This window comes from Nitrospinota bacterium (assembly GCA_027619975.1).
In the GTDB taxonomy this organism is placed as follows: domain Bacteria; phylum Nitrospinota; class Nitrospinia; order Nitrospinales; family VA-1; genus JADFGI01.
In genome coordinates this window covers 1-43,625 of record JAQCGX010000029.1, presented here as the reverse complement: position 1 = coordinate 43,625, position 43,625 = coordinate 1, and the positions used below count along the sequence as shown (strand labels likewise).

Genomic DNA, 43,625 nt, shown 5'->3' with positions numbered 1-43,625 from the left:
ATATCCACTTATGCAAAGCTCTTCTTTGCAAGGAGGGGTTAGGGGAGGTTATAAAAAAACTACCTTTAAATACCCCGCCCCTTGGGGCGGGGATCATTTATTTGAGTACGGAGAACTTGACCTTCCCTAAGAATGAGCGGATAGGTAGTTATGGGGAATTGGAGAATACAGATGATGCACTAATAATCCGAATGAATTCTATTGCTGTTTTTACGGTCGGAGCTTTGTTTATTGTAATCGCTAGTAATTTCAAGGGATAAGCAGGAGGGTTCCTGGAAAGTGGAAATCGAAAGCCTGGTACTTCGTGGCTCGTTTTTTTGTTGCAGATATTGACAGCTTCAGATTGAGGGCACAGACTGATTGTAGGAAATAGTTTTTGGGGTGTACTTGTAGTGGTTCTCCGGTGGTGCCAGAGCGCCCTTGTTTTAAAAGCTGAGGTGGGGATTCCTGCCTTAACCGGCGATGCGGCTGGTTGCATTTGGACGCTCTGGTTTTTTATTGGTTTTCGGATTGGTGGGGCTGGTGTGGGACAAACAGAGGCTTTAACGAAACAAGGGGTTAACCTTTTCAGGCTAACCCCTTGTTTTATTTGGTAGCGGGGGCCAGATTTGAACTGACGACCTTTGGGTTATGAGCCCAACGAGCTACCGGACTGCTCCACCCCGCAACATTTTTTAATTACTGGCAAAAAATAAACGCCTGAACGACCTATTATAACAATAGTATGGTCGTTGTCAAGCAACCTTGCCTTCCAAGTGATCTAAAAAGAAAACACTAAAAGCTTGGATGAGATTCCCAAACCATTCCTGGGAATATGGCTATCGAGAGCACAACTCAGGGGGGAAAAGCGGACTCGCCACTTTCAGGCAATAAAAACTAAAATAAAAAGCGGCTTATATGGTTTATTGTGCCACACAAGCCGCTATAAAGTCAAAGTTAAAGATTAGCGTTTTTGCGATCAGGATTTCTGAACAATGAGGTTTCATTGGTCAGATCTTCCAAACCTGGAAATGAATCGTCTGGATGAATTTTCTTGGCTTTCTCCAGCAGTTCTTCTTCTGATTCCCGGTTATCTTCATCAGGGATACAGCAGTCTACGGGACAAACTTCCTGACAAGCCTCTTCCCCATGAAAGCCAACGCATTCTGTGCAAAGGTCTGCTTCGATTTCGTAGAAATCCTCACCCTCGCTGATGGCTCCATTGGGACACTCAGGTTCACAAACGCCACAGTTGATACATTCTTCAGTGATTAATGTTGCCATGTTCCTTTTCCTTCTCTCTAAAATGGTTATTCCAGAAAATGGTACAAAACCTTACTAAAACCGTATTGGGTTGTAAATGTTTTTTTTTAACAGAATGGGAAATAGGCGTAAGTCCTTGCTAGTTCCCATAGATCCCGCCCACTTTTGCAAGCGAGACCATAAGCTATATAGGCAAATAATTTACAAGTCAAGAAATTTTTAAAATATCCGGCCTCGTTTTCCCCGCTCATTTTCCATACTAAGGAAGGCGTTATTTTAGGGTCTATTTTCAATGGGATAAGAGAAAAGAATTGGGTGGATATTCGCTGTTAATTATCAGGTTTAATTTGCTATTATTGTTCCTGAATGAATATTAAACGAATTCTCATATATTTGCCACTGGGATTGATCCTGTTTCTGGTGCAATCGTTTTTCTGGGTCCCTACCTATGATAAACAGGCTGTGGGCAATCCGGATCGCCTGGTCAAATATATCCACGGTTCCGCCGCGGATGCGGAAATCCTGAACCCCATTTTGAGTGCCGATACTACCAGCAGTTCTATCACGGATCTGGTGTTCGACGGGCTGATAGATCTGGACGATAAGCTCGAATACCGGCCGCGCCTTGCCTCCTCATGGACGCAATATGAGGAAGCGTATCTGGTGATCGACCCTTCACATGCAAAAAAAAATGACCTGAAAGCCCCCTCAGGCATGGACGAGTGGGGGCGGTGGATTCAGGAATCTTTAAAGTCCAATGATGTATGGACGCAAAACCTGCGTTCTGTGGAGATGGTTCCGGGGAAAACTGTGAAGGGGCAAATCAGCCTTTCGCTTCTGGATGACGCAGGGAGCCCACTCATAAAGGACGGCCAGCCCACCACTCAAAAAGTGGAATATGATTTGCAACAACCGGATCGCATCAAATTCACCCTGTACCGCATCGATCAGGATTTTTTTACCCCAGTAAAGAAATTGTTGGGAGAGGAATACTTTCAAAGCTTTCCTTACGAACACTATATACATGCTGTTTCTCCCTCGGGGCGGAAGCCTCTAGCGTCTAATTATGCTGAAATTCTTCCCCTGACTGAGCACAATCCGATCATTGTATTCAACCTCAGGAAGGGTGCCCAGTTTCATGATGGGCATACATTTGATTCTGGGGATGTTTTGTTCACCTATCAGGCGATCATGAATCCGAAAAACGTCTCTCCCCGGACGTCCGACTACGAGCCCATCAAATCGGTCGAGCCTGTAGGACCGCATCAGGTCAAGATCGTTTACAAACGCCTGTTTTCTCCGGCCATCAACTCCTGGTTCATGGGAATCCTGCCGGAGCATCTGCTGAATGATGCGGCACTAAATAAAGAAGCGGAAGAAAGAGGGCTGGAATCCCTCACCATCCGCGACAGCCAATTCAACCGCTATCCGATCGGAACCGGGCCATTCATATTTAAAGAATGGCAATCCGACGAATTGATCCGCGTGGTGCGGAATGAAACGTATTGGGATTCTCCTCCCGAATATCACGAATATGTGATGCGCGTCGTTCCCGATGCCTTGACGCAAGAGATGGAATTTTATGCCGGAGCGGTGGATAACTATTCTGTTCAGCCACATCAGGTCGCCCGGTTTAAAACGGATGAAAAATACCAGAGTTTTTCCAGTGTCGGCTATTTTTATTCCTATATTGGCTATAACGAGAGAAACCCGCTTTTTAAATCGGCGGAAGTGCGCCGCGCCCTGGGGATGGCGATCGATGTGGAGCAGATCATTAAATATGTCCTTTATGGAGAGGGCGAACGCGTTACAGGACCGTACCCAAAAATAACCGACTGGTACGACCCTTCGATACAACCCCTGCCTTATGATCCGGAAGGCGCCTTGAAGATTCTAAACGGCCTTGGCTGGCGCAAAAACGACGATGGATTTTTAGAGAAGGATGGCAAGATTTTCGAGTTCAACCTGATCACCAACTCGGGAAATCCCATCCGCAAGAATATTTTGACCATCGCGCAGAACAGTTGGCGCAAACTGGGAATCAAATGCAACACCCAGCTTTTTGAATGGGCGGTGTTCTTGAAGGATTTCGTCAACACATTTAAATACGATGCCCTGGTTCTGGGGTGGAGCATGGGGATCGATCCCGACTTGTTTCAGATCTGGCACTCGAGTCAGGCAGGGCCCAAACAGCTCAATTTTGTCGGCTATGAAAACCCCGACGTGGACCGGTTGATCGTTCGCATTCGCAAGGAATACGACAAGGCGAAGCAAAAACGCATGGCCCACGAACTGCATCGGCAAATCGCTAAGGACCAGCCGTACACGTTTCTATACGTGGCGAAATCCACCCAGTTGCTGGACAAAAAAATCGTCATTGTGGAGCGCCAGCCCGACGGGTCGGAAAAATACACCAAAATTTACCCGACCAAGGATGGAAGGGTCAATTATTACTTTAACAAGTGGAAGAAACTAGGAAAAGTGCCTCAGTTCGCGGAGGCGGGGTGACCAGGCTCCGGCCTGGACCGCGTGGTGCGGCAGACGTTCACTTTGCTCCCGAGCCGTAAAGAAAGATTCTTCCCTTCCCCCTTGGGGGTGAGACCTTATCGTAACTCGTCTTTGCGAGAAGCCAACGGCGACGAAGCCGTGATAATATTCCTAAGTTTTCGTGCCCCGCAGGGGTAAATCCAGAGACTCTGGATCGCCGCGCCGCTTTGCGACTCGCGATGACGTATCGGACAGGCTAAGGGTAATCTCCATGAGGATTTTTTGACTTATGGGCACCTCTAAAAATTGACTAAATGCTCCTAATCGTCAATTTAAGGAGATGGTTTTGTTTTAGTGGGACAGGCGACCTACCCTTAAAGGTTATACGGAAGTGCGGAATTTAATTCCGCCTTTCCAGCCTGTCCGCACGGGCTGGAAAGCCCATGCCACTGATACAAGAAATCCTTGTACAATGTTCGATTTCCTGTAATAAACTAATTTTTAGAGATGCCTTTATGCAAAGCTCTCCTTGAGGGAGGGACTTTCGGAGAAAGCCATTAGCCCTCTCCCTCAGGGAGAGGGTTGGGTGAGGGTGGGTGTTGAGTTTTTTCCGTGTTTTTCGGAGCTATCATTTGAAAATAATCAGGACTTTGTCTGATAGCCACTGTCAGATTTCGAATGCGGTCACTCGGGACTTGAGAACATCACAACCGAATTTTTCTAGTTTGAATTTTCTTCAATAGAATTTTCGATTTTTCCTTGTTGGCTAATTCGATTAATTATTGCTTCTTGTAATTGATCGTCAAAAACATTGATTCCTTGTTCAGAGCATCCTGATATTTTCCATTCATAGCCTGCAAACAAATTTTTTCCTGCACACAATATTTTAACTTCGTTGATTGCTTCTTCTAAGGTTGAGGATTTTAATTGGACTTCTAAATCTGTTTCTACAGAGATGTGAGCGATGTTCAATTCGTAATGGGCTTTGAATCCATCCCAGAAAATACTTTCCTGAGTTTCTTCCTGCTCGATTCGTTCTATGATGTCATCACGTAGTTTCTCACTGAAATCATGGATGCCACCTTCGGCGCATCCTTCGATTTTCCACTCGTAGCTTTCAAACAATTTTTTACTATCCAACATTTTTTCGACTTCTTTATTTGCTTCCTCCTTTGTTGTTCTCGATTTCAACTTGACCTCGAGATTTGTATATACAGCCACGTGGCTTACTTTTAATTTATAGTCTGGTTTAAGTCCCATTGTTCTGTTTTCTCCTATATTCAACACCGATCAATTGATTCTGTCGAATATTCAATCCGACCGAAAAAATCTGATAGTGGGTTTATTATCAGAGATAAGCTCCGATCAACTTTGTTCCGTTTTCGTTTGAATATATGTAACGTTTGAAAGGTACACAAACGGAACACAAGGCTAAGAAGGCAAGCTTAAAATTATCGCGTCGTTTTCTATCTTTACCGGATAAGTGTCTACATAACACCCATCATCACACCTGTCGACAGAAATACATTCTCCACTGGTGACATCAAATTGCCAATCGTGAGCGGGGCAGGTCACTAGTTTTCCATTCAATTTGCCGCTTCCCAAAGAAGCTCCAACGTGCGGGCATGCATCGTCAAAAGCAAAAAGTTCACCATCAATACTAAACATCGCTATTTTCTGCCCATTGATGGTAAATATTTTGCCGTGCCCATCGTAAACATGGTGCCATTTCCCTAAATTATGCTCGGTCATAAATCCCTCATTCTAAAAAGATACGGGCATCTCACGGATCAAACGAGGAGAGAAGCGATCTTAAAATTCGACCGAGGGTACGCAAACGGTACACAAGCAGAATGTCGAGTTTATTAACTCGTTGATTTTAAATAGACCCAATGGGAATCAAACCCCTGTTGTTACCCCTACGGGGCATGAAGACAAATGCAAAAATATAACGCCGACGTGAGAGGCCAGCAAAACTCACGTCAACAACCGTCCAAGATCGGGCGGATAACCTGCTAACCTACCTGAGATTAATATCTTACAGAGATGAGAATAAATTGCGAATAGGGCAGGGTGCGTTTAAAAAGTCCTGCAATAGTCCCGCAGTGTTCCTTTATGTTTTTGGAGAGTAATTTCTTATAAAGGATTTATATTTCGACGGATTAGGGGGCGATATAAGTGCTATTTCGTAATACCGCACTTTAGTACCCGTTTGAGGCATACTTGTTGTTCAAATTAACTACGGAAGTAGGAATGATCGCCTTTGGCGGCGGTAGCGGTCTTTCGGGATGCGAGAACGTCTGAAACTGTCTGTCAGAGCGGATGCCGGCTAATATATGTCCTTCCCTAAAAAATCCGTCTCCGTAAATAAATCTCAACCGTGTTCTGGGCGTTGCTGGCGACGGCGACGTCCATCATGCCATCGTCATTGTAGTCGCCGCTGGTGATAGCCAGGGGAGTTCCTCCGGCGACGACATAATCCCTGGTCGGGAATTTGAAATGTCCATTGGCGTTGCGGATGATCAGGGAGAAGGTGCTGCTCCGCGAATTAGCGACTGCCACATCTACATAGTCGTCATCGTTAAAATGCTCCGCCACTAAAGAGAAGGGCCCCCCTCCACCTGAGAAAGTGATTTCTTTTTGAAATGTCCCATCGCCGTTGGAGTAAAATAGAAACATATTATCTCCCCTGCTGGAAGCGCAAACAATGTCCGCCAGGCCATCGTTGTTCATATCTTTTTTGATGAGGACCACAGGCATTAAGCCTTCACCGAGAAGGAACGGTTTGCTGAAGGTGCCGTCCCCTTTGCCCCAGAAGATTCGGATGGCGCTGGATTGTGAACTGCTGGCCGCAAGTGCAATGTCGGGAATGCCGTCGCCGTTAAAATCGTGGGTCAGTCCGGAAAACGACCGCGATCCCGTAGGATAGGTTTCTTTTTTATGGAAGTAACCATTGCCCTTTCCCAGATGGACTTCCATTTTGTCAAAAGTCAGGGTGACAATAATGTCAACATGCCCATCTTTATTGAAATCACCAGGAATCAAAGCCAGTGGAACGCGGCCCGTAGAATGCTTGCGTGGAAACTGGAAAGAACTGTTCCCTTTCCCTAAAATGGTGACAAAGTGATCGGACCGTCTGGAATTGACCACAATGTCGGGCAGCCCATCGTTATTTAAATCTGCCGATGCGAGATAAGTTGGTTCCATCGGAACAGCGATATTTAGAGGGGCTCGGAAAGTTCCGTCCCCCTTTCCAAAAAGGACGGAGAGTGTGCTGTTTTTTGCATTGGCGGAGACGATATCTGCTTCTCCGTCCTGGTTGAGGTCCAGAGTCAGCAGGTGGGAGGGCCCTTGCCCCACCGGAATCGTATTGAATTTATAAAAAAAGTCGGGAGGCGGGGAGGGCAGTTTGACATCGCAACCTGCAAGTGCAATGGAAATCAGCAAGTAGTACCCGGTAAGGCACAAGTAGCAGTTCTTTTCTTTTAAAGCAGGGAGCATCAATTTATCTCGCTATTTTAACGCATTTTGGGGTGAGTGTTCACCTTTCATGAATTCCCTTGATTTTACAGGGTTCCTATGTAAAAATTACAAAAATTTCTTATTTATTAACCCCCTCGCTCTAACTTTGCGAAGTTAGGGCTGAATTTACCCGTGAGGAGGTAAGCTTGCGTCCCTACCAAAGTGTTCTAATACTCAAACCTGATTTTGATGAACCTCAGATTGACGAATCCCTCGTAAAAATTACCGGATTAATTGAAAGTCATGGCGGCGCTGTCCTGAAAGTCGATAAATGGGGCAAAAAGCGTTTGGCATATAAGGTCAAGAAAAACAGGTTTGGCTATTACCTCAATATTTACCATACCTGTGAGAATGAGCAACTGTCCTCTCTTGAAGCAAAATACAAGCTCTACGATGCCATTATAAAATTTATGGTGCTCCGCCTGGACGATAAGGAATTGGAGCGGGCCATCAAACAAGATGTGCCAACAGAAGATGGCGGTGATGCAGATATTGCTGTGGATGAAAGCGATGATGTATCAGTGGAGCAGGAAGAAGCCGAAAATTCTTAAGTTGATTACAGTCCACGATTCCAATATCTAACGGGGTTTTAAATGGCGTCATTCAATAAAGTGCTACTCATGGGCAATTTGACCCGTGACCCGGAGCTTCGTTATACCGCGAGTGGGGCGGCGGTTGCCAGTTTTGGTCTGGCGGTAAACCGGAAATACAAAGCCGGGGACGAATGGAAAGAGGAAGTCTGCTTTGTGGACATTACGGTGTGGGCCAAGCAGGCGGAAAACTGTGCAGAGTACCTGCATAAAGGCAGTCCGGTATTTGTGGAAGGGCGGCTCAACTATCAATCCTGGGAATCCGATACAGGGCAAAAACGCAACAAGCTGGAAGTGGTTGCAAGTACCATCCAATTCCTGGGCCGTCCAGGTGATAAGGGTGTCGGGTCGGATGCATCGGGAGGGGAGCAATTCTCTTCAGGTGGCGGGGATGATATTCCGTTTTAAATCCCACAAGTGGGTTTAATACCCCATAGCCTGCTACGGCTTTTAAAAAGAAAATTCTTGTCGGAGTTTCCGTCCGCTTGCGCCGGGGTCGTTTATATAATTTTAATATAATTCTTAATCGAGTGAATAATAATGTCAACTGTAAGTTCGAATACAAGAAAACGTTCTTTTTTTTCTAACAAGATCTGCCGGTTTTGCGCGGACAAGGCAGAATACGTTGCTTTTGACGATATAAAGGCTTTGAAGCCGTTGATATCCGAAAGAGGGAAAATCGTCCCTTCAAGGATTTCCGGGAACTGTGCCGGTCATCAGAGGCAATTGACCAAAGCTATCAAGCGGGCAAGAAATATTGCCTTATTGCCCTTTGCTGTAGAATATTAAACCTTGTTGGATAATTCCCAGCTCAAAGAGCTTCTTTTACCTGCAGCTCTGGTTTTTGGGGTTACTTTAGCGGTACTCATTTTCCCACCCATGGCAGCTTTGGTGGGAATGGTGGCTCCCGCTCCGCTTCTGTTTGTCTATTTGCAACGGGGGCAGGTTGTAGGGTTGGTTTTAATGGGCTTGGTGTTTGCGGTCCTTTTTGCCACGCTGGGTGCCGGGCAAGCTTTACTGTTTGTGGCTGAGTACGTGGTCATGGCGACCATCATGGCGGAAACCATTAAAGCCCAGTTGACGATGGATAAGTGCATCTTTCTAAGTGCCCTGGGTTCCATGACGCTGGCTACTTTTTTGATGTTTGTGCTATTTGCCGATCGGGAAAATTCGCTGACAGATTTTTTCCAGGTCCAGATCATGCAACATTTTGATCAATCCATGGAAACGTTCAAGTCCATGGGTGAAAAGCAGGTCGATCTGGATGCCATGAAAGAATTTTTTGAGCAATCATCACGGACCTTTGCCTCAGCCTATCCAGCCTTTATTATGGTGGGTTCCCTGATCACTGCGACCGTTAATTATTTTCTGGTTCGCATGGTGTGGATGAAATTTTACGGGGACACCTTGTTTCGCAAGGAAAAGTTGTCCGAGCTGGTTTTGCCGGATTTTCTGATATGGGGATTGATCCTGTCAGCCGGGTCTCTTTTCTTTATAGAGACTCCCGTAGGTATGGTGGGGATGAACCTGTTTGCCATGGCAATGCTGGTTTACCTGTTTCAAGGCCTGGCGATTCTGGTTCATATTCTGGAAAGTAAAGGGGTTCCTAAATTTCTATGGGGCCTGGTATTTTTTATTATAATAATTCAACCCATCTTGATGGGACTATTGATTGGGTTGGGTATTTTTGATATTTGGGTGGATTTTCGAAAAATAAAACAAAAACAAACCGAACATTTAGAACAATAATTCGTTTCTCATAAAGGGAGTGAAAAGAAGAGCATGAAGTTACTATTAAAAGATGATGTTGAAGGGCTTGGGTTTTGCGGCGATGAAGTGACTGTCCGCGATGGATATGGGCGAAACTATCTGGTTCCTCAGGGAAAGGCCATTTTAGCCAACCCTAAAAATTTAAAACAGTTCAACCATCAGAAGATGATTGTGCAGGGGAAAGTTAAGAAGATCGTCAACGCCGCTACTGCTCTTGCCGAGCAAATTTCCAAAGTGACTTGCATCATTAAAAAGAAGGTTGGAGAGCAAGGGAAACTTTTCGGTTCCGTGACCAATCAGGAGATTGCAGAGTTCCTGCGTAAAAATGGCATTGAAGTGGACAAACGAAAAATTCACCCTGCAGAGCCCATCCGAACTCTTGGCGATTTTGTGGTGCCTCTCAAACTGCATACAGAAGTAACCGCCGAAATTAAGGTTTCCGTCATTCCGGACAAGGAACCGGCGAAAGAAGCAGCCGCAGTGCCTGAAGAAGCGAAGCAGGAAGAGCAGACGGAAGAAGCGTAAAGGGCACCTCTAAAAATTAGTTTTTAAAAGAGAATCGAACATTGTAAAGAGTTTCTTAAATCAGTGCCACTATAACAAAGACACCTCTTTGAATTGACGACATAAGAACATTTAGTCAATTTTTAGAGATGCCCTAAAGTATGAAAAAAACAAAAACCAATGGATATCGGAAATCCTTCTAAATGAGTCTGGTCTCATTCTAACCGCTCCAAAGTGTTTTGATGAAACTCCATTGAGTCACTTCCAAACCCGGAAACTCCGTTTATGACTCAAGCGGTCACAGATATATCATTGAGCAAACTGCCTCCTTATAATTTGGATGCAGAGCATAGCATCCTGGGGGCTTGTCTCAAGTCAGTCGAAGCGGTTGCCAAATCGCTGGAGGTTGTGACTGCGGAAGACTTTTATAAATCCAGTAACCAGAAAATATATCTGGCAATACAGGATTTGTTTGAGGCCAACGAGCCTATTGATGTTCTGACCGTTGCAGAGAAACTCCGGAAAAAAAATGAACTGGAGGCTGTCGGGGGCATTGATACCCTGGATTTTATCGAAGGTTTCGTTCCCACCGCTCAGGCGGCCATACATCACGCCGGTATCGTCCGCGAGAAAAAAATTCTCCGCGATCTGATTGAAACCGCCACCGAAATTGTCACCAGCAGTTACGGGGGGGGGGGTGATGTTGATCTCATTCTGGACCGGGCCGAAAGTGCAATTTTCCAAATTTCTGAAAGAAAAGTAAAAAGGAATTTTCACAGTCTCAGGGACGTTGTAAAAGAAAACTTTGTTTCCATAGAGAAGTTGTTTGAGTCCCCGGGGATGGTAACGGGGGTTGAGACTGGATTCACGGACCTGGATAACATGACGGCCGGGTTACAGCCCTCCGATTTGATCATTCTTGCGGCGCGTCCCAGTATGGGAAAGACCAGTCTGGCTTTGGACATCGCCCGTTTTGCCGCGTTGCATGGGAAAGTGCCGACCGCTTTTTTCAGTCTGGAAATGTCGAAAGAACAGTTGGGTATGCGCATGCTCTGTGCCGAGGCCAGGGTCAACTCCTCCAAGCTCCGCACCGGATACATCGCAAAAAGTGACTGGCCAAAACTGACAGCGGCGGCTGGGCGGCTGTCTGAAGCTAAATTGTTTATTGATGACAGTCCCGCCCTGAGCTCCCTGGATGTCCGTACCCGCACGCGTCGTCTGGCGGCGGAACACGATATAGGGTTGATCATTATCGACTACCTGCAATTGATGCAGGGTCGCGGGAAAACCGAGAGTCGACAATTGGAAGTTTCGGAAATCTCGCGCGGGCTCAAAGGTCTGGCTAAGGAAATCAATGTCCCTATTATAGCGTTATCGCAGTTGAGCCGGGCGGTTGAAAGCCGGACGGATAAGCGGCCCTTGCTATCTGACCTGCGTGAATCCGGGGCCATCGAGCAGGATGCGGATGTGGTGGCCTTCATTTACAGGGATGAGGTCTATAACCCTGATGGCGCCGATGCGGGAGTCGCAGAAATACTGATTCGCAAACAACGAAACGGACCCATAGGCGAAGTCAAACTGCATTTTGAGCATGAATATACCCGTTTTTATAATTTTTCCGATCAGAAATCTTCTTCTGGGTCTGACGAAGAATCCCCGTTTTGAATGGGTAAACAGGTAAAGAAGTGAATAGAGTCATTGAGAAAAAAAGCGCTGCAATTTTTATCGCTGTTTATTTTCTTTTTTCCTCCCAGATGGGGGCGGCACAGAATTCTTCACATCCTTCTACGCTTTCTCTTTCTCCGAAACAGAAAGCCGAGTTTTTACTCAATCGTCAACAATTTGACGAGGCGTTAAGCGCCTATCAATTGCTTCTGCGGGAGAGTGGTGATGATAGTTACCTATTTCGGGGGCTGGTCAGGGCCTATGAAGGATCTCAGCGAATAAAGGAGGCGGAGGCCTTTATTATGGATTATTTGTCCAGCCATCCCCGCTCCTCGGCGGGACAGTATGGGTTGGGGTATTACTACTATATTCAGGAGGATGACCCCAAAGCTCAGGAGAACTTCGAAAAGGCAATCCTGTTAAATCAAAAAAACGCCCTGGCCTGGAATAACTTGGGAGCGTCGCTATCGCGCACAAAATCATACACTTTCGCAGTGGAGAAGGTGAAGCGGGCGATCCAGCTTGATCCATCTAACTCTATGTTTTACAATAACTTGAGTCTAATTTATAGGGATATGGGTGAAACTGGCCTGTTTTTTGCGGATTACAGAGAATATGTCAGGGACGGACCGAAACTCGTAGCGCAGGGTTATGGCCGAGTCATCGCTAAAACCCTGCGTCAGGCGGCATTCAAGTATTTTTCCGAGGGAAACTTCGATGGGACCATTAAAAAGTTTTCAGAAGCCTCAGAGATATACAAGGAAATAGATCATCAACCGGGTTTGGTTGCGACTTATTTCGGTCTTGGTATACTTTATGAAGAGAACGGGGATATGGCAATGGCTCAAAAGTATTTCCAAAAGGTCTTGTTAATCAACCCGAATCATATTCAGGCTCGACAGAAAGTGAGATAATTCAAAAGTTTAACAGGGTATTTTTCGAGATTTTATGGGTTTAATGCCCTGAATTTTATAAAAAATATAACGAAATTTTAAATAATTTATATTAAATTATAATTTTTTCAAAAGAAGTTGGAAAATAATTAACTGTTGACAACAAAAGGGTTCAAAGTTAGGATTCAGATAGTTGTGGGCTTTTTTGTGAGACACTAGAGGAGGCTGGGGTGAAAAAAGAAGATATTACCCTGATGATATTTCCAGGCACATCAGGATCTCCGAAAAAAATCAGCGTGTCGAAACGATTTGTTCGATTAGGGATAATTTTATCTCTGGTCGTGATTTTAGGGGTCACCGGGTCCTCAATATACTTTACAAAACAATATATCCAGTTGGTTGATGAAAGAGCGGAAGTCTCAGAGCTGAGGCGTGAGTCTAAAATTCATAAAATTCAGGTGGATAAACTGGGTCAGCAGGTTAAGGAGTTTTCCACTGAGATGTCGCGCCTGGAACGGTTTGCGAATAAATTAAGGGTGATTACAGACATTGGTGAATCTCCTGCACCCGTCGAGAAAGACTGGGGAGTTGGGGGGCCATACGGGCTGAGTACTCAAAGTTTTTCTACTTCCCTGGAACGGGAGGCGATTGCCATGGTAGAGCGGTTGGCTGGCAATTTGGAACAGTTGGATCAGCAGGCCAGGGTGCAGGTCGTCAGTTTTCAACAATTGGATGAATTTTTTAAGAACCAGAAATCCCTGTTATCTTCCACCCCGTCTATCTGGCCTACCAGAGGCTGGGTGACATCGGGGTTTGGCATGAGAAAATCTCCCTTCACCGGATTAAATGAAACTCATGAGGGATGGGACATCGGCGCCCGGATGGGATCGCAGATTAGAACGACCGCTGATGGTGTCGTGGTTGTCGCTGGCAGAAAATCAGGATACGGGAAAATGGTAGAAATTGATCATGGATATGGAATTTCCACGCGTTACGGTCATAACTCGAAGAACCTTGTAGAGGTTGGAGACCGGGTGAAGCGTGGAGCGTTGATTGGTATGGTTGGAAGTACTGGACGAAGCACAGGCCCTCACCTCCATTACGAGGTCCTTCTGAACGGCGTTCCCGTAAATCCAAAAAACTACATTTTTGAAGAATGATTGAATTCGCCGGGCCTGTCCTCCCTTGATATTTTTCCCGGCGACCCCAAAAAACCTGTTTCCTTAAGCTTGGATGGAATCGGGTTTTCGTGGTATTCTACCCGAAGGTACGGGTCCTCACCTTGCCTGAGTCCGTTTTACTTCTCATTGAGACATCCAAAAAAAACATTATAAGATACCCAGTTTAGTGATACGTAGCGCTGGCGAGCGACAGGATGAATTCCAGCTTGAGCCTTGGGTCTTTTAGGAGAGTTAATCTAGTATATGGTTTTTAATCTAATTCAAAAACTTGTTGGCACCAGAAATAACCGCGAACTGAAACGGATCCAGAAATATGTGGATCAGGTCAACGGTTTGGAAGATCAGGTCAAAGCTTTGGCTGACGACGCTCTAAAGGCTAAAACTGCTGAGTTCATGGAGAAATTCCAGCAAGGGGTATCTCTTGATGAAATTCTTCCAGAAGCCTTTGCCGTGGTTCGGGAGGCCAGTCAAAGAACCCTGGGAATGCGCCATTTTGATGTCCAGTTGATAGGCGGAGTGGTCCTTCATGAAGGTAAAATTGCCGAAATGAAGACTGGTGAAGGCAAGACGCTCATGGCGACGCTCCCTGTTTATTTAAATGCCATATCGGGTAAAGGCGTTCATGTCGTCACCGTGAATGATTATCTCGCGAGGCGCGATTGTGAGTGGATGGGGACTGTTTACAAATTTCTCGGTCTTTCGGTGGGCACCATTTATCACGATATGCCGGAAGCCGAACGCAAGCAGGCGTATGAGTCTGATGTGACCTACGGCACCAATAACGAATTTGGTTTCGATTATCTTCGGGACAATATGAAATTTTCCGAAGAACAGTTTGTTCAGCGTCCTCTTTACTTCGCCATTGTCGATGAAGTGGACAGCATATTGATTGATGAGTCCAGGACTCCCCTGATAATTTCCGGCCCGGCGGAAGAGTCCACCGAAAAGTATTACGAAGTGAATCAGGTCATTCCCAAGTTGCAAAAGGATAAGCATTATCAGTTGGAGGAGAAGAGCAAGTCATCCACTCTGACCGAAGAGGGTATCGTCTATTTGGAAGGTTTGCTGAAAATAGAAAACCTGTATGATCCTGCAAATATAGAGATGCTCCACTGTGCCCAGCAAGCTTTGAAAGCCCATACAGCTTTTAGAAATGAAGTTGATTATGTGGTTAACGACGGTCAGGTGGTGATCATTGATGAATTTACGGGAAGGATGATGACCGGTCGCCGTTACAGTGATGGATTGCATCAGGCGCTTGAGGCCAAGGAAGGGGTGAAAATAGAAAATGAGAATCAGACCCTGGCCAGCATCACTTTTCAGAATTATTTCCGCATGTATGAAAAACTATCGGGCATGACCGGAACGGCGGATACGGAAGCGCAGGAATTCAGTTCCATTTACAAGCTGGAAGTCGTTGTGGTTCCCACCAACCAGCCGATGATCCGGGAAGATTACCCCGATGTCATTTACCGGACGGAACAGGAAAAATTTGAGGCGATCATTGATGAGATTCGGGAACTGAATGCCGAAGGGAGACCGGTTCTGGTGGGCACAATTTCCATTGAACGATCGGAACGGTTGAGCCGGTTTCTGAAAAAATACGGTATCAAGCACAACGTTCTCAATGCCAAACATCATGCAAAGGAAGCGGAGATCATTGCCGAAGCCGGTCAAAAGGGAGCGGTGACCATTGCCACCAACATGGCGGGCCGGGGAACGGATATCGTTCTGGGCGAGGGTGTTCCGGAGCTGGGAGGATTGCATATCCTGGGAACGGAACGTCACGAAAGCAGGCGCATCGATAACCAGCTTCGCGGGCGGTCAGGAAGGCAGGGAGATAAAGGCTCTTCCCGATTTTATTTATCCCTTGAGGATGATTTGCTACGCATATTTGGTTCGGACCGGGTGTCAGGACTCATGGCCAAATTGGGCATGGAGAATGGACAACCTATTGAACACAGCATGGTCAGTAAAGCGGTGGCCAACGCTCAGAGGAAGGTGGAATCTCACAATTTCGATATCCGTAAGCATATTCTGGAATATGACGACGTGATGAACCGGCAACGGGAGGTGTTTTACGCGTTACGCCGAGATATCATCACCGGAGAGAATCAAAAAGAAATCCTCCTTGATATGGCCGATGAATCGATTGACAACGCCCTAGGTACCATTGCTCATGAAAAAATTTATCCGGAAGAATGGGATATTTCTGCGCTCAATGAAATATTGGAACGGCAGTTTTCCTTAGGCGTGGAAAAAATCAGCGACGAAGAGATAGAAATCAATGGTAAGACGCGGCTTCCTCTGGAGCATTGCAACCGTGAAAAACTTCACGATGCGATCATGGAAACCGTGACCGAAACCTACAACCATAAAATTGAAGGCATCGAACCTGGCTTCATGCGGCATGTTGAAAAATCAGTCATGTTGCAAGTCGTGGATAATCTCTGGAAAGATCATCTGCTTGGTATGGATCACCTCAAGGAAGGCATTGGGTTGCGAGGATACGCGCAAAAGAATCCTTTGACGGAATACAAAAAAGAAGGGTTCGAGATGTTCCGGTCTATGATGAACCGTATTCAGGAAGAGGTGACGGAATATCTTTTTAAAATCCGAATCGAGAAAGAGGCGGAGCTACCTCCCGAAAAAAGTTTTAACCGCCAACCTAAAATGGTGGAGCATAGGGGGACCCTTGAGGAGGAATCAAAACCAGCAACGGTTCACAGAGATGAAAACAAGGTCGGAAGAAATGACCCGTGTCCTTGCGGAAGCGGGAAAAAATATAAAAAATGCCACGGCAAATGATTTGCCGGAAATGGATCAAAGTTTTTCAGCGGACTCTTTGCATTCGATACATAATGTAGTCAACGGGAGAATTTGCAGGCGTTTTGAGCTGATTTTTTTGTCGCAACTTTCGCAAATTCCATAAGACCCTTCCTTAATTTTGATGAGTGCATCATCAATCAGTTTCAATTCCCTTCGATCCCGGCTGGATAATTGAAAGACCATTTCTCTTCCCTCCAGGCTGGAGGCCAGGTCGATCTCATTACTGAATGTGAGTCCCTCCACGTCTCTTTCCAGTGCCTGTGAGGATTCCAGCATTTTCAAAACTTCGGCACGATTCTCAATAAGCTTCTCCCGAATCTTGATGACAACCGGGTCCGCGCTATCAAAGGATTGCCTGACAACTACCTTGGCCTTCTCGACGACTGGTGTGGATTCTTCGGAGACGGTCTCTGTAACGCTTTTCTTTTTTGGAACCGCTTTTTTAGGAGCCGCCTTTTTTTCTTTTTTCTGAACGGTTTTTATCTTTTTTGGGGTGCTATTCTTTAATGGGGCCTTGGTCTTTACCGTTATTCTAGCATTTGGTTTGGCTGGAGTTTTTGCCTTGGTCTTAGATTTAACCCTGGCTTTAATTGGAGTTTTTTCCTTGGTCTTAGTTGGAGATTTGGCCTTGGTCTTGGCGGGTGGTTTCGCCTTTTTCACAGCCGATTTCTTCGGCAGGGCTTTATTTTTTACAGATTTCGCCTTATTTTTGACGGCAACCTTCTTTTTTGTAGTCACAGATTTTTTTCCTACGGGTTTTTTTTTGGCCGCACTTTTTTTCTTAACCACCCCTGAAACCTCCTTTAAGGTTTGGCGATTTTTGGGAAATGTCTCGAAATCCAAGGCGAATACATAGGATCAACAAAGTCCTGTCAATATGAGACTTTATTTAATTTGTACATACGTACGGTATTTTTTAAATAACACTGAGTGTAAATTGTACAAATTTTAACTGGGAATGATAGCACTAGGTATTAAAAAGCACAAGAAATTATTTTCCAGTCTTTTCTGTATCCCGGAATCACGTGGATCCTTTGATAGTTTTAGGATTATCACTATCCCAATTTAAAATCGCTAAGCGACTCTTAAATTTAAAAAAACGGTTGGATCTATTCAACTCATTTTAAATCAATCAACTATGTAATCGACCACGACAGATCCCGAGCACAGCGAGCGTATTAATTTGACGACAGGAAGGTGGTTTTCGTGGCCGATATAGGTATTCAAGCCTTCCTGGTTGTCAAAATGGGTGGTTAAAACCACATCGTAGCTTCTCTCCGATTCGGAATAATCCTTCCCTGCTTCGAGGAACCTGAGAGTCTCAATTTTCCCTTCCATGCCTCTTAGGGCATTTATTACCTGATTCAGATTTTCCGGGGTTTTGTCAGCCAATTTAAACATGACAATGTGTTTGATCATTTGCATCTCCTGAGTGATTTTTTATAAATTACTGGGGGAGGATATCATCTGGAAGGAATATTTGCCATGCGTGCAATGTGCTATATTTGTATTTACGTGTTTGTGTCAACCAAGGGGCAATTTTCAGGAATTCGTCGATGTCATGGTTATGGGGTGCAGGGGTGGGGTTTTTGCGAGGGGGGCCGTTAGGGGCCATCATTGGAGGAACCGCGCAACATTTTTTTAGCAAAAAGGTTTTAAAGAAAATCAACCAGGGGTTGCCCGGCATTGAGGATCAAGGTCTCTTTGTAACCTGCCTGGTGGTGATATTGACTAAAGTCGGTATGGATGGGGGACATTTGTCTCCTGGTCAGATCCATGTCGTCCACAAATTTTTAAAAAAAAACCTCCACTATGAAGCGGAGGAATTTAAATTCATCGACAAGGCGATTGCGGAGACTCTGCGTCTGAATCCGGAGCTGACTCCCTTTATCGACAAGTATAAAACGGCTTCCAAAAACCATTACAATTTTCTTCTTCTGGCACTGTCCTACCAGATGGCTTTGACAGGCGGCTCATTGACGAAAGAAACTCAGGCACTTATCGACCAGGTAGCTCAAAGGCTTGGTTTATCCTATTCGGAGCATGACCGGATCAGGCAAAAATACTCCCTGGGGCCTACGAAGAACCCCTACACCATTCTGGGAGTTGATTATTCCGCCAGGCCTGAGGAAATAAAAAAGGCGTATCGGAATAAAGTTGGACAGTTTCATCCCGACCGCGTGGCTCATCTTGGGGGAAAAGAAGGGGAGGAAGCGCATATGAAATTTCTTGAGATCCAGGCGGCCTTTGAGGAGCTGGAAAAGATTCATGAAATATGATTGGGAGAGAAAGGTCAGCAGGGGAGGGGTTCAGGGTTTTGCTGGCGGCGACAGCTTACGCACGATGATGGATTGGATTTTGCGTTTACTCGCTTCTTTAATGGTGAGGCGATACCCATTGACCACCACCTGTTCCCCCGGATGAGGAACTTTTTCGAGATGGTGGATGGCCAGTCCCGCCAGCGTTTCATAATCTCCCGTTGGTAGCTCCATGTTCAAAGTGTCATTGATGACATTGATTTCCATATCCGCTTCGATAAGGTAACCTCCATCGGCATAATGCTCGTAACCTTTTTCAGGCTTGTCGTACTCGTCCTCGATTTCTCCCACAATTTCTTCCAGCAGGTCTTCTATGGTTACGATTCCGATGCATCCTCCATGTTCGTCAACCACGATGGCCATATGTAATCCCCCCTGCTGAAGTTCCCGCAGAAGGTCGTCGATTTTTTTATTGGGAGGAATGTAGTGGGCGGGACGCACAAGATCCGAGATGGGAGACTCGTCAATGGGTTTATCGATCAGATCAAACGTATTCAAAATCCCAATGAGGTTGTACATCCTGTCATGAAATACAGGGAGCCTGGAAAAGCCCGATTCGTTGGCAATCTCAAGTGTCTCTTTTATGGTTGCCGTGTCTTTGATGGCCGTAATGTGGATGAGGGGAACCATGCACTGTTCCGCATTGATTTCACCAAAATTGAAAATTTTGTGAATCATTTTCCGTTCTGCCGGGCCTAGTTCAACCGCCTGCGAGTCGAGACTCAATACCCGGCGAATCTGATCGCGGCTCAAAGTTTTTTCGGTTTCCTCATTTTTCCCCATAATCATATTGGTAATGAAGGAGGACGTATGGGTAAAAAAGTTGATGGCTGGGGAAAACACAGTGAAAAAGAAATTGAGCGGTTTGACCATTACCAGCATGATGGCGTTCGGTCGATTCTGAAATATCATTTTGGGAACAATTTCTCCCAAAAATAAAATCACTGGAGATAGAACGAGGACGGCGGCCCATTCCCCGGCGTGGCCCAATTGTGAAACCATGAAAGCCGTGAAAATTGCCGAGCTTGTGACCATCGCCAGATTGGTTCCCAATGAAGTCGTGGAAAAGAGTTTTTCAGGAGATTGTAGTAAATCCAATACCGATTGTGCGGCCGAGTTTCCTTCCTCGGCTTTTTGCTGCATGCGGATGCGGTTGATGGAAATCATGGCAATTTCAGAGCCGGAGAAAAAAGCCTCTAAAAGGAGAGCCAGAAATACCAGAATCAATGTCGTTGAGAAATCCATCAGTCAGTCGCTTCCCGATGTTCCTTGCCGTTTTCCAGACCCGCGTTATGAAGCAGGGTGAGGTGGAGCCGCAAAATTCTTGGTCCCTTCATTTTTTCGATCTGGAACTTAAAATTCTCACAGGTTGCCGCTTCTCCCGACCGGGGCACCCGGCCGAAGATTCCGAATACCAGCCCCCCGATAGTATTGTATTGGTCTTCAGGAAGGTTACTTTTAAAATATTGATTGAAATCATGCAGGCTATGGCCTCCCATGAGTTTGTAATTTTCATCGTCCACTTTAATGACTGGCGTCTGATCCATCCGCATTTCACTGTCGATTTCTCCCACCAGTTCTTCGAGAATATCTTCAAGGGTAACCAGCCCGGCGACACTTCCGTATTCATCAAGGACGATGGCCATGTGCCGTTTCATTTTCTTGAAGTCGGCAAGCATTTCCTTGATTTTTTTTGACTTTGGAACGGAAAGGGAAGGGTGAAGGATGCTTTTGATATTGACATTTTCTTTCGGCAAATGCTTGATCTGGTTCAGGCGTTTTGTCAGCAATATGCCAATGATGTTTTCCTGGTTTTCACCGTATACCGGGACGCGGGAATAAAAATTTTTCACGATCTTGGGAATAATTTCATCCAGACTGTCCTGGGTACTAAGGGTGACCATATCAACTTTCGGCGTCATGACTTCTTCAACGGTGGTATCGCTGAACTTTATAAGGTTATGGATCATTTCCTTTTCTTCGGGATCAATCTCGCCTTCACCCACTCCTGTTTGTACCATCGCCCGGAATTCTGCGTCTGTAATGGCGGACCCCATTTCGGACAGGGAGCTGATGCCAAATTTCTGGATCAATGTTTCCGCCAGGCCGGTCAGGAGTTGCTGAGGTGGATGGACAATTTTGTAAAACAACTTCAGGGGATAGGCCGCCATCAGGGCATAAGACTGAGCCAGTTTGATGGACATGCTTTTGGGAACGATATCACCAAAAATCAGAAGTAAAAACGTGCCAACACCGATGGCGATTCCAACGCCCATATTGCCAAACAATCCGATTGCGATGGAAGTGGTGAGGACAGATATCGTTATATTGACAAGTTCATTGCCAATATAAATTGTGATGAGCAGTTCACGAGGTTTGGAGAGGAGGGAGTTCACAAGGGCGCCCGAAAGGCCCTTCTTCTCTTTCATCTCGGTCAACTGGAGAGGATTGAGGGAAAAGAAAGCCGCTTCGCAGGCTGAGAAAAAAGCCGATAGTAGAAAAAGAACTAAAAGAAGCAGAGAGCGGGATAATATCGAGTCGTCCAAAGTGTCTAGTCAGACCTCCAAAAAGCCTGCGCCGGTAGCACCCACTTCATAAAAGCATTGGACCTATGAAATATTTTTGGCAGTTTTTTCGTATTCAACGTGGGAAGAGAGGCTCTTTAGATTTGAAATGATTGAATCCCATAAATTCCTGGAGAGGTTTGATGGTTCCGTCACTCTTTACGAGAACCATTTTCTCGGGTTGGGCGGACACTTCTCCAATTTGAGTTACAGGCGTTTTGGAATCGTGAAACAGTTTTTCTATTTTTCTAACATCTTCGGACTTTAAAGTAAATAGTAATTCATAGTCTTCCCCTCCAGATAAAATAAGGTCCGTCGAATTTAATCTATTTAAGGAACAAAATGCCGTCATCTCAGGCGTTTGTGGCAGCCATTCTTCCCTTAAAACCGCGCCGATGCCTGAGTTCTCGCAGATATGAAAAAGATCCTGTGCCAGCCCATCGCTGACGTCAATCATGGAGGTGATCTTTATTCTGGAGTTCACCAGTTTTTTAACCTCTGACAACCGCGGAACGGGGTCGAGGTGGGCTTGAAGCATCTTTTTTTGAAATTTCGGGTTTCCCTGCCAATTTTTTCGCCGGGAAGTGAGTAGTTTTAATCCCAGTGCGGACTGCCCGGGGGTACCGGTCACGAATATTTTATCCCCTGGCCGGGCTCCGGAACGGAGGAGCAAATGCTCTTTATTCACGTCACCTACCATCGTGATATTGATGAACAGATGACGCGGCGAAGCGGTGGTGTCGCCTCCCGCAAGTTCGATTTTGTGTTCCATACAGACTTGATTGATTCCCTTATACAGATCGTCCAGAAATTTTACTGGAACTGATTTTGGAATGCCCAGAGAGACGAACGCCAGGTGCGGGGTTCCGCCCATAGCCGCGATATCGCTGACATTGACCGACAGGGCTTTGCGGCCCAGTAACTTTGGGGATGTCGTGGACAGTTTGAAATGAACGTTTTCAATCAAGGCGTCTGTGGTGATGATCTGGTAATTTCCTGCCTTGCTTTCGTAAACGGCACAATCGTCCCCAATTCCAATTTTTATTCGTGGTGAGCGGTATTGAAGGCGGGAGCGGAACCTGTCTATTAAACCAAACTCTCCAAGTTTTCTTAAATCCGTCACGCAGTGTCTCTTTCAAAGCTGGTTTAGTTGCAGGTTCATCAATTGTAAAGGTTGGGAAGGAGGAGGGCAAGAAAACCTGCCTATTTAGAGTGGTATTTTACTTTGACTGGATCTTAGCGTCTGTATTTTTGGAGCAATGCCTGGGAGTACTGTTTGGCCTGATCCGATTTTTTGGTTTTAAATTTATCCTTAAACAAACTTTCGGCTCTTTTGGAATGGAAAAGGGCATTGCCTCCATCGTTTACCTTGTCGTACAAAACGGCGAGACTCCAGTGGGCCTGGGCCAAATCCGGATTGATTCGCGTCACATCTTCGAACTCCTTGATGGCAGAGGTGGTTTTGTTTTGGTTCATGTATGCCAGCCCGAGGTTGAAATGAGCCAGATAGTTTTCCGGGGCGATTCTTACAGCTTCTTTAAAATGGGAAAGTGCCAGTTTGTGGTTCCGGGTTTTTTCGAAAAGCAGTCCCAGACTGTTGTGCGCTTTAAAGTTATCGGGATTGAGTTTTATAAGACTCTGGAAGGGTTCAATCGCCTCCTGATGCCGATTGAGTAACATATAAGCTTGCCCAAGGGTAAAGTAGGGTTCCGGTTTTTCAGGGTGGGCCTGGATCAGGCTTTTCAGGATATTGATGGCTTCAGGATATTGTTTTTTCTCCCAGTAGGAATTGTGCAAAAGAAAATAGGCCTCATTGTCGGCAGGTTCTTTCTTAATGGCCCGTGTTAAATTTTCAATGGCCGCATCGTATTTCCCTGTTTCTGAGTACAATTTTCCGAGCTTGAAACCGATATCTTTATAATCTGGAAAAATTTTTGCGGTTTTTTCAAATGATTTTATGGCCTGATCAATTTTTTGAGATTGCAAGTTGACCAGGGCTAAATGGTAAGTAAAACTGGGGTTTTTCGGATCGATCTGGGCCGCCTTTTGGAAATGATCGATACTTTTCTTGAACTCTTTACGTTTTTCATACATGGAGCCGAGATCGAATTGAACCTCGGAAAATTTTGGATTGAGCTTTGCGGTTTTTTCAAAGTGTTCCAGGGCGTTTTTTTCTTTTCCGAGTGTCTGAAACTCAATTCCCAACCGGTAATGGGCTTGCCAGAACTCTGGATTCAAGTCGAGTGAGCGCTTAAACTCTTGAGCGGCTTCTTTATGTTTGTCCAGCTTTTGAAATACCAATCCATAGCTGTAATGGAACTCAGCGTTATCAGGATGAAGATCGACGGCTTTTTTCAGAGGTGAAACCGCTTCCTGGTATTTTTCGGAATAAACAAACTCCATTGCCAGGTTGAAATGCACTTTAGCTTCCACGATTTTCTCGGCGGCTTTTTCAACTTTATTCACTTGCGGCGGTTTCTCAGCGGTATTTTTATCCTTTGAATTTTTAGGCGTTGATTCGGTCGGTTTCTTTGACGCCATTTGTATCTCATCATCGGATACATCCTTTTCGGCAGGTTGCTCGCCTACGGGTTCCTCTTTGGAAGATAGCATGGAGCCTGCATTGGTGGCCCAGCCTTTTATTTGTTTCCAGTAGGAAAGCGACTTTTTAGGTTTCCTAGACTCCTCGCTGTCTTCCTCGGTTTGATTCTCTGAAGATGTTTCCATCCACTCCGGGGGCCATTTCATGTTTTGAGACATTTCTGCGCACCCTGATGTCAGGAAGCTCAACAACATGATAGCAAGCAGTATCTTTTTCATTTTTATCTTTCATTTCCAAAAAATAGATGAAGAGCTGTACGGAATGCGGAGGAATTCGCTATTCCTTATATACAATTCATTAGCACTCCCCGTGCCAAAATATAAACCATTGTAAAATTGTTGATTATAGATTTTATGCAGGGCTTGATTGAGGATTAATTTGCATAAAATCATACAGTTTGAGAAAACTTGTCATATTTTGAAATTTTTACTTTGTTGAAAGGGAGGGGGCTGAGGGGAAAAACCAGCAATGCTGATGTTCCCGCCCCATTTCTTCAGGGACGGTTAGAAGAATGCAGGGTCAGCCCAAAAGGGTGTCAATGGGGATCAACTGAGTTTGCATTTGCTTTTCATGGGAAAGAGTATCGAGCGCCTCATAAAGAGGTTCAATACCGCCGGAGACGTTGCCTTCGATATGGATATAATAATTGGGAGTGTTTTCTTCGGTCCCAATATTGGAATCCAGATTGAGAATATTGAGACCGGCGTCCGTCAAAGCGGAGGTGACTTCTTCCATGACTCCGGGACGATCCGAACAATAAACGCTGATGCGGACGTTGGGTTGAATCAGGTGATGCTGGCCCCCCTCCACCGGATCTACATGATTGCGGAGTTCCAGTGCCTCTGCGGCAGGAGCCACTATTTTTTCCAGATCCTGAATGGTTCCCTCGAACTGGACCATCATCATGATGGTGAAATTATTTCCCAACCGGGCCATGGACGAATCCCCAAGATTGCACCCCCCCTGACACAGGGCGGTGCTCAATCTGGCAACGATTCCAGGCTGGTCTTTTCCCACCAGAGTGAGGATATACCAATTATTCACGGCTAAACCTTCGTAAGTTAAACGCTCTGATTCGATCATACTTTAAAATGGGGGTCAATGCACTTGCTTAGGGAAGGGTTTTGACATTTTGAGGATGAAAGCGAATTCGGGTACCACCCACTAGTCTTTGGAGGAACAAGTCTTTGGAGAGACAGGTGCTTTTTACAGCTTCCAGAGGGTGATACCCGAGTCGATAAATCGATTCACTCTAATTATTATAAAGCCTGATCATCCCTTATCAAATACCCCCAAAAGAGTATTTTGAAGGAGTGGGGGCCAAAACTGGGCACACTTATCCGTCCAACCATCCCTGGCCCGCCCACCTTTGTGGCAGTCCCGCCCCCCTCTGGCGCCTTGCTTTCGATTCATCCCGCAACGGACCAAGTGTTAACTATTGTTTTTTTGGAAGTTATATCTATTTATATGCAAAGCGTGTGCCGCAAATGTAGAGGAAAATGCTATTTGTGGTCATGGTGCCTGAAGTGCTTTAATTCAAAAGGGTTGCTTGATTTTTGATGAAAAGTGACCCGAAACTTCAGGCAGAATGCTGATTGAAAGTAGCAAAAATATTGACAGTGTCATCGACAAAAATTGTTGTCTTTACTGTTTTGTTGCGTCAAAATTTGGGCTCCTGTCAAATCCTGTTTCCTGCGTTCGGGGTTGAAACCTTCTTGCGTTTCTCACGATTGAGTGGTTTTCTTTAATCAGAACCCCCTATATAAAAGAATCAAGAGTATATATTCTAAACTTTATTTGATAGAGTCTAGAGCATACCATTGAATAACAGATATTTTGGTTTTTCCGCTACAACTTCATGGAACAATAATATGCAAAATCTTCACTTCATAACAAAATCCTTTGCAGGTCTTTTGATATTTGCCTTTTTCAGTGGCTCCACTGCCGTTTTTGCGCAGGGTGAATATGAGTCAGGTCAAGCTCAGGAGAAGACAACAAGAAATATCACTTCCCTTTCCCGGCAGGGGTCGCATCAGGAAGCGTTGCTGTTGGCCGAGCAACTATTATATGACCGAGAGCAAACCTACGGCCCGGAAGATCCCTACGTTGCCGAAATCACCCAAACCATGGCGAATATTTATCTCCAGACCGGGAATTATGCCAAGGCAGAGCCGCTGTTGCATCGAACCCTTAAAATTAGAAATAGAACCCTGGGGCCGAAACATCTGGACACTGCGGAAACGTTGAACAGCCTGGGGCAATTGTATTACCAAATAGGGAACTATCGAGAAGCGGAGCCTGTTTATAGACGCGCTATAACAATCAGGGAGGATGAACTGGGAGAATCCGTTCCTTTGGTGGCGGAGTCTCTCAATAACCTGGCGGAGTTGTATAGAAAGACCGGACGTTATGCGGAAGCGGACCCCCTGTATCAAAGGTCATTGAAAATTTGGGAAGATACTCATGGTCCCGAACATCCCACCGTTGCCAATTCTCTGAACAACCTGGCTTTGTTTTACTATCAAATTGGCGAATACTCCAAGGTGGAGACTTTATATAAAAAGTCGCTGGCTATCTATGAAAAGACCCTGGGCGAGTACCATCCCAATGTGGCCAATTCTCTGAATAACCTGGCAGAATTTTATCGAAAACAGGGTGATTTTGAAAAGGCCGAACCCCTGTATGTACGGTCCTTGCAAATCAGGGAAGACGTTTTTGGTAAGGAACACCCTAAGGTCGCGTCTTCCCTGAATAACCTGGCCGGGCTTTTTTACAGTACGGGAGATCATGCCCGCGCCGAGCTTTATTATTTGCGGGCGATCCGCATCAAGGAAAAAGTATTGGGACCCGATAACCCGCAGGTGGCCCAGACTCTCAATAACCTGGCGGAGCTCTACCGGAAGATGAGCTATTTTTCCCAGGCGGAACCGCTTCTGGAGCGGTCTCTGGAGATCAAGAAGAAGGCCTATGGCCTGGAGCATCCTTCTGTGGCCACGGCGCTCAATAACCTGGCGGGGTTGTATTACGGCAAGGGAGAATATGAAAAAGCCGAACCGTTTTACCAAAAGTCACTTGAAATCTGGCAAAAATCCCTGGGGCCGAACCATCCCAACATTCAAGTGTCGCTCAACAACCTGGCCAACCTGTACCGCAAGATGGGAAAAAATGATAAGGCCGAACCCCTGATCGCTCGCTTGAACGAGTTGAAGGAACAAAATCCGCAATCCGCTTCGAAGTAAGGGCAGGACATGTCATCCTGAGCCGATCGAAGGGTGACAGGACAAACCCATTTTCACCGCAAAGACGCAAAGATCGCAGAGAAAACCGAAAACCAAGAGACAGGATGAACAGGATGGGAAACCCAAAACCATCCTTTTTTGAAGAGAGCTTTGTATAGCCAGTCATTGCGAGCATTGCGAAGCAATCCAGGAAATAAAAAAAGATTCTGGGTCTACCCGTACCGGGCACGAGAGCTTTGGAAAATTATCACGGCCGCACCTCTTTCAGAGGTTCGCGATGACGTATGGAATCTTCCAATATCCCCTAAGGCCAGCCTCCAATATTCTGTGGTAAACCTGCCTGAAAATTCCACTCCTCATTATTAGAAAAAAAACCATAGTTATTCCAGCAAGGATGGTGAATTTGCGAGGCGGCTTCACACCGATTTGCAGGCCAATAATGTGCGTTGCTGGTTTGCCCCTGAAGACATGAAAATTGGCGATAAGATTCGCTCGCGCATTGATGAAGTCATCCATGTGCATGACAAGCTGTTGCTGGTGCTTTCGGAGGAATCGGTGAACAGCGAGTGGGTGGAAAAAGAGGTGGAGACGGCTTTCGAGAAAGAGCGGGAACGGAAAGAAACGGTTTTGTTTCCCATCCGCCTGGATGATGCGGTGATGGATATAAAGACCGGTTGGCCTGCCGACATTCGCCGAAGCCGTCACATTGGCGACTTCACCAAATGGGAACAGCACTCTCATTATAAAAAAGCGTTTGACCGTTTGTTGAAAGACCTGGGGAAAGCAGGGGAATAGTGAGGGTTTTTAACGAGCCGACAGCGTTTATAGTGGCACAGGCTTTCCAGCCTGTGGACAAACAAGCGGGACAGGCTGGAAAGCCTGTCCTGCTACAAAATTCATACATTCACATTTTCATAAGATCCCGTGTCAAAGAATCGATGTCGAACTTTTTTTCCAGCTTGATGGAAATTTTGTCGCCCACAACAAATCCTGCGCTTTGAAACGGTTCCAGTCCAAAGGTCATCTCCACATGCTCTTCCGTTTCCGGTAGCCAGATGGTGACGTCGCGGAACTGATCCGCCTTGTTGGGCGGGCAGGATATTTCAGTGATTTCTCCGTCAACTTGCAGCATGTTATTTACCTTCCTATATAATATAAAAATAAATTTTGGCTTGCCCTGTCCATCGGCTCAAGCCGAACAACTGAGTTGAATGCCCAGTTGCGAGTCCGGGGTGTCGGCGGCATAAAATTCAGGGTCGATATCATATTGCTTAAAAATCTCCGGTCGGTCTTTGAACGGATCCTCTAATAGTACGCGCAAGCGTTGGATTTCAGAAAAATCCGACTCCTTCAACGCCTTGTCGATTGCCCGTTGCAACAGGTATTGCCGCAGAATAAATTTAGGGTTCACGCTGTCCATCGTTGCCTTGCGATCTTCGAAGTCCGCATCTTCCCGCTCGATCAACTTGCGATAGCGGTCCAGCCAGTCTTCAATTTCCTTGGGGGTGTTGAAGGCATGGATCAGCCCGTTACTTTCAGGATAGTCCGATAAGGCGCGAAAAAAATTAGTGTAATCCACCGGGTTTTTGTAGAGCAGTTGAAACAGACTTCCGATCAGGGTGGTGAACTCCTCATCGAGAATGGCCAGCCCCAGTTTTTGCCCCATGAGTTCGCGGTAGAAATTGTTGTACGTGGTTTGGTATTGCGACAATTCCTCCATAATATCTTCGGGGGCGACCAGATTGCAGAGGGTTTCCCCCCATTTGCTCAAATTCCAGTAGCCGATTTCTGCCTGCTTTCCCAGGGAGTAGCGCCCACTGTGGTCGGACGTATTGGGAGTGTAATTGGGGTTGAAATGGTCGATGAACCCGTAGGGGCCGTAATCAAAGGTGACGCCGGTGATGCACATGTTGTCGGTGTTCATCACGCCGTGGACGAACCCCGCCGCCTGCCATTTGGCAATCATACTTGCGGTGGCCGTCATCACCCGCCTGAAAAGCAGTTGATATTTATCCGCCTCGTGCTCGATGTCCGGGTGATGATTGTGGATGACATAATCGGCAAGCTCGGTGACTTTTGCCGGATTGTTGGTGTAATGGAACAACTCAAAACTTCCGAAGCGAATATGTGAATCGCTGATGCGCACCAGTATTGCGGCCAATTCCGGCGTTTGCCGGTAAATGAGTTCGCGTATGCCGATGATGGCCAGGGAACGGGTGGTTGGAATATTCAGTCCGTGCAGGGCTTCCCCGGCCAGATACTCGCGGATGGTAGCCCGCAGGGTGGCGCGTCCGTCAAACCCGCGTGCGAATCGGGTGGGGCCGGCTCCCTTCAAATGGATGTCCCATTTCTGCCCGTTGCCGTTGGTCACTTCTCCCAACAGGAGTCCCCTGCCATCGCCCAGCCGCGGGTTGTAAGAACCGAACTGATGGCCTGAATAAGCCATGGCCAGCGGTTGCGCACCGGCGGGAAGTTTGTTGCCAGCGCAGAACTCGACAAATTCCGGGCGTTCTGCTTCCGCAGGGTCCAGGCCGATGAGTTCAGCCCCTTGCGGGTTGAAATCGACCAGATAAGGTTCCGAGACCGGGTCCGGGGACTTCAGCTGGTAAAGCTCCGGTCCCATTTTGACGAAGGTATTGGTGAAGTCTAATTCATTTATTAAATTCAATTACTTACCATGAAAATATTAATGTTTTTGATTATGTGTTCTCAAGATAGGGAATGGTTTCCTGAGCGCTGGAGTTGATGGCGGCTTCTTCAAATATCAACCCTTGCCGTTGTTACAGGTGTTGATGATTTTGAGGACTTATAGGATTCATTTTTCCGCAAATATAATGGCGCGGGGCCATTTTCGAGGAAGAATAAATGTTGATTTCTGGCCTTCCCGGAAGGAAGGCGCGTGGTGAGTGAATTAATTGCTAGGGATTATTTTGCGTCCTGTACCAGCCAGACGAAGGGTCTTTCCAGGTTGGTGTGAAACCAGGCAACGGCTCCGATGTTGAAATGGAGAAACCATGCGGCTTTGTCGCCTTCCTGACAAATTTTTTCCTGGTAGCGGTCTTCGATTACGGAAACCTGGTCGCATGTCGTCGTCGTCCAGTAGTAATGCCCCAATCCATCATCGAACAGGGGATTGATCCAGGCTTTTTTGCCGCTCGCATTGATGACCCTTTCTTTGTAGAGCAGGGTTTTCATTTCCGGAAGGGTGGGAAGCCTCCATCCGGTGCGCCCGGCTTCCTCCGCAGTAAGGGCAACGGTTTTTGCATCTTTGAGCTTATATTTTTGGTCGAACTTACCTTTTTTAATCCACAGTAATTTGTTGACGGTATCAGTGATCGTGCCATCGCCATTATCGACAAAATTGGGTTCGGGCAAGGTTCCCATTACTGTTTTGGAAACCTGTCTGCATTCTGTCAGAAGCGGGCCGGCGGCGGGACATTCGTCCAGAATGGCAAAGTGGTTCATTTTACCAACCATGGCACATACTTCATCCTTGGTGCATTTGGCAAAAACTGGAAGAGAACTGGAAAAGAATAAAACAAGCGCAAGTATCAGAACCCGCATTGGCAACGTCCTCCAGGGGAAAATAGCAAATTAAACTCTTATGGGCATCTCTAAAAATTAGTTTATTACAGGAAATCGAACACTGTACAAGGATTTCTTATATTGGTGGCACGGGCTTTCTAGCCCGTTCCACTAAAACAAAGCCATCTCCTTAAGTTGACGATTAGGAGCATTTAGTCAATTTTTAGAGATACCCTTATATTATCAGGAATTATGGGGAGCCTGAAAAATCAATCGAGTCCCTTTCATAATACCTTTACTCCCGGTTACCAAACCATGGCATGAGGGTATCCGAAAAGAATACTATATTTTGTGGGGGATACAAATATTAAATGTGGTTTTAGGTGTTTAGAATAAATAGGGGGTTTAGGAGGCGATTTAAGGGGGGAGGGCGGTGAAATCATGAGAAAATCGGGGTTCCCTATCTAAGACGATGCCCTTCCAAACGTCGCTGCATCCAGCGCGATGAACGCGGCTTCGCTGGTCATCGGCAGGAAATATTCCGTGCGGACGATGGCGTTGGCGGAAGGATCGGGATTGATGTTGATTACTTTCGTCCCCCTGTCCTGCAGATGAAGGGCGATATAATCATTGGTTGGCACCGCCCCGGAACTGCCCACCAGAATTGCCAGATCTATCGATTCACCGAGAAAATCGCGAAAGTTTCTTTCCTGTTGAGGATGCCCGACATACTCCCCGTCGCCAAACATTAAAATATGTGGCCGGGCGATGGCCCTGCAGTGAGGGCATAAAGGATAGTCCCAGGCTTTCATGGTGTCGTAAGACATCTCGCAAAGCGGAACGGAATCCTCATCCCAAAAATTATGACTGCACACCTCCAGGCATTGCAGCCGCCACATGGACCCATGCACTTCCATTACCAGTTCGGATGGCGAGCCGGAGCGCAGATGATAGCCATCGGTGTTGGTGGTGTGGATGAACGCGCTATCAAACTGTTCACTCATCCAGCGGTTGATGATGCGATAGCCCTTATGCGGTTCATTTTCGTGAGCGTTTCTCCGCCGCCATTCATAAAACGCCCAGGCGTACTGAAGTTCGTTACGAAACGCCCACGGACTGGCAAGGTCCTGCGCTTCCAGATTTTTTTCCTTGAAGGGCGGGAAGTTTCGCCAGTAGCCGTCTTTGTCTCGAAAAGTGGGGATGTTGGAGTCGGCGCTCATACCGGCGCTGGTCAGAAACAACACCCGCCTGGAGTTTGCCAGAAGCTCCGCCGCTTGTTTTAGAATTTCAGAATTCTCCATGCCATTCCCTGAAAAACTGGTCGAGAAACTGTTCCATGAAGCGGTGCCTTTCTTCTGCCATTTTTCGTCCCGCCTCCGTGTTCATCCGGTCCTTGAGCAGAAGAAGTTTTTCGTAAAAGTGGTTGATGGTGTGGCCGTCGTTTTTCTTGTAGGCCTCGAAGCTCTGGTGCAGAACCGGCTTCTGATCGGGGTGATAGATCAAGCGGTTCTTGTTGCCGCCATAGGCAAAGGTCCGGGCGATGCCCTGAGCGCCGATGGCATCCAACCGGTCGGCGTCCTGCACGACTTTACCCTCCAGCGTCTGCATGGGGGTGGACACTCCGGCTCCCTTGTAGGAGATGGTCGCTACGATGTCGCACACATGGCCGATGGTGTTCGCATCCGCTCCCTGACTTTCCAGCCATTGCCGCGCTTTTTTTGGGCCGATGGTGTTATCGCCATCGTGAAATTTCCAGTCGGCGATGTCGTGCAAGAGAGCGCCCAGTTCCACCACAGTGCGATCCGCGCCTTCCGTTTCGCCCAGCTTGCCCGCCACGGTCCAAACCCGGTAGATGTGCCACCAGTCGTGGCCCGAACCGTCATCGGCAAACAGGGCTTTCACGTGCTTTCGGGTTTCTTCTATGATCCTGTCGGGGGAAGTCATATAATTAAAACTCAGAAATAAAAAGCACATCATTCCATAATTTTGGCAGGCATTCAAGCTAGGCCTGTCGAGTGTGGAGGAGATGTTTGAAAGCACAGAGGAAAGCTTTCACCGCAAAGACGCAGAGGACGCAAAGAAAAAAATTGACAGGATAAACAGGATTGACAGGATAAAAACGGGTATTTCCCCTCATCCCAGCCTTCTCTCCAGAGGGGAGAAGAGGTTTTTTCCTCTCCCCTTGAATGGTTCTTTAGGGTTTCTTTGCGTCCTCTGCGTCTTTGCGGTGAAAATGGTTTTAGTTCATCCTATCTTTATTCATCCGTGGTTCCATTGGTTTTGAATTTGCATTGGCCCGAAAGTCTGAGCCAGCGGATATTAAGTAAAGGTTCCTGTATAAAATGAAAAAAGGATTTTCATTCAACCATCTGATGCCGGGAGTTTACACCCCCGGCGACTCCGTTCTGCACCGAACGTCCGTATCCAGGAAAATTTTCCTCGGTCTGGCAATCCTTTGCCTGACCGCGTGGGGAAAGTGGACGGGAATCGCCTTCGTGGTTTTAGTCTGCCTGTCAGGAATAATTTTAGCCAAAACAGGTTTTAAAATGGTTTTGCGGAAATTGCGGACTTTCGTCTGGTTCGTTCTTTTTCTGGGAATCTTTCCGGTTTTTTTTACACCGGGGACTTCCGTTGAAACCTTATCGGTGTTAGGGGTGACCTGGGAAGGTTTGGAAGCGGGAGCCCTCACGTCCTGCCGGTTGATGCTGATGTTTCTGGTCTCCATGCTGTTCATGCACACCACAGCCCCTCAAGATCTTTTTGCGCTTAACAATTCAGGGGATAGAGGCGGGCACAGCCTTTGGGTTTCCATCAGAGAAGCGGGTACGGTGGGTTTGATGGCGTTTCAACTCCTGCCGATACTCTGCATCGAAGTGGAAAAATGGCTGGCTGTAGAACTGAATAGCGGCAAAGATGTTGTGCGCGGCAATCTATTCCAAAAAGCCCGGCAGGTGGCCGGATTGCTGGTTCCGCTGACGGTATCGATATTCGAAAACACCGAACAGTTTTCAAAACGGTTGCACGATGAGGCAGACCGGAAACAATAATGGTTTATTCCTTTACCCGTCTCCGGTCTCCATTTGTTTATGTGGGTCTATGCAACCCACACTCTTTATGCTCCGGGTTTTCCCACCACCAGCGTCCGGCGCGAACATCCTCGCCCTCGGTGATGGGCCGTGTGCAGGGCGCACAGCCAATGCTGGGAAAATTTCTTTTGTGCAGGGCGTTGACGGGAACGGCATGTTTTTCGATGTAGGCTTCCACCTGCTCCTGAGTCCAATCGGCGAGCGGATTGATCTTGACCAGGGGAGGGTGGTCGCTGTCGTTATCGACTTTGGGAACCTCCGTGCGCGTCACGCTTTGTTCGCGGCGCAGTCCCGTCACCCAGGCGTCCAACTGGGCCAATGCGCGATTTAAGGGGTCCACCTTGCGAATGAAGCAACACTCCTTGCGGTTGTCCACGCTTTCCCGGAATGAAAAAAAACCTTTGTCCCGAACCAACGCTTCCACTTTCTCCTTGTCGGGGAAATAAGTCTGGACGGTCACGCCATAGCGGCTGCGGACTTTCTCCATGATTTCGTAAGTTTCCTCGTGGAGTCGCCCGGTGTCCAGGGTGAAAATGGTGATGTCGCCCTCCAATTTGGATACCATGTCAATGAGGACCATGTCTTCCATCCCGAAGCTGGAGGCAATGCCCGCCCGCTTGCCAAACGTGTCCTGGGTCCATTGCAGGATTTCTTCTGCGCTTTTGTTGTCCAGATCTTTAAAATTCATTGCATTCCTGATCGTTTATTATCAATAAAAAGTCATTTTACTTTTTCATGATCCTTTTAAGAAATCAAGCGAATTGCTTTTTGCGGTGGGAGTCTCCATTGTAAACAATTGAGATGGATTTTACCCCCGCTACGTTCCATATTAATAGCGGGTGCAGATTTTGTTGCTAATAATGAACGCAAGCTATTGTAAATGAAGGAGTAGAAAATTACTGATTGTTCGTATCCGTTAAAAAATTTATTATGTGGGCGTTTGATTGAAACCCTTTTAGAAAAGAGAAATGTGGGTTTATTGTGTCTTTTCTGTGATCTTATTTAAAACCTCTTCATTTAATGGTAGTATCCTGAGCAAATCATTCAGAATATCTCTATATCTTGCTATTTTTAGGCGGTTTGGAAAAAATGAATGCCCGATTTCAGACGCAACCGTTAGCTTTTTCAGTTTTCGCAATTCTTTGCCTTCTTTTAGTTCCCGCGACTTCGTTCGCTGAGCCTCGGGGGTTCAACCTCCTCGAGGAATTGGAGAACGCCTTTGTTTCTCTGGCAGAGAAGGTGCGACCCGCCGTTGTGAGTCTTTCTCCTTACGTTCCACCGTCCCCATCGATTCGCAAGCAGGATTCCGAGAATAAAGGCCGCCCCAATAATGCGGGCGCAGGCGTGATTATTGATGCGAAGCGGGGATTCATCGTCACCAACAGTCATGTGGTCAGAAATTCGGACAAGATAAAGGTTACGTTGTTTGGCGGAAAAGAGCTGGTTGGCGAAGTGCTGGGGTCCGATGACGATACCGATCTGGCCGTGGTGAAAATTCCTGAAGATGCAGCCCATGCTTCGGTACAATTTGGCGATTCCAGTCTATTGAAAGTCGGGCAAATGGTGGTCGCGGTGGGCAACCCCTATGGATTGAGCGACACCATGACCTTTGGCATCGTCAGCGGTTTGAACCGCGAAAACGTCAACCTTTCGCGATATGAGGATTTTATCCAAACGGATGCTTCTATCAATCCCGGTAACAGCGGCGGGCCGTTGCTGAATATCCACGGCGAAGTCATCGGCATCAATACCGCGATCATTAATTACGCACAAAACATAGGGTTCTCTATTCCCTCCAATATTGTGAACAGGATCACGGCTCAACTGATTGAAAACGGCGAAGTCAAGAGAGGGTGGCTGGGAGTCGGGATCGAGCCCGTGACTCCGGAATTGGCGACCAAGGTAAATCTGGTTGGCGGCACGGGGGTCATGATCAACTCCGTTTTTGAAGGCGACCCGGCCCAGCGGGCGGGGCTCAAAGTGGGAGACATCATATTAAAAATTGCCGGGGTTGCCGTGAACTCCCCCACCGGAATGATACGCATTGTCGGCGTCATTTCCCCAGGGCAGACCGTTCGTCTGGATATTCTTCGCAACGGTCAACCGCAGGTTATCCCTGTTAAATTAGACAATTACCAAAAGAAAAAGAGTGTGCAGGCAACGTTGACCGACCCGCAACGGGGTTTCCCCCCCTTGGGGATAGAACTGGAACTGGCCCAGGGTGAAACGGAAGCTGGTGTGGTTATCAAGGATATCGTGGTTGGCAGTTCGGCGGATATAAAAGGCTTGGAAATCGGCGACCGGATTTTAGCAGTCAATGGCAAAGACGTAGCAAACCCCAAGCAATACCAAAATATTCTGGACAAAATTTACCACGGGGAGCCTGTATTTTTTCTATTATCTCGAAATGATAAAAAGTTTCATTTGACCCTTGTACGGGAAAATTGAAATGTGATAAGGTCTGCCCTCTATTTTTATTAATCAATACTCGAAATCCATCTAATTAAAGAGAGGAAAAACAAAGGAAATATCAGGAGATTGAATTTATGTATTTAGTGGACGTAACCTTGTTAGGGAGACAAGCTGCGTCTTTTTATATAGGGCCTGTTGGTTTTTTCTATGCGAAAAAAAACTGACAGGAGGTAATCTCATTTGGAGGATATGAAATGCACTTTCGCGTCAAAAAGGGATGGAAGTATTTTGCCGTGCTTGCGATTGCTGTTCTTACCCTGGGATGGGTTGGATCTGCAAGTGCCGAGCCGGGCAAAAAACATGCAGAGCATGAAAATCATGCTGTAGACCGGCCCGCGTGGCTGGAAAAGCTGGAAACCCAGCTCGACTATGAAGACATGATGGGCGGCATGGAGGGTAGTCAGCAAAAACTGGACAAGACCTTCATGAATCTCATGGACCAGCTCCAGGACAAGTTGAAGGAACATGCGGCGCCGGCGTCATCAGGCGGCGGTTTCCATGACTCCTGGGCGGCGCACCAATTGGGACAGAGCTATCTTTTGGGACCGTCCGAAGTCACGGATAAGGTTTTCAAGGGGGCTCATTGCCCGAGCGGCGCTCCGGTCAAAGCCCTGGATATCTCGGCGATCAACGTTGAGGTCACACTGAACCAGTGGGGTGATTACTACCCTGGTTACATGTTTGTGTTGACCAAGAACATTGAAAAGGTCCGTACGGAAGAAGAAGCAAACGCCAAGGCCAGAGAAGATGAACTCGATCCGGGCATGGTTACCAATGGCTTGCAGGGTGATGCCATTCAACCTTTGTTGATTCGAGCTAATCAAGGCGATTGTTTGCGAGTCAAAGTAACAAACGCGGTTGAAGACGAGGATGTAGGGTTCCAGGTAAACGGTTCCGCTATGATCATCAGTTCTTCCGGTCTTCCGGCCAGTGCTGCGTCTGCTGGGGCGATCATCAAACCTGAAGGAACTCAGGATTTTGAATGGTACATTCCGATCGACGAGCAGGAAGGCGCTCATTTGATTCAGAGCCATGCAGGGCGCGATCCGTCCTCATTAGGATTGATCGGTACGCTTGTTGTTGAGCCTGTAGGTTCCACCTATCTGGACCCGTGGACGGGTGAACCGCTGGAAAGCGGCTGGATGGCGATGATTGCTAACAATGACGCCAGAGACTTTCGTGAGTTTGCGTTGTTCTACCACGAAGTTGGTGACGAGTCGTTTCGTCCGCTCAATCGCCACGGGGAGATGATTCCTCAGCGCGATCCGCAGACCGATGCCTATCGTCCTTCTGCCAGGGCTTTGAATTATCGCAGTGAGCCTTTTGGCATCAACAACCTGGCAGTTCAGGAAAAAAAGTTTCACTTTGAAGACGAGTCGCTGGCGTACAGTTCCTATACGTTCGGTGATCCGCCAACGACGATCCCTCGTTCTTATCTGGGAGATCCCGTCAAGTTTCGTTTGATTCACGGCGGCGGCGAGGTGTTTCATTCGCATCATCCACATGGCGGAACCATTCGCTGGACCCGTTCTCCCAAACGGCAAATCGATCTTGAGAATCTGACCACAGCAGCGTGGAACGGCCCGGTGAAATATCCGGTGGTTCGCACTACATCTGATCGCGTGGACGTTAAAGTTATCGGTCCATCTGAAGCCGTGGATCTGGAAACCGAGTGCGGTTCCGGTCTGTGTCAGCGTCTGGCTGGTGACTTCCTGTTTCATTGCCACGTGGCGCATCATTACGTTGCCGGCATGTGGGGATACTGGCGTGTGTACAACGTATTGCAGGACGGGAACTATCCGTTTGGCAGTACCGATGTCATGCGTCCTTTGAAAGAGCTTCCCGACCGTTCGGGCCGCATTCCGCATGGCGTCAGCTCGGACAAACTGGTCGGCAAAACAATGGACTGGTTTGGGAAAAAGTTTAACGTTGTTGACAAAGGAAGTAGCGACTGGACCAGTGAAGTTCCTGTTGTTAATGTCAAGGACTGGGTTAAATACATGCTTCCGCCGCAGGGTCAACCGGGTCATACCGATGATGAAGTGGCGCAGATCAAGGCCTACGACGGGTCGGTGTGGGATTATGGCTGGAAAAGTTCAACCGTCATGTCCGAGCGTGAGCCCACAACCAAGTGGCCGAAGTACAAATCGCCGCATCCCGGCAAACGGCATCCGATTCAGTTTTCGCCGTTGACCGGTAAACTGGCATGGCCGCATATGACACCGCATTTTGGCAAGCGAGTTCCTTTCGCCCGTCATCATGGTGGTGCTCCGTGGTTGGAGCCGTTTCATTTAGCGACTCACAACGAGAACCTGGCTTCCGAGTCGGGTAACGGTAGCAGTGGTCCCAACGTTGAGAGCAGTGCACCCGCGAAACCGGGTGAGCAGGGACGTTGGAGCTTGTGTCCTGGTGGCGCTGGTAGAAAGCAGTACAACCTGCATTTTATCAACACACCGGTTCAACTTTCTCCGGCCATTGGCAAAACACCGCCGATGATAGATAAGTACGGTTTGATTTACGTGATCGATGAGGAAATCGAAGCGGTAAGAAAAGATCCGGCCATTGCTTATCCGCTGGTTATCCGCGCAAACGTATACGATTGTGTGGACGTTCTTTTGTCCAGCGAATGGGATGACGATGACTTTACCAATTTCCAAATGTCTAAAGTCAACATTCATCCGCATTTCTTCCAGTTCGACAATCAGGCGTCGGATGGTGTTATCACTGGATTCTCATACGATCAGTCGATGAGATCCTACAAGCAGTTCACGAAGAAAATGAAGGACGGTCATCATGTAGGTATGCCCGTTCCGATGAACGCGAAACTGCTGAAAGCTGTAAAACCCGGATCGGACACGATCGAGATCGAGATGGCAAAAGGGGCGACCACTTACCATGTGGGCGCAGATATCATTGTTGGTATCGAAGTTCCCAACAAGAAGGACGCCCGCTGGATCAAGTCGATCAATCCTGATCCTAACAAGAACCCGGCCAAGGACGGTAAATATACAATCACGTTTACCGCTCCGATGACTCATGCCCATGCGGCGGGTCAGATCATTACCACCGAGTATGTTCGTTACCGCTGGTGGGTGGATGCCGATGTCGGATTAGTTTTCTGGCATGACCATGCGTTTGGTGCTACGACCTGGCCACACGGTGGTATCGGGTCCACGATCGTAGAACCGTGGGGATCGACGTATCATGATCCTAAAACGGGGAAACCGATCCGCAGTGGCCCGGTGGCTGACATTCATGGAACCGAGCCTTTTGCTTACGGGCGAAACGGTAGTTTCCGTGAGTTGGTAGCACAGTTGCATGACACGGTTCCGCACACCGCTCAATTGGTGACCGATGGCAATCCTCCGGGATTGTCCAGAGAAAATGCCATTGCGGCAGGTCAGTCCATCTCTTTTCAGATGCCTGACACGATGCTGGATGTGGCCTTTCCTCACTTGAACGGCGGAACGCATACGACAGGCGGCGGGTTCAACTTCCGCGCGACTTCATTGTCCGCGCGGCTCAAGTCGAACAAAGATGTCTCCAGGCTGTTCAGTAGTACCGTACATGGAGATCCTTCGACTCCGTTGCTTCGCGCTTACGTAGGTGACAGCATCATGTTTCGTCTTCTCCATGGCATGCAGAATGAAACCCATACCTTTGTTGTTTCCGGTCACGGTTACCGCCCGGAGCGTTACGACAAGGATTCCAGAGTTACCAATACGATTCACATTGGTATCGCGGAACGTTATGATCTGGCAACCACCGCTGGTGGCTATCAGGGAATGGCGGGGGATTACCTCTACTACGACGGTAGAACCTCTCATCTGTCTGAAGGAACCTGGGGCATCATTCGGGTTCATGACAAGCTACAGAAGGACTTGAAAGAACTTCCGGGCAACGAGGAAAAAGAGTTTAAGAAGAAAATTAGAACGACTCTTTGCCCAACAGGCGCTCCGGTTAAGAATTTCAGTGTGGTCGCGATCAACAAAGCACTGAAGTTCAATCCCAACACCGAGGATGAGATTGAAGTTGATTTCGAACGCAAACTCATCCTTGCCAACGCCGAAGCCAAGATTTTCGCTCTTGAGGGGGAAGTCAGCAAGGCGTCGGATGATGGCGTGATGCCGCATCCGTTGACGCTTCGTGCGAATATCGGAGAGTGCATCAAGGTCAAGCTGACCAACCGTTTGAAAGCAGGCAACGCTTCGCTGCACGCGAATAACATCGCGTTCGATCCTCTGGATTCTCAAGGGATCAATGTCGGGAACAACCCTGGCGATCAGACGGTGGCACCCGGCCAGTCCAAAGTTTACACTTTCTATGCGGCCAAAGATTACAATATCAATGGCGCCTTGCTGTGGGACTTTGGTAACTTGACGACCAACGTTCGGGATGGTTTGTACGGTGGAATCATCATCGGTCCTAAAGGATCGGTGTATCGTGATCCGGAGACGGGGAAAGACATTTCTCTTGGCAACTCCTGGAAAGCGGACGTGATTATCGACAAGTCGTATCCTGAGAACGCCAAGCTTGAGAACTACCGCGACTTCGCGTTGTACTTCCAGGACGAGGACAACATCCTCGGGACATCTTTCATGCCTTACCTGCAGAACGTAGCGGGTCTGACGGGCGTGAACTATCGTCTGGAACCCTGGAGCTATCGTGAAGACGAAGGTTGTGAGCTGGGTAATATCTTCACACCTTGCGTCGCCGCAGACAGCGACCCTGCAACTCCTGTATTGAAAGCTCATGCAGGAGACCGGGTTATGATCAATGTCTTCGGAGCGCATAACGAGCAGAACCAGATGTTCAATGTCGACGGACATCAATGGAGGCGTCATCTGAATCAGGAGAATTCTGATATGATCGACGTTGAGCAGTTCGGTGGTGGTGAGTACATCCAGGCCTTCACAAGGGCGGGCGGTACTTACTCAAACCCCGGAACCTACCTCTGGTTGAACGCCAGGACCCCGTACCAGCAGGCCGGTCAATGGGGTTACTTCAAGGTTCTGCCGCAGGGTGAAAGGTCGATCCTGCCTTTGGGAGATGCAACCCCGAAGGGCGAGAAATCGGCTGCTAATCCTGAGGATGACCGATTGTCGATGAATCGCTGATCTGGTTAAATGCTTAAAATTGAGGGGGCCTGTTTTTGACGGGTCCCCTTTTTTTTATTAAGTTTTTTGAAATTTTGGAGTTTAGTGATATAATCGGCCGCCAATAAATCAAAAACCAAACACATTTGTTAGGTGTAGTGAATTTTTTGTTTAACTATGGAGGGATTAATAGCAATGAAAAAGGTCATGTTAGGAATTTCAGTAGTAGGAATCGCGTTGGTTCTGAGCGCTTCCGCGAGTTTTGCCAAAAAAGGGGATTATGAAGAAGGCGCGGCTGGTGGCGGGTCCATCAGTGGAGTGGTTAATTTTAAAGGCACCGCTCCCGCCCCGATAATGGAAAATTTGAACAAAGGCAAAAACGTCGAGTTTTGCGTTACCCATCCCGATACCAAAGAAGGTGGGATTCGCCCCCGGACCAAAGTTGTGGTCAATGGCGGCAAGCTGAAGGATACGGTTGTGTTCATCGAAGATATTGAAAAGGGCAAAGCGTGGTCCACAGACCCTATCAAATTTGATTTCAAAACCTGCGATATTTTCCCCAAGGTTTCCATAGCGCGAAAGACTCCAAAAGGGATGAAAGACGGATTGCTGACCATTACCAATCTGGATGATAACATTCTGCACAATCCACACGGGTACTCGGTGAATGGCGCTAATCGCAAGACGTTGTTCAACAAGCCCCTGCCTTCCAAGGGCGATGTTGCGGACGTTACCGGAACCATGAAACGTTTTAAGCCCGGTAAGGACCAGCATTTCTTCCTGCAGTGCGATCAGCACAACTTCATGGAAGCCGATGGCCGAATTGTATGGAACCCTTACTATGCAGTCAGTGGCGCTGATGGGTCCTTCAAGATTGACGGGATTCCTGCTGGTAAATATAAGGTAACTGCGTGGCATCCTTACGCTGGTGAGTCCTCTCAGGAAATCACGGTAGCGGCTGGCGAAGCTAAAGCGGACTTTACAATTGGCAAGTAATTAGTAAAGAGTCTGGAACACTGCGGCATCGGGAGAACTCCCGGTGCCGTTTTTTTTTGGCGTAAAAATTAATGTACAGGCCTTATTATTAGCGGCATGATGTATGAAACCCATACCTTCGTGGTTTCCGGTCACGGTTACCGCCCGGAGCGTTATGACAGGGATTCCAGGGTTACTAACGCCCTTCATGTAGGGATCGCCGAGCGTTATGATCTGGCGACCACTGCGGGAGGTTATCAGCAGATGGCAGGAGACTATCTGGTTTACGATGGTCGAACCTCTCATTTGTCTGAAGGTAGTTGGTCTATCTTGAGAGTTTTGGATGAAGTACAAAAAGACCTGCAAACCTTGCCGGGCAATGAGCACATCGCAAAATCAGCGAAAACTCTTTGCCCAACAGGTGCACCGGTTAAGAATTTCAGTGTGGTAGCAATCAACAAAGCGCTGAAGTTCAATCCCAACACCGAGGATGAGATTGAAGTTGATTTCGAACGAAAACTCATCCTTGCCAACGCCGAAGCCAAGATTTTCGCTCTTGAGGGTGAAGTCAGCAAGGCGTCGGACGATGGCGTGATGCCGCATCCGTTGACGCTTCGTGCGAACATCGGAGACTGCATCAAGGTCAAACTGACCAACCGTTTGAAAGAAGGGAACGCTTCTCTGCACGCGAATAACCTCGCGTTCGATCCTCTGGATTCTCAGGGCATCAATGTCGGGAACAATCCTGGAGATCAGACGTTGGCACCCGGCAAGTCCAAAGTTTACACTTTCTATGCGCATACTGATTACAACATCAATGGCGCCTTGTTGTGGGACTTCGGTAATTTGACGACCAACGTTCGGGATGGTTTGTTCGGTGGCATCATCATCGGTCCGCGTGGATCGGTGTATCGGGATCCAGAGACTGGGAAAGACATCTCCCAGGGCAACTCCTGGAAAGCGGACGTGATCATCGACAAGTCGTATCCTGAGAATGCCAAGCTTGAGAACTACCGCGACTTCGCGTTGTACTTCCAGGACGAGGACAACATCCTCGGGACATCT

35 protein-coding genes, 1 tRNA gene and 1 pseudogene are annotated in these 43,625 nt (G+C 47.3%); 19 read left to right on the top strand and 18 right to left on the bottom strand.

The features are described from left to right. Positions 1-260 (top strand): hypothetical protein (locus O3C58_10740; protein ID MDA0692336.1); only part of this gene is annotated, 260 nt, incomplete at its 5' end. A 330-nt stretch (positions 261-590) separates the two neighbouring features. On the opposite strand, the gene O3C58_10735 is transcribed toward O3C58_10740, so the two are convergent. Together O3C58_10735 and O3C58_10730 are read right to left on the bottom strand one after the other, a co-directional pair. Further along, positions 591-667 (bottom strand) — tRNA-Met (locus O3C58_10735). A gap of 269 nt (positions 668-936) precedes the next feature. Further along, positions 937-1,263 carry a YfhL family 4Fe-4S dicluster ferredoxin gene (locus O3C58_10730; protein MDA0692335.1) on the bottom strand — a complete coding sequence of 109 codons (327 nt, stop codon included), beginning with the start codon at positions 1,261-1,263 and terminating at the stop codon, positions 937-939. 345 nt (positions 1,264-1,608) lie between these two features. On the opposite strand from O3C58_10730, the gene O3C58_10725 reads away from it, so the two are divergent. After that, a complete protein-coding gene (locus O3C58_10725; protein MDA0692334.1) occupies positions 1,609-3,750 on the top strand; it encodes an ABC transporter substrate-binding protein in 2,142 nt (713 codons plus the stop codon). Positions 3,751-4,449: 699 nt separating this feature from the next. On the opposite strand, the gene O3C58_10720 is transcribed toward O3C58_10725, so the two are convergent. The 3 genes from O3C58_10720 to O3C58_10710 all read right to left on the bottom strand — a co-directional run bounded on the left by O3C58_10720 (position 4,450) and on the right by O3C58_10710 (position 7,230). After that, complete coding sequence (locus tag O3C58_10720) at positions 4,450-4,989, bottom strand: hypothetical protein (GenBank protein ID MDA0692333.1); 540 nt, start codon at positions 4,987-4,989, stop codon at positions 4,450-4,452. Between the two features lie 171 nt (positions 4,990-5,160). Continuing rightward, on the bottom strand, positions 5,161-5,481 hold the full coding sequence (locus O3C58_10715; GenBank protein ID MDA0692332.1) for a Rieske (2Fe-2S) protein: 321 nt from the start codon (positions 5,479-5,481) through the stop codon (positions 5,161-5,163). A 594-nt stretch (positions 5,482-6,075) separates the two neighbouring features. After that, complete coding sequence (locus tag O3C58_10710) at positions 6,076-7,230, bottom strand: VCBS repeat-containing protein (protein MDA0692331.1); 1,155 nt, start codon at positions 7,228-7,230, stop codon at positions 6,076-6,078. A 167-nt stretch (positions 7,231-7,397) separates the two neighbouring features. Between O3C58_10710 and rpsF the strand changes: the two genes are divergently transcribed. The 9 genes from rpsF to secA all read left to right on the top strand — a co-directional run bounded on the left by rpsF (position 7,398) and on the right by secA (position 16,662). After that, positions 7,398-7,802, top strand: coding sequence for a 30S ribosomal protein S6 (gene rpsF, locus O3C58_10705; GenBank protein MDA0692330.1), 405 nt, complete (start codon positions 7,398-7,400; stop codon positions 7,800-7,802). 42 nt (positions 7,803-7,844) lie between these two features. Then, a complete protein-coding gene (gene ssb, locus O3C58_10700) occupies positions 7,845-8,249 on the top strand; it encodes a single-stranded DNA-binding protein (GenBank protein ID MDA0692329.1) in 405 nt (134 codons plus the stop codon). A gap of 132 nt (positions 8,250-8,381) precedes the next feature. Continuing rightward, a complete protein-coding gene (rpsR, locus tag O3C58_10695; GenBank protein ID MDA0692328.1) occupies positions 8,382-8,630 on the top strand; it encodes a 30S ribosomal protein S18 in 249 nt (82 codons plus the stop codon). 3 nt (positions 8,631-8,633) lie between these two features. Then, positions 8,634-9,590, top strand: a complete 957-nt coding sequence (locus tag O3C58_10690; protein MDA0692327.1) for a DUF2232 domain-containing protein — start codon at positions 8,634-8,636, stop codon at positions 9,588-9,590. Positions 9,591-9,623: 33 nt separating this feature from the next. Beyond that, positions 9,624-10,136: a 50S ribosomal protein L9 gene (gene rplI / locus O3C58_10685; GenBank protein MDA0692326.1), complete on the top strand. Its 513-nt coding sequence runs from the start codon at positions 9,624-9,626 to the stop codon at positions 10,134-10,136. A 264-nt stretch (positions 10,137-10,400) separates the two neighbouring features. After that, on the top strand, positions 10,401-11,780 hold the full coding sequence (dnaB, locus tag O3C58_10680) for a replicative DNA helicase (GenBank protein MDA0692325.1): 1,380 nt from the start codon (positions 10,401-10,403) through the stop codon (positions 11,778-11,780). A 20-nt stretch (positions 11,781-11,800) separates the two neighbouring features. Further along, positions 11,801-12,694: a tetratricopeptide repeat protein gene (locus tag O3C58_10675; GenBank protein MDA0692324.1), complete on the top strand. Its 894-nt coding sequence runs from the start codon at positions 11,801-11,803 to the stop codon at positions 12,692-12,694. A 209-nt stretch (positions 12,695-12,903) separates the two neighbouring features. After that, complete coding sequence (locus O3C58_10670; GenBank protein ID MDA0692323.1) at positions 12,904-13,833, top strand: M23 family metallopeptidase; 930 nt, start codon at positions 12,904-12,906, stop codon at positions 13,831-13,833. A 264-nt stretch (positions 13,834-14,097) separates the two neighbouring features. Then, positions 14,098-16,662 carry a preprotein translocase subunit SecA gene (gene secA / locus O3C58_10665; protein ID MDA0692322.1) on the top strand — a complete coding sequence of 855 codons (2,565 nt, stop codon included), beginning with the start codon at positions 14,098-14,100 and terminating at the stop codon, positions 16,660-16,662. A gap of 15 nt (positions 16,663-16,677) precedes the next feature. Here secA and O3C58_10660 read toward each other — a convergent pair whose 3' ends face one another. Both O3C58_10660 and O3C58_10655 read right to left on the bottom strand, forming a co-directional pair. After that, positions 16,678-17,472, bottom strand: a complete 795-nt coding sequence (locus O3C58_10660; GenBank protein ID MDA0692321.1) for a TraR/DksA family transcriptional regulator — start codon at positions 17,470-17,472, stop codon at positions 16,678-16,680. A gap of 339 nt (positions 17,473-17,811) precedes the next feature. After that, complete coding sequence (locus O3C58_10655) at positions 17,812-18,102, bottom strand: Dabb family protein (protein ID MDA0692320.1); 291 nt, start codon at positions 18,100-18,102, stop codon at positions 17,812-17,814. Positions 18,103-18,239: 137 nt separating this feature from the next. Between O3C58_10655 and O3C58_10650 the strand changes: the two genes are divergently transcribed. Continuing rightward, the gene (locus O3C58_10650) at positions 18,240-18,962 is read left to right on the top strand and encodes a DnaJ domain-containing protein (protein ID MDA0692319.1); all 723 of its coding nucleotides are present in this window, start codon (positions 18,240-18,242) and stop codon (positions 18,960-18,962) included. A gap of 30 nt (positions 18,963-18,992) precedes the next feature. Here the strand turns inward: O3C58_10650 and O3C58_10645 are convergent, their stop codons facing one another. The 5 genes from O3C58_10645 to O3C58_10625 form a co-directional block, all read right to left on the bottom strand. Then, positions 18,993-20,246: a hemolysin family protein gene (locus O3C58_10645; protein ID MDA0692318.1), complete on the bottom strand. Its 1,254-nt coding sequence runs from the start codon at positions 20,244-20,246 to the stop codon at positions 18,993-18,995. Continuing rightward, the gene (locus O3C58_10640) at positions 20,246-21,547 is read right to left on the bottom strand and encodes a hemolysin family protein (protein MDA0692317.1); all 1,302 of its coding nucleotides are present in this window, start codon (positions 21,545-21,547) and stop codon (positions 20,246-20,248) included. The genes O3C58_10645 and O3C58_10640 overlap by 1 nt, the downstream gene beginning before the upstream one ends. Positions 21,548-21,641: 94 nt before the next feature. Continuing rightward, positions 21,642-22,688: a thiamine-phosphate kinase gene (gene thiL / locus O3C58_10635; GenBank protein MDA0692316.1), complete on the bottom strand. Its 1,047-nt coding sequence runs from the start codon at positions 22,686-22,688 to the stop codon at positions 21,642-21,644. Positions 22,689-22,801: 113 nt separating this feature from the next. Next, entirely contained in the window at positions 22,802-24,385 is a 1,584-nt protein-coding gene (locus O3C58_10630; GenBank protein MDA0692315.1) for a tetratricopeptide repeat protein, read from the bottom strand. A 301-nt stretch (positions 24,386-24,686) separates the two neighbouring features. Next, positions 24,687-25,211 (bottom strand): ACT domain-containing protein, encoded by a 525-nt coding sequence (locus O3C58_10625; GenBank protein ID MDA0692314.1) that lies wholly within the window; start codon positions 25,209-25,211, stop codon positions 24,687-24,689. Positions 25,212-26,038: 827 nt separating this feature from the next. Between O3C58_10625 and O3C58_10620 the strand changes: the two genes are divergently transcribed. Both O3C58_10620 and O3C58_10615 read left to right on the top strand, forming a co-directional pair. After that, the gene (locus tag O3C58_10620) at positions 26,039-27,406 is read left to right on the top strand and encodes a tetratricopeptide repeat protein (protein MDA0692313.1); all 1,368 of its coding nucleotides are present in this window, start codon (positions 26,039-26,041) and stop codon (positions 27,404-27,406) included. Between the two features lie 390 nt (positions 27,407-27,796). Then, positions 27,797-28,201 (top strand): annotated as a pseudogene (locus tag O3C58_10615) (toll/interleukin-1 receptor domain-containing protein). A 109-nt stretch (positions 28,202-28,310) separates the two neighbouring features. Here O3C58_10615 and O3C58_10610 read toward each other — a convergent pair. From O3C58_10610 to O3C58_10590, 5 genes are all read right to left on the bottom strand, one after another. Further along, positions 28,311-28,538, bottom strand: a complete 228-nt coding sequence (locus O3C58_10610; protein ID MDA0692312.1) for a hypothetical protein — start codon at positions 28,536-28,538, stop codon at positions 28,311-28,313. 57 nt (positions 28,539-28,595) lie between these two features. Continuing rightward, positions 28,596-30,074 carry a YdiU family protein gene (locus O3C58_10605; protein MDA0692311.1) on the bottom strand — a complete coding sequence of 493 codons (1,479 nt, stop codon included), beginning with the start codon at positions 30,072-30,074 and terminating at the stop codon, positions 28,596-28,598. A gap of 257 nt (positions 30,075-30,331) precedes the next feature. Then, complete coding sequence (locus O3C58_10600) at positions 30,332-30,970, bottom strand: DUF1566 domain-containing protein (GenBank protein MDA0692310.1); 639 nt, start codon at positions 30,968-30,970, stop codon at positions 30,332-30,334. Positions 30,971-31,395: 425 nt separating this feature from the next. Then, on the bottom strand, positions 31,396-32,232 hold the full coding sequence (locus tag O3C58_10595) for an iron dicitrate transport regulator FecR (GenBank protein MDA0692309.1): 837 nt from the start codon (positions 32,230-32,232) through the stop codon (positions 31,396-31,398). After that, positions 32,219-32,875, bottom strand: coding sequence for an HD domain-containing protein (locus O3C58_10590; GenBank protein ID MDA0692308.1), 657 nt, complete (start codon positions 32,873-32,875; stop codon positions 32,219-32,221). Before O3C58_10590 ends, O3C58_10595 begins: the two co-directional genes overlap by 14 nt. 398 nt (positions 32,876-33,273) lie before the next feature. Here O3C58_10590 and O3C58_10585 point away from each other — a divergent pair, with 398 nt between their 5' ends. Next, positions 33,274-33,978, top strand: coding sequence for an energy-coupling factor transporter transmembrane component T (locus O3C58_10585; protein MDA0692307.1), 705 nt, complete (start codon positions 33,274-33,276; stop codon positions 33,976-33,978). A gap of 37 nt (positions 33,979-34,015) precedes the next feature. On the opposite strand, the gene O3C58_10580 is transcribed toward O3C58_10585, so the two are convergent. Continuing rightward, on the bottom strand, positions 34,016-34,705 hold the full coding sequence (locus tag O3C58_10580; GenBank protein ID MDA0692306.1) for a phosphoadenylyl-sulfate reductase: 690 nt from the start codon (positions 34,703-34,705) through the stop codon (positions 34,016-34,018). A 401-nt stretch (positions 34,706-35,106) separates the two neighbouring features. Here O3C58_10580 and O3C58_10575 point away from each other — a divergent pair, with 401 nt between their 5' ends. The 4 genes from O3C58_10575 to O3C58_10560 all read left to right on the top strand — a co-directional run. Continuing rightward, on the top strand, positions 35,107-36,465 hold the full coding sequence (locus O3C58_10575; GenBank protein ID MDA0692305.1) for a trypsin-like peptidase domain-containing protein: 1,359 nt from the start codon (positions 35,107-35,109) through the stop codon (positions 36,463-36,465). A gap of 218 nt (positions 36,466-36,683) precedes the next feature. Then, positions 36,684-41,606 carry a hypothetical protein gene (locus O3C58_10570; protein MDA0692304.1) on the top strand — a complete coding sequence of 1,641 codons (4,923 nt, stop codon included), beginning with the start codon at positions 36,684-36,686 and terminating at the stop codon, positions 41,604-41,606. 174 nt (positions 41,607-41,780) lie between these two features. After that, a complete protein-coding gene (locus O3C58_10565) occupies positions 41,781-42,581 on the top strand; it encodes a carboxypeptidase-like regulatory domain-containing protein (GenBank protein MDA0692303.1) in 801 nt (266 codons plus the stop codon). A 96-nt stretch (positions 42,582-42,677) separates the two neighbouring features. Beyond that, the coding region (locus O3C58_10560) for a multicopper oxidase domain-containing protein (GenBank protein ID MDA0692302.1) at positions 42,678-43,625 on the top strand (948 nt) is incomplete at its 3' end.

Excerpts from the sequence above, each read along its gene's own strand:
- O3C58_10730 (MDA0692335.1), bottom strand. The coding sequence starts at position 1,263 with ATGGCAACATTAATCACTGAAGAATGTATCAACTGTGGCGTTTGTGAA.
- O3C58_10725 (MDA0692334.1), top strand. The coding sequence starts at position 1,609 with ATGAATATTAAACGAATTCTCATATATTTGCCACTGGGATTGATCCTG.
- O3C58_10720 (MDA0692333.1), bottom strand. The coding sequence starts at position 4,989 with ATGGGACTTAAACCAGACTATAAATTAAAAGTAAGCCACGTGGCTGTA.
- O3C58_10715 (MDA0692332.1), bottom strand. The coding sequence starts at position 5,481 with ATGACCGAGCATAATTTAGGGAAATGGCACCATGTTTACGATGGGCAC.
- O3C58_10710 (MDA0692331.1), bottom strand. The coding sequence starts at position 7,230 with ATGCTCCCTGCTTTAAAAGAAAAGAACTGCTACTTGTGCCTTACCGGG.
- ssb (MDA0692329.1), top strand. The coding sequence starts at position 7,845 with ATGGCGTCATTCAATAAAGTGCTACTCATGGGCAATTTGACCCGTGAC.
- rpsR (MDA0692328.1), top strand. The coding sequence starts at position 8,382 with ATGTCAACTGTAAGTTCGAATACAAGAAAACGTTCTTTTTTTTCTAAC.
- rplI (MDA0692326.1), top strand. The coding sequence starts at position 9,624 with ATGAAGTTACTATTAAAAGATGATGTTGAAGGGCTTGGGTTTTGCGGC.
- dnaB (MDA0692325.1), top strand. The coding sequence starts at position 10,401 with ATGACTCAAGCGGTCACAGATATATCATTGAGCAAACTGCCTCCTTAT.
- secA (MDA0692322.1), top strand. The coding sequence starts at position 14,098 with ATGGTTTTTAATCTAATTCAAAAACTTGTTGGCACCAGAAATAACCGC.
- O3C58_10655 (MDA0692320.1), bottom strand. The coding sequence starts at position 18,102 with ATGATCAAACACATTGTCATGTTTAAATTGGCTGACAAAACCCCGGAA.
- O3C58_10650 (MDA0692319.1), top strand. The coding sequence starts at position 18,240 with ATGTCATGGTTATGGGGTGCAGGGGTGGGGTTTTTGCGAGGGGGGCCG.
- O3C58_10645 (MDA0692318.1), bottom strand. The coding sequence starts at position 20,246 with ATGGATTTCTCAACGACATTGATTCTGGTATTTCTGGCTCTCCTTTTA.
- O3C58_10630 (MDA0692315.1), bottom strand. The coding sequence starts at position 24,385 with ATGAAAAAGATACTGCTTGCTATCATGTTGTTGAGCTTCCTGACATCA.
- O3C58_10620 (MDA0692313.1), top strand. The coding sequence starts at position 26,039 with ATGCAAAATCTTCACTTCATAACAAAATCCTTTGCAGGTCTTTTGATA.
- O3C58_10610 (MDA0692312.1), bottom strand. The coding sequence starts at position 28,538 with ATGCTGCAAGTTGACGGAGAAATCACTGAAATATCCTGCCCGCCCAAC.
- O3C58_10600 (MDA0692310.1), bottom strand. The coding sequence starts at position 30,970 with ATGCGGGTTCTGATACTTGCGCTTGTTTTATTCTTTTCCAGTTCTCTT.
- O3C58_10595 (MDA0692309.1), bottom strand. The coding sequence starts at position 32,232 with ATGGAGAATTCTGAAATTCTAAAACAAGCGGCGGAGCTTCTGGCAAAC.
- O3C58_10590 (MDA0692308.1), bottom strand. The coding sequence starts at position 32,875 with ATGACTTCCCCCGACAGGATCATAGAAGAAACCCGAAAGCACGTGAAA.
- O3C58_10585 (MDA0692307.1), top strand. The coding sequence starts at position 33,274 with ATGAAAAAAGGATTTTCATTCAACCATCTGATGCCGGGAGTTTACACC.
- O3C58_10580 (MDA0692306.1), bottom strand. The coding sequence starts at position 34,705 with ATGAATTTTAAAGATCTGGACAACAAAAGCGCAGAAGAAATCCTGCAA.
- O3C58_10575 (MDA0692305.1), top strand. The coding sequence starts at position 35,107 with ATGAATGCCCGATTTCAGACGCAACCGTTAGCTTTTTCAGTTTTCGCA.
- O3C58_10570 (MDA0692304.1), top strand. The coding sequence starts at position 36,684 with ATGCACTTTCGCGTCAAAAAGGGATGGAAGTATTTTGCCGTGCTTGCG.
- O3C58_10565 (MDA0692303.1), top strand. The coding sequence starts at position 41,781 with ATGAAAAAGGTCATGTTAGGAATTTCAGTAGTAGGAATCGCGTTGGTT.